35 protein-coding genes, 2 riboswitches and 1 other annotated feature are annotated in these 47,779 nt (G+C 32.2%); of the genes, 7 read left to right on the forward strand and 28 right to left on the reverse strand.

Annotated features, from left to right (window positions below; genetic code table 11):
• Positions 1 to 447 precede the first annotated feature (447 nt).
• Both RBH29_RS11745 and RBH29_RS11750 read left to right on the forward strand, forming a co-directional pair.
• Positions 448 to 1,245: a copper amine oxidase N-terminal domain-containing protein gene (locus RBH29_RS11745; RefSeq protein ID WP_306697030.1), complete on the forward strand. Its 798-nt coding sequence runs from the start codon at positions 448 to 450 to the stop codon at positions 1,243 to 1,245.
• A gap of 117 nt (positions 1,246 to 1,362) precedes the next feature.
• Positions 1,363 to 5,385, forward strand: coding sequence for a vWA domain-containing protein (locus RBH29_RS11750; RefSeq protein WP_306697031.1), 4,023 nt, complete (start codon positions 1,363 to 1,365; stop codon positions 5,383 to 5,385).
• 101 nt (positions 5,386 to 5,486) lie between these two features.
• Here RBH29_RS11750 and RBH29_RS11755 read toward each other — a convergent pair whose 3' ends face one another.
• From RBH29_RS11755 to RBH29_RS11830, 16 genes are all read right to left on the reverse strand, one after another.
• On the reverse strand, positions 5,487 to 7,418 hold the full coding sequence (locus RBH29_RS11755; RefSeq protein WP_306697032.1) for an NAD(+) synthase: 1,932 nt from the start codon (positions 7,416 to 7,418) through the stop codon (positions 5,487 to 5,489).
• Positions 7,419 to 7,711: 293 nt separating this feature from the next.
• Positions 7,712 to 8,539 (reverse strand): beta/alpha barrel domain-containing protein, encoded by an 828-nt coding sequence (locus RBH29_RS11760; RefSeq protein ID WP_306697034.1) that lies wholly within the window; start codon positions 8,537 to 8,539, stop codon positions 7,712 to 7,714.
• A 15-nt stretch (positions 8,540 to 8,554) separates the two neighbouring features.
• Positions 8,555 to 9,622 carry a homocitrate synthase/isopropylmalate synthase family protein gene (locus RBH29_RS11765; protein WP_306697035.1) on the reverse strand — a complete coding sequence of 356 codons (1,068 nt, stop codon included), beginning with the start codon at positions 9,620 to 9,622 and terminating at the stop codon, positions 8,555 to 8,557.
• A gap of 30 nt (positions 9,623 to 9,652) precedes the next feature.
• A complete protein-coding gene (locus RBH29_RS11770) occupies positions 9,653 to 10,534 on the reverse strand; it encodes an ABC transporter permease (protein WP_306697036.1) in 882 nt (293 codons plus the stop codon).
• A gap of 18 nt (positions 10,535 to 10,552) precedes the next feature.
• Positions 10,553 to 11,350, reverse strand: coding sequence for a molybdate ABC transporter substrate-binding protein (modA, locus tag RBH29_RS11775; RefSeq protein WP_306697038.1), 798 nt, complete (start codon positions 11,348 to 11,350; stop codon positions 10,553 to 10,555).
• Between the two features lie 47 nt (positions 11,351 to 11,397).
• Complete coding sequence (locus RBH29_RS11780) at positions 11,398 to 11,700, reverse strand: 2Fe-2S ferredoxin (RefSeq protein WP_306697039.1); 303 nt, start codon at positions 11,698 to 11,700, stop codon at positions 11,398 to 11,400.
• Positions 11,701 to 11,714: 14 nt separating this feature from the next.
• On the reverse strand, positions 11,715 to 14,321 hold the full coding sequence (nifB, locus tag RBH29_RS11785; RefSeq protein ID WP_306697041.1) for a nitrogenase cofactor biosynthesis protein NifB: 2,607 nt from the start codon (positions 14,319 to 14,321) through the stop codon (positions 11,715 to 11,717).
• Between the two features lie 19 nt (positions 14,322 to 14,340).
• Complete coding sequence (nifE, locus tag RBH29_RS11790; protein WP_306697042.1) at positions 14,341 to 15,681, reverse strand: nitrogenase iron-molybdenum cofactor biosynthesis protein NifE; 1,341 nt, start codon at positions 15,679 to 15,681, stop codon at positions 14,341 to 14,343.
• 133 nt (positions 15,682 to 15,814) lie between these two features.
• Positions 15,815 to 17,176: a nitrogenase molybdenum-iron protein subunit beta gene (gene nifK / locus RBH29_RS11795; protein ID WP_306697045.1), complete on the reverse strand. Its 1,362-nt coding sequence runs from the start codon at positions 17,174 to 17,176 to the stop codon at positions 15,815 to 15,817.
• 1 nt (position 17,177) lies between these two features.
• A complete protein-coding gene (gene nifD, locus RBH29_RS11800) occupies positions 17,178 to 18,773 on the reverse strand; it encodes a nitrogenase molybdenum-iron protein alpha chain (protein ID WP_306697046.1) in 1,596 nt (531 codons plus the stop codon).
• A 14-nt stretch (positions 18,774 to 18,787) separates the two neighbouring features.
• Positions 18,788 to 19,171: a P-II family nitrogen regulator gene (locus RBH29_RS11805; protein ID WP_306697048.1), complete on the reverse strand. Its 384-nt coding sequence runs from the start codon at positions 19,169 to 19,171 to the stop codon at positions 18,788 to 18,790.
• A 35-nt stretch (positions 19,172 to 19,206) separates the two neighbouring features.
• Entirely contained in the window at positions 19,207 to 19,533 is a 327-nt protein-coding gene (locus tag RBH29_RS11810; protein WP_306697049.1) for a P-II family nitrogen regulator, read from the reverse strand.
• 67 nt (positions 19,534 to 19,600) lie between these two features.
• Complete coding sequence (gene nifH, locus RBH29_RS11815) at positions 19,601 to 20,419, reverse strand: nitrogenase iron protein (RefSeq protein ID WP_306697051.1); 819 nt, start codon at positions 20,417 to 20,419, stop codon at positions 19,601 to 19,603.
• A gap of 143 nt (positions 20,420 to 20,562) precedes the next feature.
• The gene (locus RBH29_RS11820) at positions 20,563 to 21,882 is read right to left on the reverse strand and encodes an ammonium transporter (protein WP_373463331.1); all 1,320 of its coding nucleotides are present in this window, start codon (positions 21,880 to 21,882) and stop codon (positions 20,563 to 20,565) included.
• A 62-nt stretch (positions 21,883 to 21,944) separates the two neighbouring features.
• Complete coding sequence (locus RBH29_RS11825; protein ID WP_306697052.1) at positions 21,945 to 22,289, reverse strand: P-II family nitrogen regulator; 345 nt, start codon at positions 22,287 to 22,289, stop codon at positions 21,945 to 21,947.
• A 341-nt stretch (positions 22,290 to 22,630) separates the two neighbouring features.
• Positions 22,631 to 23,212, reverse strand: a complete 582-nt coding sequence (locus RBH29_RS11830; protein WP_306697053.1) for an ANTAR domain-containing response regulator — start codon at positions 23,210 to 23,212, stop codon at positions 22,631 to 22,633.
• A 456-nt stretch (positions 23,213 to 23,668) separates the two neighbouring features.
• Between RBH29_RS11830 and RBH29_RS11835 the strand changes: the two genes are divergently transcribed.
• Positions 23,669 to 24,709 (forward strand): hypothetical protein, encoded by a 1,041-nt coding sequence (locus RBH29_RS11835; RefSeq protein ID WP_306697055.1) that lies wholly within the window; start codon positions 23,669 to 23,671, stop codon positions 24,707 to 24,709.
• Between the two features lie 79 nt (positions 24,710 to 24,788).
• On the opposite strand, the gene RBH29_RS11840 is transcribed toward RBH29_RS11835, so the two are convergent.
• The gene (locus RBH29_RS11840; RefSeq protein ID WP_306697057.1) at positions 24,789 to 27,431 is read right to left on the reverse strand and encodes a valine--tRNA ligase; all 2,643 of its coding nucleotides are present in this window, start codon (positions 27,429 to 27,431) and stop codon (positions 24,789 to 24,791) included.
• A 14-nt stretch (positions 27,432 to 27,445) separates the two neighbouring features.
• Entirely contained in the window at positions 27,446 to 27,685 is a 240-nt protein-coding gene (locus RBH29_RS11845) for a hypothetical protein (protein ID WP_306697058.1), read from the reverse strand.
• A 42-nt stretch (positions 27,686 to 27,727) separates the two neighbouring features.
• Positions 27,728 to 27,952, reverse strand: a binding site (T-box leader).
• A 275-nt stretch (positions 27,953 to 28,227) separates the two neighbouring features.
• Here RBH29_RS11845 and RBH29_RS11850 point away from each other — a divergent pair.
• Positions 28,228 to 29,019, forward strand: a complete 792-nt coding sequence (locus RBH29_RS11850; RefSeq protein ID WP_306697059.1) for an alpha/beta fold hydrolase — start codon at positions 28,228 to 28,230, stop codon at positions 29,017 to 29,019.
• Between the two features lie 92 nt (positions 29,020 to 29,111).
• Here RBH29_RS11850 and RBH29_RS11855 read toward each other — a convergent pair whose 3' ends face one another.
• Positions 29,112 to 30,851 (reverse strand): copper amine oxidase N-terminal domain-containing protein, encoded by a 1,740-nt coding sequence (locus RBH29_RS11855; protein ID WP_306697060.1) that lies wholly within the window; start codon positions 30,849 to 30,851, stop codon positions 29,112 to 29,114.
• Positions 30,852 to 31,185: 334 nt separating this feature from the next.
• Between RBH29_RS11855 and nagZ the strand changes: the two genes are divergently transcribed.
• Positions 31,186 to 32,394 carry a beta-N-acetylhexosaminidase gene (gene nagZ, locus RBH29_RS11860; protein WP_306697061.1) on the forward strand — a complete coding sequence of 403 codons (1,209 nt, stop codon included), beginning with the start codon at positions 31,186 to 31,188 and terminating at the stop codon, positions 32,392 to 32,394.
• A gap of 80 nt (positions 32,395 to 32,474) precedes the next feature.
• Here nagZ and RBH29_RS11865 read toward each other — a convergent pair whose 3' ends face one another.
• The 6 genes from RBH29_RS11865 to RBH29_RS11890 all read right to left on the reverse strand — a co-directional run bounded on the left by RBH29_RS11865 (position 32,475) and on the right by RBH29_RS11890 (position 38,585).
• Entirely contained in the window at positions 32,475 to 33,431 is a 957-nt protein-coding gene (locus tag RBH29_RS11865; RefSeq protein ID WP_306697062.1) for a tetratricopeptide repeat protein, read from the reverse strand.
• Positions 33,421 to 34,365, reverse strand: coding sequence for an OmpA family protein (locus tag RBH29_RS11870; protein WP_306697063.1), 945 nt, complete (start codon positions 34,363 to 34,365; stop codon positions 33,421 to 33,423). Before RBH29_RS11870 ends, RBH29_RS11865 begins: the two co-directional genes overlap by 11 nt.
• An 11-nt stretch (positions 34,366 to 34,376) precedes the next feature.
• Positions 34,377 to 35,849: a hypothetical protein gene (locus RBH29_RS11875; protein WP_306697065.1), complete on the reverse strand. Its 1,473-nt coding sequence runs from the start codon at positions 35,847 to 35,849 to the stop codon at positions 34,377 to 34,379.
• A 242-nt stretch (positions 35,850 to 36,091) separates the two neighbouring features.
• Positions 36,092 to 36,715: a class II aldolase/adducin family protein gene (locus RBH29_RS11880; RefSeq protein WP_306697066.1), complete on the reverse strand. Its 624-nt coding sequence runs from the start codon at positions 36,713 to 36,715 to the stop codon at positions 36,092 to 36,094.
• 80 nt (positions 36,716 to 36,795) lie between these two features.
• Positions 36,796 to 37,851: an FAD:protein FMN transferase gene (locus RBH29_RS11885; protein WP_306697068.1), complete on the reverse strand. Its 1,056-nt coding sequence runs from the start codon at positions 37,849 to 37,851 to the stop codon at positions 36,796 to 36,798.
• An 80-nt stretch (positions 37,852 to 37,931) separates the two neighbouring features.
• A complete protein-coding gene (locus RBH29_RS11890; RefSeq protein WP_306697069.1) occupies positions 37,932 to 38,585 on the reverse strand; it encodes a helix-turn-helix transcriptional regulator in 654 nt (217 codons plus the stop codon).
• 323 nt (positions 38,586 to 38,908) lie between these two features.
• On the opposite strand from RBH29_RS11890, the gene RBH29_RS11895 reads away from it, so the two are divergent.
• A complete protein-coding gene (locus tag RBH29_RS11895; RefSeq protein ID WP_306697070.1) occupies positions 38,909 to 39,124 on the forward strand; it encodes a zinc-ribbon domain-containing protein in 216 nt (71 codons plus the stop codon).
• A gap of 371 nt (positions 39,125 to 39,495) precedes the next feature.
• On the opposite strand, the gene RBH29_RS11900 is transcribed toward RBH29_RS11895, so the two are convergent.
• Complete coding sequence (locus tag RBH29_RS11900) at positions 39,496 to 41,841, reverse strand: ATP-dependent Clp protease ATP-binding subunit (protein ID WP_306697072.1); 2,346 nt, start codon at positions 41,839 to 41,841, stop codon at positions 39,496 to 39,498.
• 716 nt (positions 41,842 to 42,557) lie between these two features.
• A riboswitch (cyclic di-GMP riboswitch) is annotated at positions 42,558 to 42,642 on the forward strand.
• Between the two features lie 84 nt (positions 42,643 to 42,726).
• A riboswitch (cyclic di-GMP riboswitch) is annotated at positions 42,727 to 42,815 on the forward strand.
• Between the two features lie 17 nt (positions 42,816 to 42,832).
• On the opposite strand from RBH29_RS11900, the gene RBH29_RS11905 reads away from it, so the two are divergent.
• Positions 42,833 to 43,672, forward strand: a complete 840-nt coding sequence (locus RBH29_RS11905) for a transglutaminase-like domain-containing protein (RefSeq protein WP_306697073.1) — start codon at positions 42,833 to 42,835, stop codon at positions 43,670 to 43,672.
• 101 nt (positions 43,673 to 43,773) lie between these two features.
• Here RBH29_RS11905 and RBH29_RS11910 read toward each other — a convergent pair whose 3' ends face one another.
• Together RBH29_RS11910 and RBH29_RS11915 are read right to left on the reverse strand one after the other, a co-directional pair.
• Positions 43,774 to 45,048 carry an S-layer homology domain-containing protein gene (locus RBH29_RS11910; RefSeq protein WP_306697074.1) on the reverse strand — a complete coding sequence of 425 codons (1,275 nt, stop codon included), beginning with the start codon at positions 45,046 to 45,048 and terminating at the stop codon, positions 43,774 to 43,776.
• A gap of 669 nt (positions 45,049 to 45,717) precedes the next feature.
• Positions 45,718 to 47,779: S-layer homology domain-containing protein (locus tag RBH29_RS11915; protein WP_306697076.1), on the reverse strand; the 2,062-nt coding region annotated here is incomplete at its 5' end.

Genomic DNA, 47,779 nt, shown 5'->3' on the forward strand with positions numbered 1-47,779 from the left:
TATGATATTCTTCTCATATCTGTCCTAATCAACATACCTACTATTATAATTACAAACCAGCCAAATGTTTCCTCCCTCTTGAAACATTTGCGAAATTGATGTAAAATTTCATTTATAAGCTTGAACATTGACGCTTACCCCCTATGGTTTTTTATGTTTTGCAAATCTAATTTACCATGGGTAGACCTTTGTAATTTCATCAAAATATTGGATGAGTATATCCATTTTTACTACCACAATATTCATACATGTGAAAACTATGATTCTAATGTAAAGCAGACGGAAATGTTACAGAATATGTTTAAGATATAATTTATGCACCCTTTACTCATGAATGTATGGTAATTATGAAATATTTGTAGTATAATTAAAATATGTATAAATAAAATTCTATTTATTTACCAATCCACTATTACGTATTAATATTCATTACAGGAGGTGTATAATTTGAGGAAAAATAACTCACTGTTGCTAGGTGTTATTATTAGTATTTTAGTCTTTCTTTCTATTTCATTTCTATCTTTGTTTCCAGCCAATGCTTCAACAGATACAGCTATAAACGTTTATATTAACGGTAATAAAATGCACTTTAATCAAAACGCTGATGACCCTCCACCGTACATTAAAAATGGACGAACATTAATTCCATTTAGAAGGATATTTGAGACCTTTGGAATGGAAGTGGTGTGGAATGGTTCTGATCGTTCAATTACAGCAAAAAATGATAGTCTAGAAATGCAACTTATAATTGGTCAAAAATACGCTTTAGTTAACAACATTAAAAAAGATTTTGACGTTGCTCCTGAAATTACCGGAAACAGAACATTTGTACCCTTAAGATTTGTAAGTGAAAGTATTGGTGCAAATGTAAAGTGGGATGCTTCTACCCAATCTGTTTTCATATCATTTCCACAAAATAAATTACGTCCTGGTCAAGAATCAACCTATAATGACATTAGATTTTCAATTGATAGTTTTGAGTCTCAAAATGATCAAAGAGAATATGTTGTATTTGGAAGAGTTAATTCTAAAGATGCAAGGTTATTAATTGAAGTTAAAAATGAAACAATGTCATTTTCCGGAGTAAGCTACATATTGGATGAAACATCTGTTGATGGCATGTATCAGTATTCTGCAACCATATATGTCAACAGTGACTTTACCCCTAAAAACGTTTATATTAAATTGTTTGAAAACAATGAAAAAGTACGAGTAGCTGAATACATTTTTTATATCTCTAATTAAGGTACTCTCTATAATCCTCAATTCAAAATTTATATCTTAAAAATATTTTTATTTACCCATGCTATTGTTAAATAAACTTGTAAATTATTTATTGTTAGTTTTTTGGAGGTGTAAAACATGTTAAAAAGAAAATTGTTAAGACCTTTATGTTTTTTAGTGATGTTTTGTTTTATTGTAAATATTATGTTTGTTAAAGTTAATGCTTCTTATACAACCAATATAAATAACGATATAGGTATAAGTATTTTAGAAATGTCCAAAACACCTTTTGGTGCTCAGGTTAGACTCAATGGTACTATCCCAGAAAATTTAACAAATGTGACTGAAAAAGGGTTTGTTTTTTCTAAAACCCCCGACCCCACTACATATGATAACAAGGTTATCTCTCAAGGCAATGACTATACTGCAACAATAAATACTCTTGAAAGAAATGAATTGTATTATGTAAGATCTTATGTAATATCAAACGATACAAAATATTATAATGACGGTACATATTTTTTGACTACATTTTTTGAAATATCTGCCCAGGCAAGAATTGGTGACAGTGAATATACAAATCATATTAATGCTGACGAAGGTGATGAAATTGAAATTAAATATACTGTACATGAGAACGAGCTTGAGCGTGATCGTCATAATGATACTGTTGAAATTGCACTGCTGCTTGACGTATCTGCAAGTATGGCACTAAGTGGTAGAATAGGTCAATTAAGATTAGCGTCACAAAAATTTATTGACAAATTTAAAGATAATCCAAACGTTAATATTGTCGTTATTCCCTTTGCAGGTTATGCGAATCCCGAAGAGTACTATGGACAAGCTACTGGAGGCAAATTATTGAATGCAAAAGAAGATTACAACACACTAAGTTCTCAAGTCACAGATGACCTTCGTGTTATTCTTGCTACAGAAACTGCCTCAGGAACAAATATAGGAGATGCATTAAGAGTTGCTTATCACACTCTTAAAAACTCACCTAATGAAGGTTCTTCAAAATATATGATACTTAAATCAGATGGTGATTCAAACTTTAGTACTGTAGACTTTAGTCGTAATCGTTTGGGCTATGCAACAGTTAACGGAAGAAGTCAGGATTATTTCGATTCAATATCTGGATTTCGTTATGTAAATGAAAACAGCTCTAATTATAATTATTTTCTAGAAAATGTTATGCATGGGGATGAATTAGTAACACGTTTACCCTTTGACAGACTAAGAAGAGGAGTTCATAGAATATCTCATAATCTTTCATATCCAAACGAATATGCTTATGCTATGGCAAAAATGATTAGAGATGATACAGAACTTAATATTTCTTCATATTTACCTGGTTTTATGCTTGATGACACTGGACATGAAATATACAACAAACTTGGTGGCATTTTAGAAGCTTATGAACATAATAACAAACCATATATATCTGTTGAAAGTGCAAACCAGTTAACTGATGTATTCGATACAATAGCAAGTGATATACACGATAAAAACATATCAATCGAAAATCATAATTTTAATACAAATTTCAACATATCAATGCCTTTTCAAGCTGAAGTTTCAGACTTAATAAACAACGAAACAACTTACAACGCAAGAATTAACGAAATAAACCCTATTGATTCTTCAATAATAAATACATATTATAAGGAGTTTTCTGTTGTACAAGAAAATGATAAAACTTTACTCCAAGGAAATTTAGATGAACTTATATTTCATCAAATTGAACTGACAAATGAATTCAGTAGTTATAGAACAAATAGATTTGAAGTATTGGTTAACGCAACATTGTCAACTAATGAAAATATCGTATTAGAGGGTAGTAACAATCATCTACAATATTTAATTAATGATGATAAGACAGCTTATTCAACGCCACAGGACAATATTTTTATTGAAGCGCCGCATCCACAGCCAACAATTTCTGATTTGTCTTTATCGCTTGAATACAACTCTGATCCCTATAAAGTTAAAAACTGGCCTAATAATAACAATTATTTAGAATTACACAAAAGTGATTCAAGTCGTCTTGATATAACATATAAGAATCCTGGAAGTTATATTGTTACAGAAGAAGATAGAGAAAAACAATTACTTATTCTTGTGGATTCATCATCAAATATTGTTGAGGTAGAAAACCCATTGTTATCAGGCTTGGATTATTTACTGTACTCTTTTACAGATATGGATGTAAGCGGAGGCTCTGTTGTTTTTGATGGTAAAATCAGATCAGATGATGTATTTAACTCCACAGCAGGTCATATCTCAATAAGAACACCTCTTGAAGATGGAACATATGGTCCAGGTTCTCTTGAAGCTTCAGAGATAATAGCAACAGGAGGTAATGCACAAGAGCTAATAGATATGCAAGTAGATCCTGATTTGCATATAACAAAAGATGAGCTTATAGATTTATTTAATAATCAGTTTGCTAACAAACTAGTCTCTGATTCTCAAGAAGCACATGCAGCAGGCTACCATGCAGTATATAAAACAACTGACAGCATATTTACAGGTGGTGCAAATCACAATGTTAGTATGCCTGACCACGAGTTCGTAAATATCAGATATCAATCTGAAAATCCAAATCCTCCTCCAAATGGTTTTATGACCTTTGTTATAACTAATGATAATCATCCCACACAGGGAGGTCTTTTTGAAATTAAATCAGACATGTTCTTTGATGGTAACCTTCAAATCAGTTTAGAAAATATTGAAGGATTAGAAGATGCTTTTATAACCGCAAGAGGAGATATATTAATTGAAGGCAGTAATGTAACATCTGAGATTAATAATTTAAACCTTTATTCTATAGAAGGAGACATACTCTTTAAAAGTGCGGCATCATCCATATCCGGAATGGCTCTTGCACCAAATGGAGAATTACTTTTTTTAAGCACCGGAAATACTTACCACGGAAGTTTCATAGCTGACAAAATAGATGTTACAAGTGATGTTACTTTTAAACACCAAATACAAACAAACAATACAATACCCGAGACCATCTACACGTATTATTCAGAATTAAATACTTACAAAGACATTATAGTAAATGATATTTTGTCAAATTTAGAAGGTGAGGATGATATTTCTGTAGGAATAATTCCCTACGCCCATAAGGAATTAACAGATGAAGATTTTAAGTTTTATAACTTAAATGATGAATATCAGGATCTTTTACAACTAATAGAGAATATTGAACATAGAGAGACTACTGACAATAACTTAGGAGATGCTTTAAGAAAATCATTTTATTCTATTTTTGAAAGTGAAAATGTTTCAAACTATTCATTAGTGTTGTCAGCAAACAATCCTAATACAAGTTCATATTTAGATTCTAATATTCAGTTTTTGCATTATAACAATAGCCAGCCCGCAATATATACAGGAAAATCTTCAGAAAATCATCCTTTAGATTACGCTAAGTTTTATTCCGAAACCCTTAGCTCTTTTAACACAAATATGTTATTTTACGACCTTTCATTATATAACAACAGTGAAATTACAGCTAATCAATTATTTGATATAAAAGAAGGAGCCTATGATGTATCGATTGACCCTGAAAACAATTTAAGTAACACGGTTGATTTCTCAAAACCATTAAATAATAACCAGATAACAGAGGCATTCAACTCATTTATTACAGGATTAAATGTAATTATTCCTGGATCAGGTGCAGATGTAGACAAAATTATTTTCGAGGAAACATTACCACTAAGTGTTATTCCTGTTGAAATTGAGGGATCTAAGATTGATAGAAATGCTCTTTCTCAAAATGAATCTTTAAGTTTTACATCAAATAACAATAACAATTGGACTATAACACCCATTGATGAAAATGGTAGATCTCGTTTGCACTTAAAATGTGAGATTGATATTAACAGTGTTGAGCAACATGTAGTAGATAATGAATACATTTTAACAATACCTGATTTCATCATCAAATTTGGTTTCATATATGGTAGCGACTTTGAGCCAGTACCAGATGAGTGGCTAACGAGCAGAAAAGTGTTTGTATTTAAAGGAGAAGATGCTACGCTCTCAGTAACCTTAAATAATTCAGAAGGTAATTTTATTGGCATATTTACCAATGAATATCATGACATAGAAGTAGAGGTGTTTGATTCTTCTCTAATAAGCTAAATAACTTATCTATTTTTGAGACTCCATCTTCTAAAAGGTGGAGTCTATTTTATATTATGCCTACTTAATATCGTGATAATAATATTTTTAGTTGTAAATGCCTATTCATTATTTAGTTCATTAATCCAAGAATTAACCTGTGCATCACTTGGCATGCGCCAATCCCCTCTAGGTGAAAGACTTATTGTACCTACTTTTGGCCCATCAGGCATACTAGACCTTTTAAATTGCTGGCTAAAAAATCTCTTTAGAAAAAATGTAAGCCATTTTTTTATTTCATCCTCTGCATATTTATCAACAAATGCCTTATTTGCAAGAAATAATATTTTTGAAGGTGTAGCCCCATATCTCAACATATGATAAAGAAAAAAATCATGAAGTTCATATGGACCTATTAAATCCTCTGTTTTTTGCTTGATTTTCCCAACATGGTCAGGTGGAAGAAGCTCTGGTGATATAGGTGTTTCAAGAATTTTTTTTAATACACCCTCTACTTTTTTATTTAAAACATTATCTGCTGCCCAACTTACTAAATAACTTACAAGAGTCTTTGGTATGCCTGAATTTACAGAATACATAGACATATGATCTCCATTGTAGGTACACCATCCTAAAGCCAGCTCTGACATATCACCAGTGCCTACAACAAATCCCCCCTCTTTGTTTGCAATGTCCATAATAATCTGTGTCCTTTCACGTGATTGGACGTTCTCATATGTTACATCATGGATTTTAGGGTCATGTCCAATGTCTTTAAAATGTTGCAAGGACGCTGTTTTTATATCTATATCTTCCATAGTTACATCCAATGATTTAATAAGTTCTACAGCATTTTTATATGTTTCATCAGTAGTTCCAAATCCTGGCATTGTAACAGCAATGATATTTTTTCTTGATAGTTTAAGGTAATCAAAAGTTTTAACAGTCACTAAAAGAGCTAGAGTAGAATCAAGCCCACCAGATATACCAAGGACTGCTTTCTCTATTTTAGCATGTTTCATTCTCTTTGCAAGAGCAGTTGTTTGAATTCTAAAAACATCACTACATCTTTTATCTATTGCTCCTGTATCACAAGGAACAAAAGGATGAGGTGGTACATACCTGTTAATGCTTTCTGCCTCAACATGTTTTAATTCAAATTGAACTTTCCTAAATTTCATGTCTTTTAAATATCCATACTCCATATAGCTTGTATTTCTACGTCTGTGATTGATAATTTTTAAAAGATCCACTTCGGAATATATTAGCTGATTTTCAACAAATCTTTCTGATTCACAAAGATTTGTCCCATTCTCAGATATAATACAGTGTCCACCAAAAACCAAATCTGTTGTTGATTCTCCTATGCCAGAAGAACTATAGACATAACCCGCTATGCATCTTGCAGATTGCTGATTAACAAGTTCTTTTCTGTACTCATACTTTCCTACTATTTCATTGCTAGCAGATAAATTAAAGATAATTGTAGCCCCATGCATAGCTTGAAAACAGCTTGGAGGTGCAACCGACCACAAGTCCTCACATACTTCGATGCCAAAACAAAGATCCTTATTTTCTTTGTCTTCAAATAACAAATCAGCACCAAAAGGCACTTCCTCATTGAAAATATTAACAGTATCCCATATGGAATTCTTAGCAGAGGAAAAACATCTTCCTTCATAAAATTCACTGTAATTAGGTATGTATGTCTTAGGTACAATTCCTAGCACCTTTCCCTTTTGTATAACAACTGCACAATTAAATAGCTGATTATCCTTTAAGACAGGAATTCCAAGTAAAGATATTATTTCTAAATCTTTTGTCTCATCTAGTATTTTATATAAACACTTAAATGCATCTTTTTGAAGTGCATCCTGATAAAATAAATCACCACATGTGTAAGAGGTTATAGAAAGTTCGGGAAAGACAAGAATCTTAATACCTTTTTCTTCACCTTTTTTTATAACATTTATAATTTCACTAGAATTATATTCACAATCTGCCACCTTAAGCTTTGGGACAGCTGATCCTAATCTAACAAACCCATATTTCATAATTTTATCACCCTTATTTTTAAAAAATAACTTTAAATTAGTTTATCATATTTATTTTAAAATATCCACGCTAGGTAAAAGACAGGGTGCATATATTATTAGTCATGGATAAGAAATAACATCCAATTCTCATCATCCAGAACCCGTTAAATCATCGGAATTTTGTCCTTCAAAATAGACGGTGAACTCGTTTAGATAAAGCTAAACATCGAGGCTTCAGGTGAAGACTCAACTCCACCTGAAAATTTATAAGTGCAACTTCACCTTATAGAAGGTAAAGTCTTACAATAAGATTAACAGACAGAAGAACCTTCATATTGTCTATCTATAATTTTAAGAATGGATTTTTGAATTCTATTTATTTCTTTAACATTGTATTTTTTACAGCTTCCCAAAAGCCCCTTTGCTGATATTACAAATTTTAAAAAATCACAGTTTCCAGCCCTCTCTCCAATACCTCCAATAGTACAATCCACAAATTCCACCCCTCCTCTAACAGCTCCTATTGAATTTGAAACAGCCATTCCAAGGTCATTATGGGTGTGAATTTCAAGTTTTATATTTCTAAAATGTTTTTTTATAATTTGAATATCCTGATATATTTTATTTCTATAAAGTATACCTACAGTATCTGCGTATCTAACTCTTTCTACTCCTAATTTATAAGCATAGGTAATTATACTTAGAATAAAATTAAAGTCCGCCCTTGATGCATCTTCTAATCCCAAAGTAACCTCAAAACCTTTTTCTCTTGCATAGTTTACACATGTCATCATATTTTCTAGCACCCATTCTCTATCTTTTCCAAACTTATGTTGTATCTGAATATCTGATGATGGTACTGAAATGTGCATTATATGAGGGTTTATGTCAATTGATTCTTTTATATCATTTATATTCATTCTATTCCATGCAGAAATCCTGCTTTTTAAACCAAGTCCCATAATTTCATAAATACTATTTTTTTCTTCTCCCCCCATTGCAGGAATACCTGCTTCAATCTGGTATACACCCATATAATCTAGCATTTTTGCTATCTGTATCTTGTCATTTTTCCTAAGAACCACACCTGCTCTTTGCTCTCCATCTCGCAAGGTTGTATCAACTATTTTAATCAACACAATCACCACTCCCTATCAAGCCATAATAAGTTTTTTAACATTTTCTTTATAAATATCTATAATTTCTTGATCAAAAAGATCCCTCTTGTTTTCAACACTCTTTTCTCGAATTAGCCCTAATATTTCTGCCGCTTCTTCAATTCTACATTTTATACCCAATTCTTTAAGCTTTTTTTGAACTGCTCTTTTTCCTGAATGTTTACCTATTGTCAATGTTCTATTTTGCCCAACAAAACAAGGGGCAAAAAGCTCATATGTTATTGGGTTTTTTTCTATACCATCTGCATGTATCCCTGATTGATATTTAAAAATCCCTTCCCCAATTACAGGTTTATTTTCAGGTATTATCCTGCCAGTTATTGTTGAATAAAATGAAGCTATTTGAGATAATTTGCTTAAATTAATTTTGCTTTTTCTGTTTAATAAAACTTTTAGTGCCAGCAAAACTTCTTCTAAGGGTGCATATCCATTTTCTCTCCCATAGCCAGTAAAGGATGTTGTTATAAAGTGTATATTGTTCATAATACCTTCTATACAAAGGGCAGTTGCCTCTCCAAACTCATTTTGAGGACATAAATTTACCTTAAGTTTAAATTTTTTTTCTGTATTTTTTATCTCATTTATCCACTTAGGAATTACAAATGTATCCAGACCTGTTATTCTAATATAACTAATATGTTTTTCTAATATATTTTTATCTAAATATTTTATTTTAAACAATTCTTCAAATTCATTTACTGGATATTCAATAGTAATACTTACATTATGTTTTTTTAAAAGATTAAGTAAGTCTAATCTTTTCATTAAGTCTAAAGATATAACACATTTTTTCACGTGGCTATCAATACATCTTTTTGCATCTTCTTCATTTTCAATCCTGTATATAAAATCAAGTCCTGCTGGAAGCTTTCCAATAAGTTTTTGAATAGTAGTATTAATTTCAAAATAATCCACTCCTACATCCTTTAAAAGCCAGCATAAATAAATTATTTCAAGTCTTTTGCCATGTTGTTTTTCTGTAAATATTTCAGGCAAAGTTCTGTCCACTATATTTATTCTGCCATTATCTAATTTAAAAGACATAAAACCACCTCCTGATTAAAAATATTTCTATTAGATTTCTTCAGTCTTTAAACATACTTTTGTAAAGTAGAGTACTACAAATGAAATTATAAACATTACTACAGAAAGAAGTGCTGCCGATTTAATATCTGTCTGCATATATGTATATATTTGAAGTGGTATAGTTCTTGTACGTCCCATAACGTTTCCTGCAAAAGTAATAGTTGCACCAAACTCTCCCATTGCCCGTGCCCATGATACAAGAAGCCCAGATGCTATATTTTTTTTCAGCATTGGAACTACCATTTTAATAAAAGTCTCTATTTTCCCTGCACCAAAAACATATGATGCCTCTAAAACCTCTGGTGCTATAGATTCAACTCCAGCTTTAAAAATTTTAATATAAAATGCAGATGCTACAAAAAACTGTGCAATTATCACGGCTAAAGGTGTAAAAGAAATAACTATACCAAACCTTGATAACACTCCCCCTAAAATTCCCTGTCTTCCAAATGCCAAAAGAAGTCCAATACCTGCAACTGCTGGTGGTAAAACTGTAGGAATACTTACAAAGACATCTAAAATCTTAGATAAAAAACTCTTTTTAAATGTCAAATAATATACAACAGGAGTTGCTAGTAAAAAAATAAATATAGATGATAATATACCAGTTGATAGACTTAATAATATAACGTCAATATTTTGTCTGTTGGTAATAGTTTTCCCAAAATCTTTAAAATCAGCTACTCTTATTATTGATAAAATTGGGAGTACAGTGATGGCTACATAAATAACTATGAATATTGCAATAAAAAAAAGCATAATAGATTCTAGTTGCAATGACTTATGTTGGCTCATTACTTTTCTTTCTCTTTTTACTTCAACCATTGCTTTTTTATTTATTTTTATAATGTTTTCTCCTGTTTTAAACATATTATCATCTCCTAAAAGTCAGTCCACAATAAAACCATACTTTTTTAAAACATCCTTACTCTCATATAAAATAAATTCATAAAACTCTTCTGATAATCCACTTTCCCGATCTCCAATAATTAATGCAATTGGATATTTTGCATAGAGGTCATTGAATATTTCCAACTCAATTATCTCAACTTCATTTTTTATCCCTTCTGTTACATCAGTTCTATAAACCACCCCTACGTCAACTTCTCCAAATAAAACTTTACTTACTACATCTTTAACATTAAGCTCTTCTGTAACTATATTGCTTAAAATTTTTGATTTTTCATAGTTGGATATAATTTTGTTTTTGAGAGCTATCTCAAGAGACTCATTCCAATAGCTTCCCACAGGAACACTTTTATTTCCTGCTGCAATGTTAAGTCCTTCCTTATATAGATCTTCTAAGCTTTCTACTTTGTATTTACTCTTGTTATTTTTTATTAAAACAAGACGGTTTTTTGCAAAAACACTGTATTTATCAACAAAACCCTCTTCAACTAGTGCATCCATGTATTCTAAATTTGCACTTAAAAAAACATCTGCCTTTTCCCCTCTTTGAATATAGGTCTTTAATGTTTGACTTCCTGCAAAATTTATATTTATTTTTACACTTTCTTCTTGTAAATTCTCAAAGTTTTCCTTTATTTCAGTAAGGCTTTCTGTAAGACTTCCAGCTGCTAATACAGTTATTTCTTCAAAATTATCATCTTTAGAAAAAGCATTACATCCTATTAAAAAAATAAAACACAAAGTTACTCCCAATAAACTAATTATAATTGCTCTCATATTACATCCCTCACTGTCTTTAAATAAAAAACCTCTGTGGTTTATATTTAAAGTCTTTCAACCTTTATGCCATTTTCAAAATGTGACTCTACAATTTCTTCTACATCGTCAGGAGTAACTTCCTTATACCAGACACCCTCTGGATAAACAACCACAACTGGACCTGAATTACAGATACCCAAACAACCAGTATTTGTAATCATGACTTCATCATTAAGTTCTCTGCTATCAATTTCTTCAATAAATGTTTGTATAACCTCGACCGATTCTTTTGAATAACAATAACCTTTTTGCTGTCCATTAATTCTAGAACTTGAACAGACAAATACATGATACTTAGGCTTTTGCATAAAATCCTCTCCTTTTATATTACCGTTTTACAAGTTTCTTTTTTCTCAAGCACTTCAATTGCATAATTTACCCCATCTTTAATTGAACCACATGTCTGTATTACTTTTATCCCCTTTTCTAGCATTTTCTTTTGAGGGCTGTAACCAACTCTTAATGCCAACACAGCATCACAATCATTTATAGTTTTTATAAGTCTGTCAATTTTAGAGTCCTCATCATCACAATCAGATACTCCAGTACAATATTTTTCAATACTTCTTTTTTCAATGAATTTTATTTCACCCTTTTTAGAACTATAAATATAAAACTCATCAACATGTCCAAAATGCTTGTCGATAATCATTCCTGACTCTGTTGCAATTGCAAAGGTGTACTCCTTATTACTTTTTAAGCTACTACATGCACTCTTTGAAAATTGGGAAGAGACATCCTTTCCTAAAATCCCAACAGCATCTGCTCTGCACTGTTTGCAGTGATACATCTGTTTTAAATACTTTTCACATTTTTTTCTCATTTCTCCAAGTTCTCTATTATTTGTTTGAGGCATGTTTTCAAAAGAACTTCCTTTTGCAGGAATAAGGGGCATAATATTGCTTATAAAAACTCCTCGACTCTTTACTTCCTTGACTACTTCTTCAATGTGCCTTTCATTTATACCCTTTATCATTACAATGTTTACTTTACAAACTATTCCTTTTGAAGCCATATAGGACAGTCCTGATAGTTGATTTCCGATTAAAAACTCAGCTGCTTTTTTACCAACAAGTTTCTTCCCTCCAAAGTTAACTTCACTATATATCTTCTTTCCTATTTCTGGATCCACTGCATTTATTGTAACTGTAATATGGGAAATACCAGCTTCAATTATTCTATCAGCATAGTAAGGAAGCATTAAACCATTTGTAGAAAGACAAAATATAACTTCAGGGTCTACTTCTTTTATAAGTTCTAATGATTTTATTGTGTTTTCAAAATTGGCTAGAGCATCACCTGGTCCTGCAATTCCAAGAACTTTTAAGTTAGGCATTTTTTCTTTTAGGGTCAAATATTTATCCAGAGCTTCTTTAGGGGACAACACCTCACTTGTAACTCCTGGTCGACTTTCATTCATACAATCGTATTTTCTGTTACAGTAGTTACACTTAATATTACAAGAAGGTGCAACAGGTATATGCATTCTAGCTACCTTACAGGCTCCCCCTGAAAAACAAGGATGTGATAAAGTCTTTTCTTTTGCAGTAATAGTCTCCTCTTTTTTTACTGTTTCTGAAAAATACTTACCGTACATCTCTTTTCTGTACTTATTATATTTGTTTTCTAAAAGAGTATTGGTCATGTTGTCAAGAAGCATTAATGATCCATTATATCCTACAATGTTAGATCTTTGTGCTCCAACTCTGTCATGTATAGGAAAACCAATTCTCACTAAAGGAATACCTTCTCTTTCAGTTATAAATTTTCCATCAGAATTTCCAATAAGTAAATTTGCTTTAAGTTCTACAGCATGTTTTCTAATTGTATCAAAATCAGTATCATCAATAACCAAAGGCGTATGCTTTTCTTTTTTCAAAAGCTCAGTTATTGATTTATTAGAAGAACCTGTAGCTATAAGCAAAGGCTTTATTCCATTTTCCAGACAAAGTCTTCCAACTCCATAAGAAATCTCTGGATCTCCAAATATAACAGCCCTTCCCTCACCGTTAAACTTATGGGAATCTATCATCCCATCAAGTAACCTACCACGATCTTCTAAGAGTTTTTTTGGTGTTCTCTTTCCTGTGATTTTTGAAATTGTCTCTAAAAAAACATCTGTATTTCTTATGCCTATTGGATAGGGACATCTATGAAGAGGTACCTTATATTTATCTGATAAATATTCACCTGGAGAAATATTACCAGTAACAGTCATCCCCATTTCTATAGTTGCCTTGGCTCCAGCCATTTTCCTTATATCCTCAATTTTTGTACCTCCTTGGGGTATCTTTTTATACTCTTTTTTATAAGGAGAGTCTAATGTATCAGAAACATCTGGTAAGATAGTGTACTTTACTTTAAATTGGTCAAGTATGCTTTTTATGTTTCTAATGTCTCCAGGATTTAAACATCCTGTAATAATATTTATACTTTCATTTTTTGTTTTATCATCCGAAAGACTTTTCACAATGCTTGTAAGAGCCCCATAAAAGCCCTCAAACTGAGTTCCTCCATAACCTGGTGTGGATATTGGCACTATTTCCACTGCCTTTTTAGAAACAATCATATTATCTTTTTTAAACTCTTCTGTAATTCTTTTTATGTCCTCTCCAATTGTTTCTGCAAGGCAAGTAGTGGCAACTCCTATAATGGATGGACTATAAAGCTTTATCATATTTATAAGTCCCTTTTTTAGATTTGCTTCTCCTCCATAAACAGTACCCTCTTCACTTAATGAAGATGACCCCACATCTATTGGTTCATTATAGTGTCCTGCCATATGTCTTCTTATATAAGTACTACATCCTTGAGAACCATGAAGTATTATCATGCTGTTTTCTATTCCTTTAAGTGCCATTACAGCGCCCATCGGCATACACATTTTACATGGATTTATATTTAAGTTTACAAAATTTTTGTTTTTCATATTGATCACTTCCTATATTCTAAGAGGATTTTACAAATTCCCATACTGGACTGTTTACGGTAAGATCTAATTCCTTTGCAAAGTTTAAAGCACCTTCAAACCCGCATAGTGGATGCTTTCTTTCATGGTTGTGGTCGCAAAATGCAAGGCCTAACTTGTATGCTAAAGGCCGCTCCTTTACACCTCCAACCAAAAGATCCGCTTCCTTCTCTTTTATGAATTTTTCTAGTTCCGCTGGATTTGTGTCATCAAGTATGACTGTTCCTTCATCACTAATGCTTTTTAGTACCTCATATTCGTCTTTTCTTCCTGTCTGAGTTCCTACAACAACTGATTTTATTCCTAAATCATTAAACTGTTTTATTAAAGAAATTGCTTTAAATCCACCACCTACATAGATAGCAGCTTTTTTGCCTTTTAATCTTTCTCTTAAGGCTGAAATTTTTAGTCCATATTTAGCCTTTTCACTATTAATAAGCTTTTCAGCCCGTTTTATCATTTCTTTGTCTCCATATCTTTGGGCTATTGTCAAAATTGATGTACAAGTATCTTCAAATCCAAAAAAACTAACCTTTACAAAAGGAATATTGTATTTTTTCTCCATTTCCTTAGCAAGACTTGTCATCGAACCTGCACACTGCACAATGTTAAAAGATGCTTTAGGAGCTTCTAATATCTCCTTGTAAGTAGAGTCCCCTGTTATTTTAGCTATTACATTTATACCAATGCTCCTTAAATATCCCGTTATAATCCACATTTCACCTGCTAGGTTAAAGTCTCCAAGAAAATTTATCCCTTTTTCTTTTTCTGGTAAATCATCCCCCATAAGCTTTAATAATGCTTTTCCTGCTGCCCTATACCCCATTGATTTGTTTCCTGCAAACCCACTGGATTTAACAGGTATGACCCTTATTCCGTATTTCTTTTCTGCCATTTTACATACTGCGTCAATATCATCTCCAATAACTCCAACTATACATGTTGCATATACAAATATAAGCTTAGGTTTATACTTATCTACAATTTCATCAATTGCCCCTGTAAGTTTTTTCTCTCCCCCGAAAACAACATCGTGTTCTCTCAAATCAGTTGAAAAACTATTCCTGTATATTTCTGAACCACTAGAAAGACTACCTCTGATATCCCATGTGTAGGCAGCACATCCGATAGGTCCATGTACAATGTGAAAGGCATCAGTTATTGGATTTAATACAACCCTTGCTCCACAATATACACAAGCTCTCTGGCTTACTGAACCTGCAACACTGTCTTTTTCACATTTAATGCTGCCCTCTTCCTTTTGGGATTTATAACATATAAACTCTTTTCTATCTTTTAAAATATCATTTCCCTTTGCCATAAAAGCTCCTCTCCTTTCTTATGGTTAATACAGAAATTTTTCAACTTTTGATCTTAAATAGTTTTTAAGATTTTTGCTTTTAGAGCTTAAAGAAAAGCTCTAAAAGCATCAACCATAATGTATTTTTCTTTAACTACATGATAAGTTCTAAATCTTCGTCTAAAGCATCTCTGTCCTGTCTGTCTAATAATGCATTACTAATTAGCTCTATTATTCTCATTGCACCTTTGTACCCCACAATAGGCATGTATGAGTGAACACTTCTATCTAGTATTGGAAAACCAATTCTAACAAAGGGAACATCTTCAGCTCTTGCAATATATTTTGAATGAGTAGTGCCAAGCATTATATCCACCGGCTCTTCCTTCATCCACTGGTGAAGTGTAAAAAGATCTCCTCCGCTCTTAACTTTTCCTTCAACTCCTGCTTCTTCAAGCATTTCTTCTATTTCTTTTTCAAAGGCCTTTTCAGGTGTTCCTGTCAAAACATATTTAGGTATCATCCCCATGCTTATAGCGAATTCTGTAAGTCCAATTACAATATCTGGGTCTCCTGATATTGCAACTTTTTTACCGTGGTAATGGTAATGACAATCTACCATTACATCTATTACCTGCCCTCGTTCTTCTTCAATTTCTTCTGGAATATCTTTGCCTGTAACATTTGACACTTCCATTAAAAATTCGTCTGTAGCTTTTATTCCAATAGGTGTTTTTAAAACCTTTGGAGGTACTTTACATTTCTTTTCAAGCTCAAATGCACCATCAGAAGATGCAAATCTTCCTAATGAAACTGTGGCAAGAGAATTACCTGAATCTTTAATGTCTTCAACTTTTGCTCCTCCTTTAGGATACATTTCATACTTTCCAGTAACGGGAGTATCTAATACACCACTTGTATCGGGAAACATAATAAACTCTGCTCCCATTTCCTTGAGTATTCTCTTTATCTCTCTCATATCTGAAGGATTTACAAAACCAGGTATTACATTTATTTTCCCATTTGGTTTTTCAGTATTTTGAGCTAAATAATTAACCATTCCTTTAACCATATTTAAAAATCCTGTAATATGAGATCCTTTGTAACTTGGTGTATTAGCATGAATCACTATTTTTCCTTCAGGAACTTTTGCCTGCATAACATAAGTAGGTACATCATCACCTATTGTCTCTGAAAGACAAGTTGTATGAACTGCTATAACATCTGGATCGTATATAGTAAAAACATTTTTTATTGATGTTTTTAAATTTGATCCACCACCAAAAACTGATGACCCTTCTGTAAAAGAGCTTGTAGAGGACATTACTGGATCTCTAAAATTTCGTGTTAGAAATTTTCTGTGATAAGCACAGCATCCTTGTGAACCATGACTATGGGGAAGACATTTATGGATGCCTAATGCTGCATACATGGCCCCTACAGGCTGACATGTTTTGGCTGGATTTATTACTAAACCTTTTCTGTTGACGTATTCTTTTGGAGTATAATCTAACATATTAATTCCCTCCTATATAGCTTCCCTCAAGCATGGGCTGGGTTTTCCATGGAGGAGTTATCATATCCCACGCTGGAGTGGTAATACCCATTGCAATGTCTCTTGCAAAAATAACTGAACCTTTAAACCCTGCGTAAGGACCGCTGTAATCATATGAATGTAGTTGTTTTGAAAATATTCCTGCTTTGTGAGCTATGTATTTATCCTTTATACCTGAACAGAATATATCTGGCTTTAAAATTTTCAAAAGTTCTTCTGTCTCATAGTGATTCAAGTCATCAACTACAATACTTCCATTATCCATTTCCTTTATCATTCCTGAATAATAATTTAAAGAAATTTCATCTTTAAGCTTCTCATATTGCTCTTTAGTCAAAAACAACTTATAGTTTTCAGGATCTTTAGTAACTTCAAGGTTTTCTATGTTTTTGCTGTCTCCATCTTCTTTTATATCAGGAAGTGCTTCTCTACCCTCATAGTCATCTCTGTGAGCAAACTCATAACCTGCTAAAATTGTCTTGATTCCTAAGTCCTTTAGAATATGTTGATAGTGATGTGCCCTTGACCCTCCAACAAATAAGGCGGCAGTCTTTCCCTCACACATTTTTTTATATTCTTCAAGTTTATAAGTTATCTCTTTAAGTTCTTCTTCAATGACAGCTTCGGTTCTTGCTATGAGATCAGAATCATCAAAGTATTTAGCTATGTTTCTAAGACTTTTTATTGTGCTTTTTACTCCAATAAAATTTACTTTTATCCAATCCTGACCGTATTTAGTTCCCATCATTTCTCCAATGTAGTTAATTGAACGATGACATTGAATTATATTAAGATCTGCCTTATGAGCACTTTTTAAATCTTCCACCGTTCCATTTCCAGGTATTAAAGATACTATTTCATAGCCAATTTTTCTTAAAATCCTCTCTATTTCCCATCCATCTCCACCAATGTTGTATTCACCTAAGATGTTAATAGCAAATTTTCCAACTACCTTCTCACCAGTTCCAATAATATGTTTTATTAAACCATTGTTTGCTATGTGATGGCCTCCTGATTGGCTGACTCCTTTATATCCTTCACAGCTAAATGAAACTACCTTTATTCCATATTCCTTTTCTGCTTCTGAAGCAATAGAATGTATGTCATCACCAATCAATCCTACTGGACATGTGGAACATATAAATATAGTTTTAGGCTCAAATATTTCAACTGCTTCTTTAATAGCTTTTTTGAGTTTTTTCTCTCCTCCAAATACTATATCGCTCTCTTGAAGGTCGGTAGAAAAACAGTAGTTTAAAAAGTTTTTTTCATCACCTTCTGTTCTTCCTTTATTCCTTCTAGTTCCCCATGTGTAGTAACCACATCCTATAGGACCATGGGTTAAAACAACTGCATCTCTTAAAGGTCCTAAAACAACCCCTTTGCAACCTGCATAACAGCATCCTCTGTTTGTTATTATCCCGGGAACTGTCCTTGTATTTGCCTTGATTTTCTGAGGTTCCTCGGTATTATTATCCTTAACAATAATGTGTTCTTTTCTGTTTTTAAAAACAGCTGCAGGATAATTTTCAACTATTTTGTCAATTTTCTTTTTCATATATAATCACCTCGTCAAATGGCTATTTCTCCACTTTCTTTTGTTCTTATCCTTATAACTTCAGTAATAGGAACAACAAATATTTTCCCATCCCCTGGTTTTCCACTGCTGTTAATACTTATTATTGTATCTACTACCTTTTGTACGTCTTCATCTTTAGCTACAACTGACAACATTCTCTTTGGTATAAGCCTGTGAATTTCAGAAATTGTTTCTGCAATCTTAGGAGATGGTATTTCACTTTCAAAAATCAAATTTTCTATTATGGAATAATCCACTTTCTTCTTTCCTCTCCCAAGAACCCTTTTACAAGTCAATGAAGAAAATCCCTGCTTAACCAATTCTTCTTTGGTCTTATTAATCATGTTCATTCTTATAACTGCTAATATTTCTTTCATGACAAATCCCCCTTTTTCAAGATATTTTGCCTATATTACATCTCATTTGTTCCAGAACTTATGGTATATACCTCTTCAACAGGACTTATAAAAATTTTCCCATCTCCAAAAGCTCCTCTTTGCCCTGTTTTTGCATTTTTCATGATTATTTTTACAACATCATCTTTATCTACATCTTTTACTACCATCAAAAGCATTTCCTTAGGTATCTCATCATAAAAAACATCTCCTACTTTAACCCCTCTTTGTTTACCTCGCCCCATTACATCTAGCTTTGTCACTGCTGGAAAACCTGCATCACATAACTCCGACAATATTTGTGTAACTTTTTGAGGCCTAACTATTGCTCTTACCATTAACATAGGTTTCACCCTTTCCTAAATTATTTTATTGGTAATTTTTTGTTAGTTATTGTAAAACCCCTTTTATCTAGCCAAGGATTCCGTGTTCCATCATAAGTTGCTCTAATCTATCTTGATTCATAGGTTTTGGTATTACAAACATGTCATTGCCATCAATTGCTTTTGCAAGTCCCCTGTATTCATCAGCTTGATTTTCATCTGGTGCAAAATCTATAACTGTTTTTTTATTAATTTCAGCCCTTTGCACTAAATTGTCCCTAGGTACAAAATAAATAAGCTGGCTTCCTATTTCCTTTGCAAAATTTTCCAGCAAGTCACTTTCGTTATCAACTTTTCTACTGTTACAAATTATTCCTCCAAGCCTTGTCCCTCCGGTGTTTGCATATTTATTAATACCTTTTGAAATGTTGTTTGCAGCATATAGAGACATTAATTCACCACTTGCAACTATGTAAATTTCCTTAGCTTTTCCTTCCCTTATTGGCATTGCAAATCCACCACAAACAACATCACCTAAAACATCATAAAAAACATAATCCAAATCATCTGTATAAGCTCCTAAACTCTCCAACATATTTATTGAGGTAATAATTCCTCTTCCTGCACAACCTACTCCAGGTTCAGGACCTCCAGATTCAACACATCTTATGTTAAATAGTCCCGTCTTCATAATGTTTTCAAGTTCAACTTCTTCACCTTCTTCTCTTAATGTATCTAATACGCTTCTTTGTGCTAAACCCCCTAAGACAAGTCTTGTTGAGTCTGCTTTTGGATCACATCCTACAATCATTATCTGTTTTCCCATTTCTGCTAATCCTGCTGTAAGGTTTTGAGTTGTTGTTGATTTACCAATTCCACCTTTTCCATAAATAGCTATTTGTCTCATAATAATCCCTCTCTTTCCTTTTAATTAAGTTACATTGCTTGATAAGTTGATTTTTATATAAAGAAAGGGCAGCAAAATCTTACGATTTTGGCGCCCTGGCCTTTTAATATATCAATTCAATCAGAGAATTTTTATATAATTTATTAAATTATAGTTTCTGTAGATTTCATATGAAAATCCGCATAAGCCTCTGCTCCATGTTCTCCAATATCAAGTCCTGACTCTTCTTCTTCTTTCTTAACTCTAAGTCCAATTGTAGCTTTAATCGTCTTAAAGAGTATAAAACTTGTTGTTAATGTCCATGCTGCTACTGCAATAACACCTATAGCCTGAATCCCAACAAGCTCAAAACCGCCACCATATAAAAGTCCTCCCTCTGTTGCAAAAACACCTACCATTATAGTTCCAAATGCACCACACAATCCATGTACTGTAACAGCTCCAACAGGATCGTCAATTTTTAATGCTTTTTCTATAAACTCAACACCAAATACTATTACAAATCCAGCCATTGAACCAATTGCTATAGCTCCCAGTAGACCAACTTCTTCACAACCTGCTGTAATTGCAACAAGTCCACCTAAAGCTCCGTTTAAAGCCATACTGACATCTGGTTTTTTATATCGTATCCAAGTTATAACCATAACCATAAAAGCTCCTGCCGCTGCTGAAAGATTTGTTGTCATAATAATGTGTGCAATTCCCGAATCAGTACCGCTTAAACTACTACCTCCGTTAAAACCAAACCATCCAAACCAAAGTATGAAAACACCTAATGCTCCAAGAGTAATACTGTGTCCAGGTATGGCATTTGGTTTGCCATCTTTATTGAACTTGCCTATTCTAGGACCTAAAATTGCCGCTCCTACTAAGGCTGCCCAAGCACCTACTGAGTGTACAACTGTTGAACCGGCAAAGTCTATAAAACCTAATCCTTCCAGCCAGCCTCCACCCCAAATCCAATGACCTACAATTGGATAGATAAACAAAGTGATTACCGCACTATATGCTATATAGGATGAAAATTTAGTTCTCTCTGCCATGGCTCCTGAAACTATTGTTGCTGCCGTAGCTGCAAACACTGTCTGGAATATCATAAAAGCTTCAATAGGTACATCAAGCCCTAAATGCTCCATATTACCTGTACCAAAAAATCCATTTGATCCTATAAATCCACCTCTACTTACACCAAACATAATCCCAAATCCTACTGCAAAGAAAATTAATGATCCTATGGAAAAGTCCATTAGGTTTTTCATGATTATGTTACTTGCATTTTTTGCTCTTGTAAAACCTGACTCCACCATTGCAAATCCTGCCTGCATAAAGAAAACCAAAAATGCTGCTATTAAAATCCATATCGTATCAATGGCTACCACCATATCTGTTTCTGCCTCTGCAAAAGCAAATGCAGGTACAATAACAGTCAAAATAATAATCATTAAAGCTATCTTTTTTTTCATAATAAACACTACCTTTCTAAAATTCTTTTAAATAAGTTAACACTCTATTTTTTAATAAATTTTTACTTTATTATTGCCTTTTCACCTTTTTCTCTAGTTCTTATTCTTATTGCATCTTCAACATTATAGATGAAAATTTTTCCGTCACCTACTTCGCCAGTCTTTACTGCTTCTAGTATTTTGTCTGTAATTTCATCCACAATTTTGTCTGGAAGTACAATTTCAACCTTTGCCTTTGGAAGTAAATTTATACTGTACTCTGCTCCTCTGTATATTTCTTTTCTGCCTTTTTGAAGTCCACATCCTGAAACCATACTCACAGTCATTCCATAGTTTCCATAGCTGTTCAAAAGTTCCTTTAAGCTTTCTAGCTTTTCAGGTCTGGTTATAATCTCTAGCTTTTTCATAAAACCCACTCCTTAATTTTTTAATAGTGCTTTTAGGCCAATTACTTTTTATTATTGATAACAAAAAACGCCATAAATCTATAATATTTTATAGATTATGGCGTCCTGGCCACAGACATTTGTTTGATTTAAAAACTAATGTCTTTAATATATTCAATTTATTTATATATTTATTCTAGCACATATTTTTTATAATTGCAATAGTTTTTTTAATTTTTTTGCAAGTTTATTTTTTAAATCTTGCATTTATGCTGTTTTAATGCTCAAATTCACCTCTTTCTATAATACAGTTACTATTTAAATTAAAACATCCACCTTTAAACTTTATCGCCACCGTGCCTCTACCTGCGCATTCCTCCTGTCAATATTAATGCCTCTGCTATATTTTTCATAGGCATCCTGCTGTCTCGACTCTTTTTCTGTATTGTTTCGTAAGCTTCGGCCTCAGATAAACCATTTTCCTCAACTAATATCCACTTTGCTTTCTCAACTATTTTTCTACTTTCTAAAGTTTCATTAAGCTTTTTAAGCTTTTTTTCATATTCTAACACCCTGTAATAGTTTATAACTGAAATTTCAGTTATCTGGAGAATGTTTTCATCAAAAACTGGCTTTACTACATATGTTAATATCCTTGATTCTTTTAAAAAATTAATTATTTCTTCGTCTCTATTCTCAAGAATAAGTATACACCCACAAAGTAATTCTTCATCAATAATATTAAGCGTTTCCCTTAGTTTTCTAAAGTTTCTTTTAATGTCTATTATTATTAAATTAGGAGTATACTTTCTAATAAGCCGCAGTACATTAGATAATTCTTTTGTATAACCTATATAAGTGTACCCAGTGGCTGTAAGAGCGTTTTTCACAGATATTAATGCACTTTTATCTCCTCCAGCTAAAACGAATTTCTCATAACCCATGCAGCACCCCTCCATATACCAATTTCTAAACTAGCCCTTTTAAATACAAAAAGCCTTCTAGAGACACCTACCTAAAAAGGTTACTCCAGAAAGCTTCATTGCCAAGTAAAATATTACGCTTTAAAATATATTATTATAATATCATATCAAATATTTTTTTGCAAGTATTACTTATAAATATTTCATTTTCAAAAGACAAGGGGACGGTTCTCCTGTCTTTCTTGTCTTTTATTAGCTTTTATTAGCTTTTATTAGCTTTTAATATTTAGAAGCTAATAATTGGATTATGATAGAAGTATACTTGACTTATTTAATCCTATAATAGTAAACTATAGATAACCAAAAGATGTTACTATCTTTTGGTTATCTCGATTGTTTTAAATCTCGAATTAAAAATCCTAGAATTATAAGATACTAGGATAACTTTAAAAATATGTTTAATAAGGAGTAGTAACTATGTTTAAGAAATTATCCTTTTTATTAATAATAATTATTTTAACCTTTTCAGTTGTTGGTTGTAATGAAATTAATAATATTGAATTAGAAGATAAAAGTTTTACAAACGAAAAAGACAATGAGATAGTACCCTCTACAAAAAATCCAGTTTCTGATAAAGTACCTTCTAGTAGTCAGTTTCAAGAGTTGATAAGTTTTGGTTCATACACTGATATTATTAGACTAGGTGGAGAACATCGAGATTCAAACGATGTTGTATTTAATGATGACAAACTGATTCTACCAGAAGGCAAGCTAATAACAGTACTTGGTGAAACGGCTGGTATACTAAAAAGATTTATAGATGTTGACGAAGATAACATACGCCAGTTAATTAGAGAAATTGAAAATGCAAAAGTTGTAGATAGTGAAACAGTTAAATACAATTTCCAAGAAACAATTGATGGCTCAATTGATATTGTATTAATAAACACTTCTGCAGAATATATTAGATTATCTATATATCTTAACAGCAAAAACAATCATTCCATACAAATTGTACACGAAAACACTAATGGAGAAGATACTATTATAGGTAAATATCCTGATTTATTATACTTGCACTCGGAAAAACTAGGAGATTTAATAAAAGATATAATTGGATGGAAGTTTATTACTAATAAAGACTTAAATAATATACTTCATGTAAACGTTCGAAATATATCTAATGAATCTGATGTAGAATTTGAATTAACAGAAGAAGAGATAAAAATATTTATTGATACAATTGCCTCATATCCTGCAATGCTACCCCGAGAATATTCCAGTGCCTACAAAAATGTAATTATTGAAGCAATTACAGATGAAGGCAAAACCATAAATATGATTTGGGCACCTAATGGAGGAGGGCTTGGAATTGAAGGAGTTCATTATCAATTCTTTTTCGGAGATATTGGAGAAACTGATTCTCAATGGCTTAAGGAAACTTATGGCTTTAGTGCAGAAGAGTTTATGCAGCATGGTGGGGGGTCAGGGAAGCTCAATGAAATTTTAGTCAGGTAAAAATGGGAAAGACAAGGGGACGGTTCTCCTGTCTCACTTTTTAAAAAGTGAGACAGGAGAACCGTCCCCTTGTCTTTGGTTACTTTTTAAGGCTATTTAATCTTTCGGATACTTTTTGATACATCTCCTGGTATTTTTCTTTCTTTTCACGTTCTCCATCAATTACTTTTTTAGGTGCCTTTGAAACAAATCCTTCATTAGAAAGCTTTTTATTTACTCTATCAAGCTCCTTTTGAAGATTTTCTATTTCTTTTTCAAGCCTTTCTATTTCTTTTTCAATATCTATTAAGTCTTCTAAAGGAATAAATATTTCAACACCTGCAAGGACAGACGTTACTGCATCAGAAGGTATACCTGTCTTATCAGACTGTATAACAGTTTCTGAACTAAAACCTAAGTTTTTAAAAAATCCTCTTCCCTCTTCTAATATCTTTTGTTCCTCATTACCTGGTGCAACAAATATGGTCTTTGCCTTTTTTGATGGTGGAACATTCATTTCAGCTCTCATATTTCTTATGTTTTTAATAACACTCATTATAAGACTCATTTTCTTTTCTTCTTCTTTATAATTATACTTTTCCTCATATTCAGGCCATTTAGAAATCATTATACTCTCATCTTCATTTACAAGATAGGAATATATTTCTTCAGTAACAAATGGCATAAATGGGTGTAGAAGCTTCATGGATGCCCCCAGTACATAGTTTAATACATATTGAGCTTCAAGTCTTGAATCAGAATCTTTGTCATAAAGTCTTGGCTTTACAAGCTCAATATACCAATCACAAAACTCTTCCCATATAAACTCATATATCTTTTGCAGTGCTATACCAAGTTCAAACTTTTCCATATTTTCTGTAACATCTTTAGAAAGAGAGTTTATTCTGCTCATTATCCATTTATCAGCCATGGTAAACTTACCTGAATCCACATTAGAAAAATCAAGATTTTCATCAAAATTCATAAGAACAAACCTTGATGCATTCCAGATTTTATTGGCAAAGTTTCTGCTAAACTCAACTTTATCATCTGAAAATCTCATATCATTTCCCGGGGAAGTACCTATTGTAAGTGCAAACCTTAATGCATCTGTTCCAAACTTATCAATTACTTCTAATGGGTCTATACCGTTGCCTAAGGATTTACTCATTTTTCTTCCTTTAGCATCTCTTACAATGCCATGTATAAAAACATGTTTAAATGGCTCTTTATCTGTATGTTCTAATGCTGAAAATATCATTCTTGCTACCCAGAAAAATATTATGTCATAACCTGTAACAAGTACACTTGTAGGGTAGAAATACTTTAAATCCTCTGTTTCTTCAGGCCATCCTAGAGTTGAAAAAGGCCAGAGGGCAGAACTAAACCATGTGTCAAGAGTATCCTCATCCTGCTTTATTCTAGTACTGTTACATTTAGGACAAACATCAGGCATATCGTTTTCAACCATCATATATCCACATTCTAAACAGTAATATGCTGGAATTCTATGCCCCCACCAAAGCTGTCTTGAAATACACCAATCCTGTATATTTTCCATCCAGTTATAATATATCTTTGAAAATCTTTCAGGCACAAACTCTATAGAGCCTTTTTTCACTGCCTCAATTGCTGGTTTTGCTAAAGGCTCCATCTTAACAAACCATTGTTTTGACATTATAGGCTCAATTACAGTACTACACCTGTAACATTCTCCTACATTGTGAGTATGATCTTCAACCTTAATCAATAAATCAAGATTTTCAAGGTCTTTAATAATCTGCTTTCTAGCTACATATCTATCCATTCCAGAATACTTTCCAGCAGATTCATTCATTGACGCATCATCATTCATAACTCTCAATTGAGGTAAATTGTGCCTAAGTCCAACCTCAAAGTCATTAGGATCATGAGCAGGAGTTATCTTAACAACTCCTGTACCAAATTCCATATCAACATACTCGTCTGCAATAACAGGAATTTCCCTTTCAACTAAAGGCAAAACTACCATTTTTCCCACAAGGTGCTTATATCTCTCATCTTCAGGATGCACAGCAACTGCTGTATCCCCGAGCATTGTTTCAGGTCTTGTTGTAGCAATCACCAGATATTCATTGCTGTCTTTTACAGAGTACTTGAAATGCCAGAAATTACCCTGATTTTCATTGTGATCAACTTCTGCATCTGATATAGAAGTATTGCACCTTGGACACCAATTTATAATTCTTTCCCCTCTATAAATAAGACCCTTTTTGTAAAGTCTTATAAACACTTCCTTTACAGCATCTGAAAGTCCTTCATCCATAGTAAATCTTTCACGTTCCCAATCACATGAGCTGCCCAATTTTTTTAATTGCTCTACAATCCTTCCACCGTAGAGTTCTTTCCATTCCCATGCTTTCTCTAAAAATCCTTCTCTACCTATTTTATCTTTTGAAATTCCTTCTTTAGCCATCGCCTGAACAATTCTTGCTTCTGTAGCAATGCTTGCATGATCAGTTCCTGGAAGCCAAAGAGCAGAGTAACCCTGCATTCTTTTAAGCCTTATTAATATATCCTGCAAGGTATTGTCAAGGGCATGACCCATATGAAGCTGTCCTGTTATATTAGGTGGTGGAATAACAATTGTATAGGGTGTTTTTTCATGATCAATTTCTGCGTGAAAATAACCTTTTTCTGTCCATTCATTATAAATCCTGTCTTCAAACTGTTTAGGATCATATGTTTTTGCTATATTATCCATTTAAAAACCTCCATTTATTTAAATACTATTAAAACCATAATTATACCAGGCAATGCCAAAAGCATTCCTCCTAATTTTACATTTACTTCTGCTTTGCTAAACTTATATTGCAAAAGCTCTTCTTCACTCATTTCATGTTCAAAGTTACATTCAACTTTTTCATCAAGATTAAATTTTCTTACTATAACCTTAGAAAAAATAGCACATGCAAATCCAGGTATAAGAAGTAATATTGACAAAACTTTCAAAAACAAATCATCCCTCCTTTTATATACAAAAAAATCCTTCCATCCTAAAAGTTGGACGAAAGAATAGTTTTCCCGCGGTACCACCAAAATTCCCAATGTAATTGGGCACTTATCGAAATAACGGTTCTTTACCGCCACAGTCTACTACTATTTCAACTGCAGAGCTTCCAAGCTACCTTCAACAGCTGCTGCTTACTTAGAAAACTTTCAGCCTAAGGTTTCCTATCTCTTTTTAAGCCATCACTACCTACTCCTCTTGGTCATTGCTTTTTTGTTTATAACATATTTTTACCTTATTATAAATAATAATTCAATTTTGCTTCTCTGTCAAGGAGTCAATAGAACACCACCCAACTAGCCCCAGCCACAACTAATACACAAAACAAATGTTTGTATTTTGTTTCACATTACCCTCCCTAGATTGAACTGATTAATTCAATTCAAGAACCGTCCCCAAGTTGAACCAGCACCCAAGTTGAACTCATTTTTTTGTTATATCAAAATATAATTAGTATATATTTAAATGTTTGATATGAGAGGAGATAAAAATGGGATTACATTTTGAAGAAATAGGCAATATCAAGGCTTCTACAATAGTTTTTATTCATGGAGGATTAGTTCTTAGTAGTTGGATGTGGGAAAAACAAATGCATTATTTTAAAGACTATCATTGCATTATACCCGATTTACCTGAACACGGAAAAAGCTTTAGAAATGGAAAAATATCAATATCCAGATGTGCAGATGAAATTGCAAAAATTATCGAAAAAAGAGCTAACGGTGGTAAAGCAAATATAATTGGCTATTCTTATAGTTCAAAAATTGTCATTAATTTATTAATTTCAAGACCTGAACTAATTTCTCACGCTATTGTGGCAAGTCCACTATCAAGACCGGTTCCTATTATGAGATTTGCCCAAAGTCCTAATATTATAAAATTAATAACACATATAATAAAGTCAAACACAGTAAAATCTTTTTTAATTAAATCTTTAAATTTCCCCTGCAATAGCTATAGAATTAACTGTATGAAAGAAATCCATAAACTTACCCATAATAAAATATATAGAATATTTAATGAATTTTGCACAAAATTAAAATTACCTGATGACTTAAAAAAAGTGAGAATTCCTACACTTATTATTGCAGGAGAAAAAGAATCAAAGCCTATGAAACAATCAGTTATTGATATGACTAGATTAATCCCCAGTGCCAAGGGAGTGCTTTTAAAACATGGTTCCCACACCCATCCATGGTCAATGCACGAAGCTTTTAATATAGTGGTTGAAAGCTGGATAAACAATGAGCAAACATCAGACAAATATACTATATTGATCTAATAATTTTCAAAGTTCCATCTCTTATAAAAATCTATCTTCGACCATAAAAAAAGGGTGGAATTTTATTCCCACCCTTTTTATACTTTTATTCACTAAAATTTAAAAATAACTACCGTCTGTGAATCTCCATCCCAATCAACAATTGCATCCATAGCTTCTGACACAAATCTTATTGGAACCATTGTACGTCCATCTAAAATATCTGCGGGCACATCAAGCTCATATTCTACATCATTAATATAAGCTGTAGTTTCTCCTATATTTAGCACTATTGTCTTGTCATCATCTGTAATTGTAACCGTCCTTGTTTCATGTTCGTATTCTACGTCTGCACCCATTTCTTCTGATATTATTCTTATTGGAACTAACACTCTTCCCTCAATGTTTTGAGGAACTACATCAGGAAACTCAATATACTCATAGTTTAACAATACGTTGACTCCATCTTCAACTGTAGGCTCCACAGGTTCTATATCTTCACCAAAACCTGCTCCAAAAGCACTGGATAATTCTTCAAATAAATCCACTGAGTTTTCCTCTGTTACTTCAGGTATTTCTATATCAATTTCTTCATTTATGTTATAAATTGAAGATTCATAGTTTATACCTAATTTAATTTTACCATCCATATCTGCGTCTGCATCTTCATCTTCGTCTGCATCTACGTCTACTTCTACATCTGCGTCTTCATCTTCATCTTCATCTATTTCTTCATATATTTCTTCCATAACTAAGTCTTCAGCAATTTCTGACTCCATACCCATAGTATCTAAACCAAAAAGAAGCTCTGTAATTTCTGCAATATCTAGCTCTATATCAATAGCATGCTTTTGCTCAACTACATATCCCTCATCATTAACGTAGTAAGTTGATGTAATACCATCTTCTCCAAGTAATTGAACATCTTCAATAGTTTCAAATACCTGTGTTACAGCTTCTCTGTACTCTGGAAGATTTTCTACAAACATCTTCATACCTTCATCCATTTCGTTCATCAACTCTTCAGTAAATGCATCTTGATCTAATTCTTCACCTAATTCTTCACCAAATTGCTCATAGTCAACAAAACCCATGGACAGTTCCATATAGTCTTTGAAAAAGTCCACTGTTCTCTCCTGAAGTAAAACGTCATTAATTGTAGCTTCCATAAACTTTTTAAAAGATGCATCATCTAGTTTCACTTCATATTTTGTAGCACTTTCGCCTCTGCTTGTATCTTCAGTCCCTTTCTTTTCAGCAAATTCCATTCCCATGTCTAAATCAGTAATACTTGATTCTATATAATCAAATACCATTTCAAGAATTTCTTCTCCTAATCCACCTAAATTGCTATAATCCATAGACATGCCTGCTTCTTCGAAAATATTGTCATAGTCCATTACTATGTACTTTCCAGCATATTCAGCATCTAAAAATGAATCAACTAACATATCAGGAACATCAAATATAAACTTCATTGAAGAATTTTCATCTGAAAAATCTGCATCCATCCAAACACTAAATTTAGCTACCATATCGCCCATGTCTAATTCATAATCAGCTGCCATTTTAGCTTCTGTCATTTCATCATCTGACAAAGCTTTTTCATTTGAAACCAATTTTAAACCATCTAAGTACATGGCTGCCTCATCAAACATTTCCTGAAGTTCTTCTTCGCTACTCTCTCCACTAAAGTTTACTTCTAAAGTTGAAGTGCTCTCGTAAGAAGCTATTTGAGATGTCTTAATTAATGAATCCATAAGCTCAATCTCATCAGCTGTACACCCCACCAAAGACATCGCTGCAAGCGATAAAACTGTTACCATTGCCAATACTTTTTTTACTTTCTTCATAATTAGTTACCCTCCTTGTAATAATAAATAAATTTTTATATTTCTCAATTAAAGCACTTCACATTCAATATTTTTTTTTAATAAAATACATCATGTTAATACTTTAACACATCACATTATACCACAAATACTTCAAAAATGTAATTATTATATTAATTTTTTTTAAATGTAATATAAATTTAAAATTATATTAATATTTTGAGAAAATTTTAAATTTCATTGATATTTTTTTTACCTGCTGCTACAATTAATGATACAAATTCAATAGTTAAAAAGAAAACTAGATTTACCTAATGTGAATAGATAAACTATAAATTAATAAGGTTGTGTTAACTTGAAAAAAATAAATTGCTTTAAAATATTTATTACAAGTATAATGTTATTTGTTACCGGTTGTAGTAATAACCAAACTTCTGATTTGCCCAAAACCACTATATCACCTACTTCTCCACCGCCATTGTCAACACCTGAAATAACTCCAGAATCTTCTAATGATACTGATATAATCGATGGTTTAATAAAGTCAATGACATTGGAGGAAAAAATCGGACAACTCTTTATTGCAGCTTTTAGAAAAAATGAACAAGGCAATAACCTTTATTTTTTAGATGAATATACCAAAAGACAAATAAAAGAATTTAAGTTGGGAGGGGTTATACTTTTTAGCGAAAATATAAATACTATAGACCAGACAACAAATTTAATTGACAATATCCAGTCTGTAAGCAACATACCTATGTTTATTTCTGTTGATGAAGAAGGTGGGAGGGTAAGTAGAATTGGCAGTAATTCCAAAATGGGAATTACAAAACTTCCTTCTGCCCAAGAAATAGGTGAAACAAATAATCCTGACCTTGCATATCAGATTGGAAATAAGTTAGGGACTGAGCTTTCAAGTTTAGGGTTTAATATGAATTTTGCCCCAGTTGCAGATGTAAATACAAATCCTGAAAACCCTGTCATAGGGGACAGGGCATTTGGCTCTAATCCACAAAAAGTCGGCATAATGGTAGAAAACATTGCCCTTGGAATGCAAAACCAAAATGTCAGTGCAGTTTTAAAACACTTTCCCGGTCATGGAGACACTTCTAAGGATTCTCATAAAGGATCTGTAGTAATAGAACACGATATACAAAGACTTCATGATATAGAATTAGTTCCTTTTAAAAAAGGTATATCTGCAGGTGTGGATGCAATTATGACAGCTCACATAATAGTGCCAGAAGTAGATTCAGATAAGTTACCTGCAACTCTTTCAAAGAACATACTAACTGACCTTTTAAGAAAAGAACTAGAATATGATGGCCTTATAATAACTGATGCTTTAGAAATGAAAGCAATAAAAAACCATTGGAATTGTTCTGAAGCATCAATTATGGCTTTAAAAGCTGGTGCAGATATCCTTCTAATGCCCGATTCATTAGAAGAAGCATACAACAGCATTTTAAATGCTGTTGTAGATGGTTATATTACAGAGGATAGAATCGACCAATCTGTTCGCAGAATACTTGAAGTTAAGCATAAAAGAGGTATATTAAAATAGTTGCATAGTTATTAGCAAACAACACAGAGTAGCAATACTCTAAATCCTTCATATATTGTTATTAAAGGAACAAAAATTGTTTAGCTATAACCAAACAGTTTAAGTATATGTTCATCTCGCTTTGTAAACTTAACTGTGTTTTTCTCTTTAAACATTAAAAGTGTTTGGGCAACCACTTTATCCACCCAACCTAATTTTATAAGTTTTTCACAACAATCATAAACAGAATAGTCGTAAAAGGAATTTTCTTTACACCAATATACATATCTCCAAAGTACTTGAGGCGACAATTTTTTGTTATACTTGTTTGCTAGGTTATATATTTTTGACGTTCTTTCAACATCTCCCTTAATCATAGATGAACCCAATATCATTCCCACATACTCGTCTGAACAATTAGAATGGGGAATTGATGTGAATTTCCTAGCAATATTCATATCATAAACAAGATTGTCACCTGAATCTGATAACGTCTTTAAAAGCTCCCATCTTAACTGATTATCAAGCCCATCCCAATACACACATGTTTTAAACATCTGTGTCACAAAAATATTATTTTCGCCTTTTTGTAGGTAATACATGGACAAAATAATCTTAAGAACTATATTGTTGGATTCTTTTTTTACCAATTCCTTTGCATAGTTCATAGTATGTTTTAAAAATAGTTTTTTTATAAAACCCATAGAATCTGTTCTAAAAAATTTTTTTTCACTATAAAAAGAACTAACTCCTCGAACTAGTTTAACTCTAAATATATAATTTTTGTTAATATCTTGTCGATACTTTGAAAAAAGATGTACTGCTTTCATAAACTTTTTTCTAAATATATATGATTCAATTAAACCTATTTTAGCACGAGTATAACTATCATCAATTGAAAGGGCTTGTTTAAAATAGTTTTCAGCCACTTTATATTTCTCCATCATAAAATGAAGCCTTCCCAAACAGTAAAAACCATAGGCCTTTTGAGGATTTTTCTTAACATATTCTTCGTATTTTATTACTCTTATATCTATTTTTTCAACCTTATTCTTCATATGAATCACCCTGTATTGACTGAAGTCTTTCACTGGTTTCATAAAGGTAATCATCTAGTATATCTTGAATACTAGAATCTTTAATTGCTATTTTAATCTCTATTCTTCTGTTTCTTTGCCTTGCAGTTTCTGTGCTCCCTAAAGCTATTGGTCTAAATTCTGAAAAACCTACCGTTGCAAAATAACGGGCATACTTTCTTTCAAGTTCAGGATTAGAACTCATAAGATAGTTCACCACTTCACCTGATCTTTTTGTAGACAGCTCCCTATTATAGGCTGGAGTACCAACTTCATCGGTATGCCCCTCTATATTAATTGAGTCAATATAACTTCTTATATCCCTGTCATCTAAAATCTTTTCAAATGCTATGGCAAACTGTTCTAAAAGCTCTCTCCCTTCTGGCTTTATGTTATATGAATTGCTTGCAAATACAAGACTTTCATTTATAATAATATTTGCATTCTCTCCTATAGTAACAAGTTCTTCTCCACTATCGGTTGTTCTTCCCAATTCACTTTCTATTGACTGTTTTACTTTTTCTAAAATATCCAAACGAAGAACAGCTATTGCTTCAAGCTTTGTACGCAATTCCTCCAATTCAAGATTACTCCTTGCAATTATTTCATTCTGTTCATCAATTTCTCTTTGTGAAATAGCTAAATCATTACCTATCCTATCTGCTTCCGCTCTAGTTTCTTCAAGTTCTATTTTTTGAAGCCCTAACTGATGTTCAACATTTTCAAGCTCTAATTGTTTCTCTTCTAGTTTCAATATATTATGCAACAAATTATTGCCCGTCACCATATTTTGTATATACGCCAACAGCATAAGAAAAAATAATACCAGTGCAATAGTTGACATTACATCTGTAAATGAAGGCCAAAAATTTGGAGTTTCATCGACGCTTTTAAAATTTCTTCTTCTAGTTTTCATTAAATTTCACCTCAACTATTCCTTAAAAGCCTTTTTACTTCATCTAGCTGTTTATTCATCTGAGCTGATGCTGTTTCATTATAAGTTATCACCTGATCAGGAAGCATAACAATTGTTTTGGCCAGCATTTTTTCATTTTCTTTAAATTCATCCATAATGACAAATACTTCTTTTAAAACATTGTCCATGCTTTCAACAACACTTTGGGATATAACTTTACCATTTTCATCTAGGCTTTTTGAAAAAGCTTCTGATGTTTTTTGTCCTAAAAGACTGATTTCTCCACCTAATTTTGCCATTAAGTTATTTATTTTATCATGGTATTCTTTAATTTCATCAGTTCTGACACCTAAGTCCTTTTTAATCGCTTCACTGAGTTCATTAACTGTTGATACCGTTTCTTTTACTTCTATAACTATATTTGATATATCCTGAAGAACCTGACGGTTATAACTTGTCATCTCCTGGGCAGCATCTTTTATATCCTTAGAAAAACTTTCAATTGAGTTGTAATTTTCAGCAATAATTTTAGATGTATCTGACAAAGCTTCAGTAACCTTAATAAAACTTACATCCATTTTTTCAATGTTGTTTTTAAGATTATTGTTAAATTCAGTGAAATCCTTTATGTTTAAAGCAAAATTCTTAAGAGATGAATCAAATTTTTCTACAGTAGCATCCAATGTTTTCGAAGTAACATTAACATCCATTACTACATTGGTAAGCTTTTCTCCAAAAGATTCTACAGTTTGTTTTAAAGTATTTTCTATCTTTCCTCCAAACTCAATAAATGTCTCTCTTAGAATTTTATTCATAAGATTATATTCTGTCTCTTTGTCCTTTGCAATAGCAAGTGAAACTGTATTGTCTAAATACTCTTCAATACGAACCATCAACGTCTCTCTAGCCTCTTCAGCACTATACACAATAGTAAGCACTGTAAAAAGTATTGAACTGGCTATACCAAAAAGACTTGTTATAAATGCAACTGCCATGCTATATACAGAAGGAATAAGCTCACTTAAAAATTCAGTAGAAAATGTAGGATCCGAAACTGCATCTGATTCCATTATTTTTTTAAACACATCTACTAAATCAGAAACCGCTAATGTCAAACCAAAAAATGTACCTAATAGTCCAAGAGTTATCAATATTGAAACTGTATATTTAACAAATCTCTCACATACCAAAAGAGCACGAAGTTTTATATTAAAACAATTTTCAATTATAGCCTGAGTATTTACTTCATTGTGATTAACTAAAGCAGTGTTTTTATATGACTCTACTATTTTGTTGAGTAAATCTGTTTTAAACTCTTCTTTTCCATCATTTTTACTCTTTTCTAAATCATTCTGAATAGAAATATATTTTCTTTTCACTATTAAGTTAATAATAAATGAAAATACAAAGATAGAAAGAATGAGAAATATTATACCCACTCCTATTGGATTTAAATTAACTATCATATCAGTTAAAAAACTCATACATACCACTCCTATTATTAAATTTACATAACAACTAAAGCTTTTTTGATTTGACTTTTTTTAAAAATCATAATTTCACTCATAACCGAAGTTAAAAAAACTTTTAATGAAAATATAATTTACTTTTGTTTTATCAACGAACTTTTTTCAAGATACAGTTTTTACTATACTGTTAATTGAACCTACACCTATATGATATCATATTTTTTAAAATTGAGATACAGTTATTTTATATTTCCTGATTATATTTTTCTAATATTACTTAATTGTCTTATCTGCTCGTCAGTTAAATCTTTTTCTCCCCCAGCTATATTAGACAGTATAAGAACCTTTGCTATACTTTCTGCAGCTTCAATCTTAAAAAAAGCGTTAAAAACATCTTTTTCCACTGTCATAATCCCATGATTTGCAAGAAGTATTGTATCATAATTTTCTATATATTCCTCTGCACCTGAACAAATATCTTCTGTAGAAGGTGCCCCATATTTTGCTAAAGGTATTTTTCCAAAAAATATAAGCATTTCAGCATAGGCCTTTGTCTCTATCGGTTTATTTGCAACTGCAAATGCTGTAGCATATGGAGAATGAGCATGTATAGCAGCACCTGCATCTTTTCTTTTTTTATACGCTGTCAAATGCAGTTTTATTTCAGATGAAGGCCTGTAATTGCCTTCAATAATTTTGCCCTCCAAATCGGTTTTTACTATCATTTCTTCTTTTAAATACCCCTTACATATTCCGCTTGGTGTTATATATAAATTATCATCTTCACGAACTGATATATTACCCGAAAAAGCATCTGCCATGCCTTTTTGATACATGAGTTTGGCAACTTCCACTATATGCTCTTTTGTTTTAGACGACATATCTCTTGCCTCCATTTTATCTTATTCTAAGAATTCACCTTAAGCTACTATGTTTAGCTTTAGCTAAACCAGTTAACTTTTTAATCTATAAAATCAAACTCTTTATATTCTTCTTTTACAATATCCACCTTGTTTCTAATGCCTTCTGTAATATATACATGTCTATCTTTAGTAACAGCTATTCCATCAATTCCATTAATTTTTTCTATCATATCAAATCCCTCATCTATTCCTAATACAAAAAGTGCCGTTGACAAAACATCTGCATCAATAGAACTCCTTCCTGTTATACTTGTACTCATTAAATTTGAATCTGCTGGATAACCTGTGTAAGGATTAAATATATGATGATAACTCCTACCATCAATTTCTACATAGCGTTGATAGTCCCCTGATGTAACAACACTTATATCTGCCCCCTCAATTACTGCAAAATAACTAAATCCTTCATTTTCATATCTTGGATCTTCAATTCCAATTCTCCACAGTTCATCTTCTGGCTTCTTTCCAACTACTGCAATGTCTCCTCCCATATATATAAGTGCATGTTCCACTCCTCCCTTTACTAAAACGTCTCTCACCTCATCTACTGCATAACCTTTTGCAATTCCTCCTAAATCAATTGCCATTCCCTCTTTTTCTAAAAAAACTGTTCTCTCATTAGAGTTAAGTTTTATTTTTTCATAATCAACTAAATCAAGAACATCACTTATTTCCTCTTTAGTTGGTATCTTTTTATTTTGAGACTTCATATCCCATAATTTCACCAATGGATATACCGAAACATCAAATGCTCCATTTGTCAGTTCCCCATATTCTAATGCCTTTTCAATGACAAAAAAAGTATCATCATGAACCTTTACAGGACTCTTTCCAGCATTTTTATTTATCACTCCAACATCGCTTTCTGAAATTGTAGCACTCATTCTGTTTTCTATTTCATATATTCTGTCTACAGCCTCTTGTAAAACCTTCTCTGCCTCTTCATCACCATACACAGTAATATTTATTATTGTATTCAATGAAAATATATCTTTTTGTATTTTTTTATCTTTAACTCCACAGCCTGATACCGATAAAAATAAGATTATACAAGTAATGCTACAAATAAATATTTTCTTTATATTAATTTGCATTTCAAATATTCTCCTCTAGCTTCTAAAGTTATTCCAAATTAGAAACTTATCATTTTTTTTTTGGAACCATCATAATATAATTACAAATTTATCTCTAATCGTATTAACCGAGCAAGTACATCAACATCTTTTTTGTAAACAGTATTTGTAATAATACTTCCACTATTTTGAACTAATATTATCTTTCCTCCACTAACTGCCCTTAATTGTCTTATCATTTTCTTCTCTTTATATTCAATTAAGTAAATAGAGCTCCTATCTACTTCACTAGTTTTAAAAGCCAGTGCCAAATCGCCTTTATTTAATCTAAACCCTTTCATATCATCGTCTTCGATAAGCAAATAAATAACTTTATCTTTTGGCAATCCTTCAACCTTATTAGCTATTATAGGTAGTTTTCTCTTTCCTAATTCCCTGTCCATCTTATAATTATAAACAGGCACATTCATAATTACTCCTGAAAGAGCATCGTTCCAGATGTCCTGTACAGGCTTTTCAACAACTTTCTCTACATTTATATCTGGTTCTGGTTTATTTTCGTATATATCCAGATTTCCAACTTCTTTACGCAACACCTTGCTTATTCTTTTAAGAAGATTGTCTTTTACTATTTTTCGACCTGTTTCTATTTCTATAATAAATTTTTCTGTTACTCCTATACTTCTAGCAAGCTGTTTTTGAGTCATACCTAATTCTTTTCTAAGCCTGCTTATTTCCAAACCCATTCTACTCATTTTCTTCCCTCCAATTTCTTTTCGTAAACTATTATATACTTTTTAAGCAATACAAACAACAATCAGAATACATTTAGTTATATATCAAATGTGAAGAACAATATTTCAGAAACTAATGTTTTTTCATGTTTTCATTCACATAAATAACATGCTCCCAATACATTTATTATATATCTGACACTATAAAATCTGTATAAAAAATTCTTTTTATGACAATACTATACTTATAATGAATTAATTATTTTAGACTTAAAACCTCCTATCTTTCCTTGGAGTTTATAGTCAAAAATCAGTTAATTCCAAGATTAAGGAGGTAGAAATATATGTCTGATAAAACATTAACATGTAAAGATTGTAGTGTCCAATTCATTTTTTCAGAAGGAGAACAGAACTTTTACAAAGAAAAAGGATTTATGAATGAACCCCAACGCTGTCTTAGTTGTAGAACTGCTAAAAAACAACAGCGAAGAGGAAGAAATAATTTTTCAAAACCCAATGCTTTCGGAAATAGAATGGAGTTTAGATTTGGCAGTAAGTGAAGCTTTTTTTATAAATCAAAAATGTTTATATTTTACAAACTCTGCTTTAAAGTAGTATAGACTTAGTGGAATTAATTCCACTAAGTCTATACTACTTTATCTTATTTTAAGACTAACTATTTAATTTTCCTGCAATATAAATTAAACTTGCTTTTTTATATTTAATATAATTTTAATAATAATTCTTTAGTTAAATGATATAATATAGTTAAGCCTTTATTAACAATTTTTCATACACAACCTCTATATTTATAGAAATTCAGATAAAAAGCATTTATTTAAAAATAAATGCTTTTTATCTGGAAAACATACTAATTTTATCTTAAGCCCGAACCTTAATCCCCAGTGTTTAGTTTCAGCTCCAAAGCTCATTATTTGAACTTTATTTCTTCATCTTCAATATAAATAACAATATTACTTCCTTCTTTATAAATTCCTTTAAGATACATATCGGCAAGTTCATCTTCAATATATTTTTGAATCATCCTTCTAAGTGGTCTAGCTCCATATTTAGGGTCATAACCTTTTTGAAGTATAAACTCAATAATCGAATCTTCTATCTCTACTGTCATATTCTTTTCATTAACTTCATCCACTATTTCTTCAAGCATTAAATTAATTATCTTTTTAAGTTCATCTTTCTTTAATTGGTCAAATACAATTATTTCATCTATCCTATTTAAAAATTCTGGTCTGAATATTTCTTTTAAAACATCCTTTACTTTGTTTTCAATGGCAATATAATTATCACTTCCAAAACCTATTCCACTTGCCTTAGCACTTGTTCCCGCATTGGATGTCATTATTATTACTGTATTTTCAAAACTTACTATCTTGCCATGACTATCAGCTATTCTTCCATCTTCAAGTATTTGCAAAAACATGTTAAATACATCTGGGTGAGCTTTTTCAATTTCATCTAACAATATAATAGAATATGGTTTTCTTCTTATTTTTTCAGTAAGCTGACCTGCATCATCATAACCTACGTATCCAGGAGGTGCACCAATTAGCTTGGCAACTGCATGTTTTTCCATATATTCAGACATATCAAATCTTATCAATGCCTCTTCACTTTCAAAAATTTCTTCTGCAAGAGCTCTTACCAATTCAGTTTTCCCTACTCCTGTAGGCCCTACAAAAATAAAAGATGCTGGCTTTTTCTTTTTCTTAAAATCCGCCCTGTTTCTTCTTATAGCCTTAGAAACACCTTTAACTGCATTGTTTTGACCTACTAATCTATTATGAAGCCTTTCTTCCAAATTCAAAAGCTTTTTTGCTTCTATTTCAGTAAGTCTTTGCACAGGAATTTTAGTCCAAGTTTCTATTACATGTGCAACATCATCTAAAGTAATCTGTATTTCTTTGTTTTTATATTCCATATCCTGTATTTGAGTTAACAATTTACACTCTCTAACTTTCAAATCTGCTGCTTTTTGATAATCCTCAATAGAATCTGCTGATACCGCACTTTCCTTTTTTTCCTGCACTTCTTTAAGTTGCTCTTTTAATGTATCAAGCTTAACCAATCCAACATTTTTTATATTAGCTCTAGATCCTGCTTCATCTAAAATATCTATTGCTTTGTCAGGCAAAAATCTATCAGTAATATATCTTTCTGAAAGAATTACAGTTGATTTTATTATTTCATCAGTTATTTTTACTCTGTGGAACTTCTCATAATAATCTTTAATTCCCTTTAATATTTCAATTGTATCTTCAACAGAGGGCTCTTCAACAAGTACGGATTGAAACCTTCTTTCTAATGCAGTATCTTTTTCAATATGCTTTCTATATTCATTAAGAGTTGTTGCCCCAATAACTTGTATTTCACCTTTAGCAAGAGAAGGTTTTAATATGTTAGCAGCATTCATTGCACCTTCTGCTTCTCCTGCCCCAATAATATTATGAAGTTCATCTATAACCAGTATTACATTTCCCAATGCTTTAACTTCTTCTATAATACCTTTCATTCTGCTCTCAAATTGACCTCTAAACTGTGTTCCCGCTACAACACTTGTTAAATCAAGTAAATATATTTCTACATTAAATAACTTTGCCGGAACCTCTCTTTGAGCAATTTTAACTGCAAGCCCCTCAGCAATGGCAGTCTTTCCAACACCAGGCTCTCCTATTAAAACAGGATTATTTTTATTTCTTCTGTTTAGTACTTGAATAACTCTGTCTATTTCCTTACTTCTACCAATTACTCTATCTATTTCATCATTTCGAGCTTTCTCTGTAAGATTGTTTCCATAGGTGTTTAGATACTTTCTTTTCTTAGAGACTTTTTTTTCTTGGGTTTTTGTTTTTCTCTTACTTTTAAAGCTTCTTTCTTCCTTTTTATCATCACCTATTGTATTATCTTTCAAATCTTTAGAGTCTTTAAAGTCTTTAGAGTCTTCACTTTTAAATAGATTTTTATTAAACATATTTAAAAACGGATTTGCGGTATTTACAGAATCTGAATCCAAATCTTCTGATATATTATTTAAATCATTTATATCCATGTCCTGCATGAAATCTCCCATCTGTTTGTTTAAATCTTCTATCTCGTCATCAGATATACCTGTTTGTTCAAGTATTTGATTAATTGGTTGAATCCCCTTCTTTTTTGCACAAGAAATACATAGTCCTTCTTGTGCCTGCTTTCCATCTATAATTTTTGTTATAAAGACAACTGCTACATTCTCTTTACAAATAGAACACATCATCATATTAAACATCTCCCATCCCTAACACACTTAATTTTCATAAACAACTTACTCCCATAGAATAAAAACTTCAGGCTTAGAGTCTCTTTGCTGTTAATTCTTTCACTTGGTTGCAAGACTTATAAATAAATGTCTGAGCATTAACACCCACTTACTTTGAAATTTTTACAACCTTCAAACAGAACTATATAGTACATATTCTGGTTTATCAAGCAAATACTGCTTATATTTAATTAAGTATTTTAGAGTAAAATACTTAATTAAATATAAGTAAAATCAATTTGATTACTAAGGAATTCCTTAGAATTAACGCTCCATTCTCAATAACAAACTTCCTATGATTTAACGGGTTTTAGCCGATGAAAATGGGATGTTATCTCTTAGCCATTCTAATTAAAATCCAACAAAACATTGGTACCAAATTGACTTTTATAGTACCATAAGATTTATTACACACAAAAACCTATTCTTAACTTTTTATAACATCATACCCTAATATAAATAATACAAATCAAATATTTCTTGATTAAACACATATTGCCTTAACAAAAGACTATAGTTGAAACAATAAGCAATAATCTACCAATCCTTTTAAGTTTTTTCTTAGTTAAAGTATAACACACAGCAACAAGTGGTGCAAGAAATCAAAAATAATTGGATATCTATTGAAAAATATATTATTTTGTTATATAATATATTTATACAATTTAATAATTATGTTTTGAAAAGGGCAAATCTATCGAAAGGTAGAGGCGCAAAGCTACGGGTCTACGGTCTAAACACTATGACAGCCGGGTTACCAAAATTAGAGTGTGATGTATGTTTATTAGCTCTGCCTGGTAGTCCGGTCAGAGCTTTTTAGTTACTCTAAAACATACATCAGTGCCCTTACGACAAAGGCAAACTCAATGAAAATTGAGGACGCAAAGCTTCAGATCTTCGGTTTTAATTTTAACCAAGATGGCTGAGTTACCGAAAAAAGGGAGGAATTGTTATGAAGAAAAGTATTAAGGTTTTTGCTATGCTCTGCATAGTGGTAACAATGTTTGTAAATGTCGTATTTGCTACAGGAACTTACACACCAGGTTTTATGCGTATCAGAAATGTGACTCTTCAAAATATCCCATCAGAAGTTGACGGCAAAGTAACCTTTTCTGGATCAACTGACAATGAAAAAATAAAAATACTTATTGTTAAAGATGAACGTCAGCGTTGGTATGATGTTGATTTAGAAGATGGAGATTTTCATGAGGAAATATGGCTTATTGATGGAATAGGCAATTATACTGTTTCAGTTTTAGTTCATGTGGAAGACAGAAGATATGCTTATGGCCCTACTGTAAAAGTTGAAAACATAACTGAAGTTAACAGATTTACTGTACCTACATTACACGTTGAAAGCAATCACGAAGATATTATTGAATTGGCAAATGAAATAACCAAAGATAGTGAAACTGACATGGAAAAAGCACAAAGCATTCACAATTGGGTATCATCAAACATTACATATGACTACGAAAAGTATGAACTACAAAAAGAAGGTCATTTTGATAACGACTATGGAGCTTTACATACTTTTAGAACTGGTACAGGGGTATGCTACGATTACTCTAATTTAGTTGCAGCATTAGGAAGAGCCGTCAATTTACAAGTAAAAGTTATTAAGGGTAATTATACAAGCCCATCCCGCAGTGAGCTTCATGCTTGGAATGAAATATATGTATCAGAAGAAGATAGATGGATTTTATTAGACTCTACATTTGCATCATCTAGAAGAAGTTTTTTTGACACCAGCGAGCATTTTATTTATCACGAAAAAATTGAAGCTTACTGATAAGTTGGGGCGTTAGTCCCCTAACTTTCTCCTTACGCCTTCCTGCACTTACAATAAAAAAGCCCCCTCCTCTTTTTTAGGTGGGGCTTTTTTTATTACTTTTAATCATTTAGTTTTTCTAAGAAAACTTCTCGCCCTTCTTCATCCACATAATAACTGTGATCAATAGCTCCTTTAGCAATATCACCATATGCCCAGTAAGTATCAGGTACATCCGGGAAATTTTCCTCAACCTCATATAGTGGTCCTCGGTCTAGTGCTCTGTTTATTAACGCAACACTTTCGGCACGCTTAATATTTGCTTGAGGCTTAAACGTGTCATCTGGATAACCATTAATATATCCATGTTTTGATAATTTCTCAATATATTTTTGAGCCCAATGCCCTACAGAGTCATCAAATTTATTTTTAACCTGTTGTGGCTCTTCTAACTCCATAAACTTAAAAACAACAGTTGAAAATTCAGCTCTTGTAATACTGTTGTTAGGCTTAAATGTTCCATCTGGATAACCAGTAAACAATCCTAAATCAGAAACATGTTCAACTGCCCAAGTTGCCCAATGGTCTCCTGACAAATCAGTATAGTTAACATCACTTTTTGATTGTGTATTCTTGTCCACTTCTAACAAATTAGCAAATATAACTGCCGCCTCTGCTCTGGTTATATTATTTTCAGGTTTAAAGTTCCCATCTGGATAACCACTTAAATATGCCTTATGTATTCCTTCTTTACTACCTGGCACTAAATCTTCTGGCTTATCTAAATCTTCTGTTTCTTCTAATTCTATTTGGTCAGAATCTTCTTTATCAGAATCTGATTCTTTATCTTTATCTGTTATAATGGTAGATGAATCATCACTTACCTTCACTCCGCCTTTGGTGAAATTTAAAGGAATTGTTTCTAACTCATAATTTGCAATTGCCCCCATAGATTCTAAATCAACATAACTCACTCCATCATCAGCTGAAGATTTGATTTTAAATACTATTATTAAAAACTCTCCATCTGTTTTTATTAATTCTTTTCCGAGCCCTGTTTCATCCACAAACATTGTAGCTATCTTTCCTAAATTACGAGTATTAAGTCCTAAATTTACTCCTGGATTGGTAATTATACTTCCTGCCCTCACTTCATCTACTTCCAAAACATTTTGATCGTAGTTTAGCATAAAATCACAATTATTAATTCCTGAGTCAGGAACATTTAAAAACTTTACTGGCACCTCTACTGTATCTCCAGGCTTACCCTGTACAGTGCTTACTTTTATCTCCATATCACCACTTGCAAAAGTTAGACTATTTGAAAATAATATACTAGTCAAAGTAACTGCTATAAGAATACAGATATAAATAAATGATATTTTTTTTAATTTCATAGTTAAACCTCCCTAAATAATTCAAAAGCAACATATTTAAATTTCGTCATATAATTAAATGTTCTCTTTCTAGTTAGTTTTTTATTGACTGTTCTGCAACAACATTCTTTCAAAATTATTACCATAATTTCTAATTAGTTTTTACAACACCCCCGCTAAAAAATACTTTATAATGTCCCCTGCTTAATTTTTTAAAACAATTCACCTCCAAATAAAATAATTTTTTATAAAAATGACATACTATCAATGTTTCAAATTCACATTATAATTTATTTTTGTTAATCACCAGTAAATTGAAAAGATATGATTATTAAATTCAAATTCGCAAAACTAGACTAAAAATCAGTTAAAGATGCTTGTTTCAATTTAAATTAACATCATTAGCATCAACTTCCCCATAAAATAATAAATTAGTATAAAAACCTATACGTATATATGGATTTTTATATCTGTTATATACATAATTATAAGGCAATTATAGTAAAATTTCAAGATGTTTTATAAACAATATCTTATATATTTTTTTAATTTTATTCTAAGACTCCACCTGAAGCCTCAATTTTTAGCTTTAGCTAAAGGAGTTCACTTTAAAGTCTTCTTCATAAAAAAATCACTGTACCATTATGGTACAGTGATTTAAATTTATGCACTAATTATATTAGTTTATTACTAGTCTAATCTTTCTATTAACACTTCACGACCATCTTCATCAATCATGTATGCATGATCTATTGAACCTTCTGCAATGTCATAAAATGCCCAATGATCTTCCTCTACATCTTCATATATCTGTGGTGCCTCATACAGTGGCCCTCTGTCTAAAGCTCTGTTCACTAACGCAACAGTCTCAGATCTTAAAATCTTGTCTTCCGGTTTAAACGTTCCATCTGGGTAACCACTAATATGACCAAGTCTTGTAAGCTGCTCAATATAGTTCTCTGCCCAGTGTCCTTCTGAATCCTCAAAGCTAAATTCATCAAAGTGAATTTCACTTATGCCACTAACTAATTCCAAGAACTTAAATACTGCAGTTGAAAACTCAGCTCTTGTTATATTTTGATCAGGCTTAAAGGATCCATCTGGATATCCTACAAATAAGTCCCTATCAGATACAAACTTAATCGCCCATGCTGCCCAATGTTCATCATCAATATCTGTGTATTTGTCACCAATTAACAAGTCATAATTATCTTCAGCACCTAATATTCTTGTAAATATCGCAGCCGCCTCAGCTCTTGTTATGTTTCTATCCGGTCTAAATAGTCCATCTGGATATCCACTTAAATATGCCATATGTTCACCTGTAACAGCGCCTGGAATCTCATCATCATCTGGCTCAACTATTTCATCATCTTCTTCGTCATCATCAGGCGTTGGCGACGGTGTTGGTTCTGGTGATCCACCACTTGGAGGTCTCCTTGTTGGTGTTGGTGTTGGTGTTTCTGCAACCTCTACTCCTCCAGATATAAGTTCAACTTCTAATGAAATTAAATTACCATCTTCAAAATCAAACTCATCTGCAAAGTTAATTTCACTTATACCAACAGGTGCAGAATCACTAATTTCTACCTGTAATGTTGCAAATACACCATCTGCTTTAATATTGTTGTTTTCAGAACCTGATTCATTGTTAAACATAAACTCTATTCTTCCCTCTTCACTGTCTATGCTTGAACCAAAATCAGCACCTTCTTCAACTATAGCACCATGAGTAACTTCGGTTACTTCAAGTACATCTGGGTCATAAAACAACACAAAATTAGAATTATTTATTTCACTTGCAGGTACATTAATAAAATTAACAGGAACCTGCACTGTTTCACCTACGTCTCCTTCAACTGTTTCTACTTCCACCTTCAACTTCTTATCATCTTCGTCGTCTTCATCATCTTCGTCATCTTCATCATCTTCATCTTCGTCGTCTTCATCTTCTTCTTCATCTTCGTCATCTTCATCATCTTCGTCGTCTTCATCTTCATCATCTTCATCATCTTCATCATCTTCATCATCTTCGTCATCTTCATCTTCGTCGTCTTCATCATCTTCGTCATCTTCATCATCTTCATCTTCGTCATCTTCATCTTCATCATCTTCATCATCTTCGTCATCTTCATCTTCGTCATCTTCATCTTCATCATCTTCATCATCTTCGTCATCTTCATCTTCGTCATCTTCATCGTCGTCGTCTTCATCTTCGTCGTCTTCATCATCTTCATCGTCTTCATCATCTTCATCGTCTTCATCATCTTCGTCTTCATCATCTTCATCATCTTCATCATCTTCATCATCTTCGTCATCTTCATCTTCATCTTCATCATCTTCGTCATCTTCATCTTCATCATCTTCGTCATCTTCATCTTCATCATCTTCGTCATCTTCATCTTCGTCGTCTTCATCATCTTCGTCATCTTCATCTTCGTCGTCTTCATCATCTTCGTCGTCTTCATCATCTTCATCATCTTCGTCATCTTCATCTTCGTCATCTTCATCTTCGTCGTCTTCATCATCTTCGTCATCTTCATCTTCGTCGTCTTCATCATCTTCATCTTCATCTTCTTCATCATCTTCGTCTTCATCGTCTTCATCGTCTTCATCATCTTCATCGTCTTCATCATCTTCATCTTCGTCATCTTCATCGTCTTCATCGTCTTCATCATCTTCATCATCTTCGTCATCTTCATCTTCGTCATCTTCATCGTCTTCATCATCTTCGTCGTCTTCATCATCTTCG

Origin of the sequence: Herbivorax alkaliphila (assembly GCF_030848475.1) — a bacterium.
GTDB lineage: Bacteria > Bacillota > Clostridia > Acetivibrionales > Acetivibrionaceae > Herbivorax.

Excerpts from the sequence above, each read along its gene's own strand:
- RBH29_RS11750 (WP_306697031.1), top strand. The coding sequence starts at position 1,363 with ATGTTAAAAAGAAAATTGTTAAGACCTTTATGTTTTTTAGTGATGTTT.
- RBH29_RS11755 (WP_306697032.1), bottom strand. The coding sequence starts at position 7,418 with ATGAAATATGGGTTTGTTAGATTAGGATCAGCTGTCCCAAAGCTTAAG.
- RBH29_RS11765 (WP_306697035.1), bottom strand. The coding sequence starts at position 9,622 with ATGTCTTTTAAATTAGATAATGGCAGAATAAATATAGTGGACAGAACT.
- RBH29_RS11770 (WP_306697036.1), bottom strand. The coding sequence starts at position 10,534 with ATGTTTAAAACAGGAGAAAACATTATAAAAATAAATAAAAAAGCAATG.
- modA (WP_306697038.1), bottom strand. The coding sequence starts at position 11,350 with ATGAGAGCAATTATAATTAGTTTATTGGGAGTAACTTTGTGTTTTATT.
- RBH29_RS11780 (WP_306697039.1), bottom strand. The coding sequence starts at position 11,700 with ATGCAAAAGCCTAAGTATCATGTATTTGTCTGTTCAAGTTCTAGAATT.
- nifB (WP_306697041.1), bottom strand. The coding sequence starts at position 14,321 with ATGAAAAACAAAAATTTTGTAAACTTAAATATAAATCCATGTAAAATG.
- nifE (WP_306697042.1), bottom strand. The coding sequence starts at position 15,681 with ATGGCAAAGGGAAATGATATTTTAAAAGATAGAAAAGAGTTTATATGT.
- nifK (WP_306697045.1), bottom strand. The coding sequence starts at position 17,176 with ATGTTAGATTATACTCCAAAAGAATACGTCAACAGAAAAGGTTTAGTA.
- nifD (WP_306697046.1), bottom strand. The coding sequence starts at position 18,773 with ATGAAAAAGAAAATTGACAAAATAGTTGAAAATTATCCTGCAGCTGTT.
- RBH29_RS11805 (WP_306697048.1), bottom strand. The coding sequence starts at position 19,171 with ATGAAAGAAATATTAGCAGTTATAAGAATGAACATGATTAATAAGACC.
- RBH29_RS11810 (WP_306697049.1), bottom strand. The coding sequence starts at position 19,533 with ATGTTAATGGTAAGAGCAATAGTTAGGCCTCAAAAAGTTACACAAATA.
- nifH (WP_306697051.1), bottom strand. The coding sequence starts at position 20,419 with ATGAGACAAATAGCTATTTATGGAAAAGGTGGAATTGGTAAATCAACA.
- RBH29_RS11820 (WP_373463331.1), bottom strand. The coding sequence starts at position 21,882 with ATGAAAAAAAAGATAGCTTTAATGATTATTATTTTGACTGTTATTGTA.
- RBH29_RS11825 (WP_306697052.1), bottom strand. The coding sequence starts at position 22,289 with ATGAAAAAGCTAGAGATTATAACCAGACCTGAAAAGCTAGAAAGCTTA.
- RBH29_RS11830 (WP_306697053.1), bottom strand. The coding sequence starts at position 23,212 with ATGGGTTATGAGAAATTCGTTTTAGCTGGAGGAGATAAAAGTGCATTA.
- RBH29_RS11835 (WP_306697055.1), top strand. The coding sequence starts at position 23,669 with ATGTTTAAGAAATTATCCTTTTTATTAATAATAATTATTTTAACCTTT.
- RBH29_RS11840 (WP_306697057.1), bottom strand. The coding sequence starts at position 27,431 with ATGGATAATATAGCAAAAACATATGATCCTAAACAGTTTGAAGACAGG.
- RBH29_RS11850 (WP_306697059.1), top strand. The coding sequence starts at position 28,228 with ATGGGATTACATTTTGAAGAAATAGGCAATATCAAGGCTTCTACAATA.
- RBH29_RS11855 (WP_306697060.1), bottom strand. The coding sequence starts at position 30,851 with ATGAAGAAAGTAAAAAAAGTATTGGCAATGGTAACAGTTTTATCGCTT.
- RBH29_RS11865 (WP_306697062.1), bottom strand. The coding sequence starts at position 33,431 with ATGAAGAATAAGGTTGAAAAAATAGATATAAGAGTAATAAAATACGAA.
- RBH29_RS11870 (WP_306697063.1), bottom strand. The coding sequence starts at position 34,365 with ATGAAAACTAGAAGAAGAAATTTTAAAAGCGTCGATGAAACTCCAAAT.
- RBH29_RS11875 (WP_306697065.1), bottom strand. The coding sequence starts at position 35,849 with ATGAGTTTTTTAACTGATATGATAGTTAATTTAAATCCAATAGGAGTG.
- RBH29_RS11880 (WP_306697066.1), bottom strand. The coding sequence starts at position 36,715 with ATGTCGTCTAAAACAAAAGAGCATATAGTGGAAGTTGCCAAACTCATG.
- RBH29_RS11885 (WP_306697068.1), bottom strand. The coding sequence starts at position 37,851 with ATGCAAATTAATATAAAGAAAATATTTATTTGTAGCATTACTTGTATA.
- RBH29_RS11890 (WP_306697069.1), bottom strand. The coding sequence starts at position 38,585 with ATGAGTAGAATGGGTTTGGAAATAAGCAGGCTTAGAAAAGAATTAGGT.
- RBH29_RS11895 (WP_306697070.1), top strand. The coding sequence starts at position 38,909 with ATGTCTGATAAAACATTAACATGTAAAGATTGTAGTGTCCAATTCATT.
- RBH29_RS11900 (WP_306697072.1), bottom strand. The coding sequence starts at position 41,841 with ATGATGATGTGTTCTATTTGTAAAGAGAATGTAGCAGTTGTCTTTATA.
- RBH29_RS11905 (WP_306697073.1), top strand. The coding sequence starts at position 42,833 with ATGAAGAAAAGTATTAAGGTTTTTGCTATGCTCTGCATAGTGGTAACA.
- RBH29_RS11910 (WP_306697074.1), bottom strand. The coding sequence starts at position 45,048 with ATGAAATTAAAAAAAATATCATTTATTTATATCTGTATTCTTATAGCA.